This window comes from Pseudomonas oplopanacis, from assembly GCF_057128725.1.
In genome coordinates, this window is sequence record NZ_JBSKHV010000005.1 from 226,570 (window position 1) to 283,909 (window position 57,340).

Sequence of the window (57,340 nt, forward strand, 5' to 3'; positions counted from 1 at the left end):
ATTCCGACCCCGGCGTTCGCCGACATTCAGTCGCAAGCCGATCTGGACGCCGCCGTGGCGTCCATCGGTCTGCCGGCCGTGCTGAAAACCCGCACCCTGGGTTACGACGGCAAGGGCCAGAAAGTCCTGCGCAAACCGGAAGACGTGGTCGGCACCTTCGCCGAGTTGGGCAGCGTCGCTTGCCTGCTGGAAGGCTTCGTGCCGTTCACTGGCGAAGTGTCGCTGATCGCCGTGCGTGCTCGCGATGGCGAAACCCGCTTCTATCCACTGGTTCATAACACCCACGACAGCGGCATCCTCAAGCTGTCCGTGGCCAGCACCGATCATCCGCTGCAAGCCCTGGCGGAAGACTATTCCAGCCGCGTGCTCAAGCAGCTGGATTACGTCGGCGTGATGGCGTTCGAATTCTTTGAAGTCGACGGTGGCCTCAAGGCCAACGAAATCGCCCCGCGCGTACACAACTCCGGGCACTGGACCACTGAAGGCGCCGAGTGCAGCCAGTTCGAAAACCACCTGCGGGCCGTTGCCGGTCTGCCGCTGGGCTCGACGGCCAAAATCGGTGAGAGCGCAATGCTCAACTTCATCGGCGTTGTACCGCCGGTTGAGAAAGTGATCGCGATTGCCGATTGCCATCTGCACCACTACGGCAAGGCGTTCAAGGCCGGTCGCAAGGTCGGTCACGCCAACCTGCGCTGTGCGGACCGCGAGACGCTGGCGGCGCAGATCCTCAAGGTCGAAGCGCTCATCGCCGAATAAGATAGTTTCATGTGGCCGCGGCGGAACCATTCAGGCACCGCCGTTCTCTCATGGCAGGATGCCAAAGTCTGACTAGGCTTTGGGCATATCCAAATCATTCAGAGGGAAATGCCATGGGAATTATCGGAACCATCTTTATCGGCTTGATCGTCGGCCTGCTGGCTCGGTTCCTGAAACCGGGCGATGACAGCATGGGTTGGATCATGACCATCCTGCTCGGTATCGGCGGTTCGCTGGCGGCCACTTACGGCGGCCAGGCTCTGGGCATCTACCATGCGGGCGAAGGCGCTGGTTTCATCGGTGCGCTGGTTGGCGCGGTGGTGTTGTTGGTGATCTACGGTTTGATCAAAAAGAACTGATCCAAAGCGACAAAGCCCCCTCTGCGCCGCACGCAGAGAGGGCTAGAATGCTCGGCGACTTATCGCCCTTCCTTTACCGAGCACCTCAATGCGCCGTCTTCTGTTGACTCTCCTTTTTCTGGGCAGTGGTTTGGCCCATGCCGGCGAACTGCCGGAAACCGACTGGCTGGAATTGATGCCCAAGTCGGACCAGAAAGCCCTCGAGGCCATGCCCGAAATCGATCACAACACTCCCGAAGGCGATGGCACCTTTACTGCGAAAGGTGGCATGAAGCAGAGCAAAGGCTTGCCGGCGGTGATGTATTCGACCAAGACCGTGCCGTCGATGAACGACAAGAACATCCGCATCGGGGGTTACCCGGTGCCACTGGAGTCCGACGCCAAGGGTCGCAGCACGCTGTTCTTCCTCGTGCCGTACCCGGGCGCCTGCATCCACGTGCCGCCACCGCCGCCAAACCAGTTGGTGCTGGTGCGTTATCCGAAGGGGTTGAAGCTGGATGATATCTACACGCCGCTGTGGGTGACCGGCACGTTGAAGATCGAGAAGGTCAACAATGATCTGGCTGATGCGGCGTATGCGCTGGATGCGGCGAAGGTTCGGGTAGTGAAGGAATCGGATCTGTAACGCGCCAGTAAGCCTGACAAAGATCCAATATGTGGGAGCGAGCCTGCTCGCGAAGAGGGAGTGTCAGTCGGGATCAATGTCGACTGACACACCGCATTCGCGAGCAGGCTCGCTCCCACAGTTGTTTTGGGGTGTTGCTTAGAGAGGTTTGCTGGCGATGCTTACGCCGAGGGTATGGCTGGCACCTGGCGCCAGTGTCACCACATCATCCATCACATTCGCCGTCTCGATGCACAACATGCGCTGCCAGCCATCGTCGGCCATGTCGCTGAAGGCCGCTGCGCGCTCGATCCATGGATTCCAGATCACTGCGTTGCGCGAATTTTGGCTGGTCAGCTCGATGCGTCGTTCCCAGGCCGGGTCGACGATGCTTAGTAGTGGCGGGGCGTCGAGGTAGATGCGATCGGTCTCGCCGGTAAAATGCAAATCACCAGACTGAGTGACGGTTTTCCAGTCATCCAGCGTCTCGATGTAGCTCAAGCCATCCAGCCCTTCAACGTGCACGTTGCGTACATCGCTGACCGCGAAATAGCTGTGCAGCGCCTGGCTGAGGGTGACGGTATCCGTGCCCTGGTTATGGCTGGTCAGGCTGATGTGCAGTTGCTCATCCAGACGAATGCTCAGCTTCAAATCCACCTGATGAGGCCACTGCGCAAAGCCACCTTCAGGGTAGGGCAGGACAAACTCCACCTTGAGGCTTTCGCCTTCGGCCTCGATGCCGCCCAGCTCCCAGTCCATCGCCCGGACAAAACCGTGGGCGCTCGGCGCTTCATGGCTGACGCGCATCGCCTGGACGCTCTGCGGGTTGCGTGCAAAGTTGCCGAACCACGGCCAGCACACCGGCACGCCGGCGCGGATGCTCTTGCCGGTCTTGAACACCGCCTCATCGTTGAGCCAGATCAGCGGCGGTTGGCCGGCCAATTGATAACTGAGGATGTGCGCGCCTTGCTGGGCGACCAGCAATTCAGCCTGGCCGTGGCGGATGCGCCAGCAGTTCAGTTCATCCAGTTTCACGGCTTCAACGTTGGGCGTGTTCATGGGACAACTCTCGATCGGGAACAATGACTGCAATGGACCGCAAAACCGCCGTAGCGTTTAACGTGCGCGAGGCGGAACCGAGCGAGTACGGCCGCTGCCGTCGATGGCGACGAACACAAACACCGCTTCTGTCACTTTACGCCACTCGCTGGACAGCGGGTCGTCGCTCCAGACCTCGACCATCATCTTGATCGAGCTGCGGCCGATTTCCAGGGCCTGGGTATAAAAGGAGAGCTGGGCGCCCACCGCCACTGGAACCAGGAACGCCATGCGATCAATCGCAACGGTGGCAACGCGTCCGCCAGCAACCTTGCTGGCCATGGCGGTGCCGGCCAAATCCATCTGCGCCACCAGCCAGCCGCCGAAAATATCGCCGAAGCCGTTGGTTTCGCGAGGAAGCGCGGTGATTTGCAGGGCCAGGTCGCCTTGCGGGATTGGATCTTCTTGTTCGAGCTCTATCATGCCGGGGGTGCCTCTGACCCGTGACTCTTCGTTGGTACTTCAGGTGAATAGCCGCTTTCAAGAAAAACGATTCAGCCCCGAACATACTACGTTCGTCACGTTTTTCGTAAGGCGCCTAAAGGGAAACTCTGCGAAATCGACTGGTAGAGCCAGCAGCGTCTTCGCACAGCAACCCTTTCAAACTGTTGCAAGATCCCGAGTATATCGGTCGGTAGACTCCGAGACGACCGCCGGGTTCTCATTTTGACCGTCAAAAACGCGCCTCTATGTGCTTTTTCGAACAATTTGCTATGGTGCCGGACCTGCCCAAGCCTCCGCCAGCGTTGTTGAGGTTGCAGATTCGACTATAAGAGAAGCCCTTGCCATGACCACAGCGCCCTCGAGCATCGCGCAGCCGACTCAACCCACACGCCCGTTGACCCGCAACGACTACAAGACTTTATCGCTGTCTGCCCTGGGCGGCGCGCTGGAGTTTTACGACTTCATCATCTTTGTGTTCTTCGCCACGGTGGTGGGCAAACTGTTCTTCCCCGCGGACATGCCCGAGTGGCTGCGGCTGATGCAGACCTTCGGCATTTTCGCTGCCGGCTACCTGGCGCGGCCATTGGGCGGCATCGTCATGGCGCACTTCGGCGACCTGCTGGGACGCAAGAAGATGTTCACCCTGAGCATTTTCATGATGGCGGTGCCGACCCTGATCATGGGTTTGCTGCCGACTTATGCGCAGATTGGCATGTGGGCACCAATCCTCCTGCTGCTGATGCGGGTGATTCAAGGCGCGGCGATTGGCGGTGAAGTGCCGGGCGCATGGGTCTTCGTTTCCGAACACGTGCCGCAACGGCATATCGGCTACGCCTGCGGCACCCTGACCAGCGGTCTGACGGCGGGCATTCTGCTGGGCTCCTTGGTCGCTACGGCAATCAACAGTATTTATACCTCGGGAGAAGTGGCCGATTACGCCTGGCGGATCCCGTTCCTGCTGGGTGGCGTGTTCGGCCTGTTCTCCGTGTACCTGCGCCGCTGGCTGCACGAAACCCCGGTGTTCGCCGAACTGCAACTGCGCAAAGCCCTGGCCGAAGAAGTGCCGCTGCGTGCCGTACTGCGTGACCATCGCGGCGCGATCCTGATTTCCATGCTGCTGACCTGGCTGCTGTCCGCCGGCATCATCGTGGTCATCCTGATGACCCCGACCGTGCTGCAGACCGTTTACCACTTCTCACCGACCACGGCGTTGCAGGCCAACAGCGTGGCGATTGTGTTCCTGAGCCTTGGGTGTGTGGCTAGCGGTGCGCTGGCGGATCGTTTTGGTGCCGGGCGGGTGTTCGTGTTTGGCAGCGCGGCGTTGCTGATCAGCTCGTGGACGTTCTATCACAGCCTGTTCAATCACCCGGACTGGCTGTTCCCGATGTATGCCTTGACCGGTTTGCTGGTGGGCACCATCGGCGCGGTGCCGTACGTGATGGTGAAGGCCTTCCCGGCGGTGGTGCGGTTCAGCGGGTTGTCGTTCTCGTACAACCTGGCCTACGCGATTTTCGGTGGCTTGACGCCGATGGTGGTGACGTTGCTGCTGAAGGAAAGCCCGATGGGGCCTGCTTACTATGTGGCGATCATTTGCGGGGTCGGGATTGTGGTGGGTGGGTATCTTTGGAAGAAGGGTCGTTAAGTCGACTTTTTTATCGACTGGACTGGCCTCATCGCGAGCAGGCTCGCTTCCACAGTGGAATGCATTTCCTTGTGGGAGCGAGCTTGCTCGCGATGGGGGCGACTCGAAATATCCTGCAAAAAAGCAGAATGCTGGCCTTTCATCCAATTGTCATATTTCAGCCATAGAGTGTTCACACGGCCTGCTGATACTTGGCCCCGACTTAACACACCCTATCTGCTAGGAGTAAGGCATGAAACTGAAGCGTTTGATGGCGGCAATGACTTTTGTCGCTGCTGGCGTTGCGACTGCCAACGCGTTCGCCGCTGTTGACCCGTCGATCCCGAGCTACACCAAGACCACTGGTGTGTCGGGCAACCTGTCCAGCGTCGGCTCCGATACCCTGGCCAACCTCATGACCCTCTGGGCTGAGAACTACAAAAAAGAATACCCGAACGTAAACATCCAGATTCAGGCCGCTGGCTCCGCCACTGCGCCACCTGCGCTGACTGAAGGCACCTCTAACCTGGGCCCGATGAGCCGCAAAATGAAGGACACCGAACTGGCTGCCTTCGAGCAGAAGTACGGCTACAAGCCAACCGCTATCCCGGTTGCCGTGGACGCCCTGGCTGTCTTCGTTCACAAAGACAACCCGATCCAGCACCTGACCATGGAACAAGTCGACGCGATCTTCTCGTCCACTCGTCTGTGCGGCGCTAAAACCGACGTCAAAACCTGGGGTGACCTGGGTGTGACCGGTGACCTGGCCAACAAGCCGGTTCAACTGTTCGGTCGTAACTCGGTATCCGGCACCTACGGCTACTTCAAAGAAGAAGCCCTGTGCAAAGGCGACTACAAGCCAAACGTCAACGAACAACCGGGTTCGGCTTCGGTCGTACAGTCGATCAGCTCCTCGCTGAACGGCATCGGTTACTCGGGCATCGGCTACAAAACCGCTTCCGTGAAGACTGTGGCTCTGGCCAAGAAAGGCACCACTGAGTTCATCGAAGACAGCGAAGAAAACGCACTGAACGGCAAATACCCGCTGTCGCGTTTCCTCTACGTTTACGTCAACAAAGCCCCGAACAAGCCTCTGGCCCCGCTGGAAGCCGAGTTCGTGAAGCTGGTTCTGTCCAAACAGGGCCAGGAAGTTGTCGTGAAAGACGGCTACATCCCACTGCCAGCCAAAGTCGCAGCCAAAGCACTGGCTGACCTGGGTCTGGCGGAAGGCGGCGCTGAAGTCGCAAAAAAGTAACAAACTGATTCGAGGTTAACCTCGGATCCTGTGGGAGCGTGGCTTGCCCGCGATGGCCGTAACCCGGTGTCCCGGCAAGCCAAGGCTCTTGCTCCCACACCCCCAAATTTCCGGTCCTCTGCCAGTTCCCGCTGGCGGCGGACTTGTTGCGTCACTGCATTGTCATCTTTCTGTCATACAGGATCGCTAGGGTGTGCGCATGAATGATCTGGCCAATTCCACCATGACTACGAATCCCCCCAAGCGAATTGATTTCAATACGCCTGAGCTGCAACGCAAGCGCCGCATTCGCGCGCTCAAAGATCGTCTGACTCGTTGGTACGTCCTTATTGGCGGCCTCGCTGTCCTCGGCGCGATCACACTGATTTTCTTCTTCCTTGCTTACGTCGTCTTGCCCCTGTTCCAGGGTGCCGACCTGACCGCCAAAGACTCCATCACGCCCGCCTGGATGCAAGATGCCGGCAAGCCGTTGATGATCTCCCTCGAAGAACAGAACCAGGTCGCCATGCGGGTTTCCGACAAGGGCCAGGCGCTGTTCTTTGATATCGACAGTGGCGCTGAACTCAAGCGCGTCGATCTGCCGCTTCCGGCCGGTGTCAGCGTGACCTCCATTGGTGAAGACCAGCCGGGCCATCCATTGGTGGCTGTGGGTCTGTCCAACGGCCAGGCACTGGTGTTCCGTCACACCTATAAAGTCAGCTACCCGGACGGCAAGAAAACCATCACGCCAGCGGTTGAATACCCGTACGGCGAGACGCCGATTGCACTGAACGAAGCCGGTGGCGCGCTGGAACACGTCAGCCTCAACGCCAACGATTCGACGCTGATGCTGGTGGGCGCGACCGGTTCGCAACTCAATGTTTTGTCGCTGACCAGCGAAGAAAACATGATGACCGGTGAAGTCACCAACGAGCAGAAGCGTATCGACCTGCCGCAGATGAACGAGCCGGTGAAGAACATCTTCGTCGACCCGCGTCAGCAGTGGCTGTACGTCATTAACGGTCGTGCTCAGGCCGATGTGTTCAGCCTGCGCGACAAGAGCCTCAACGGTCGCTACAAACTGCTTGAAGACGGCGAAGCGCAAATCACTGCCAGTACCCAACTGGTGGGCGGTATCTCGCTGATCCTCGGCGACTCCAAAGGTGGTCTGGCCCAGTGGTTCATGGCGCGCGATCCCGATGGCGAGCTGCGCCTGAAGCAGATTCGTACCTTCCAGATGGGCACCACGCCGATTGTTGAAATCAGTGCTGAAGAACGTCGCAAAGGCTTCGTTGCCCTCGACGCTTCCGGCAAGCTCGGCGTGTTCCACAGTACCGCTCACCGCACCTTGCTGGTGGATCAGGTCGTGGAAGGCCAGGGCCTGTTCGGTCTGTCGCCACGCGCCAACCGCATCATCGTCGAAGCGGGCGGCAAGATTCAGCCGCTGCTGCTGGACAACCCGCACCCGGAAGTGTCGTGGAGCGCGTTGTGGAGCAAGGTCTGGTACGAGAACTACGACGAACCTAAATACGTCTGGCAATCGACCGCTGCCAACACTGACTTCGAACCGAAGATGAGCTTGTCTCCGCTGACCTTCGGTACCTTGAAAGCTGCGTTCTACGCCATGCTGCTGGCGGCACCGCTGGCCGTTGCTGCGGCAATCTACACCGCTTACTTCATGGCCCCGAGCCTGCGCCGCAAGGTCAAGCCGGTGATCGAGCTGATGGAAGCGATGCCGACGGTGATCCTTGGTTTCTTCGCTGGCCTGTTCCTCGCACCCTATGTAGAAGGGCATTTGCCGGGTATCTTCAGCCTGCTGATGCTCCTGCCGATCGGCATCCTGGTGGCCGGTTTCACCTTCAGTCGCCTGCCTGAGTCGATCCGCCTGAAAGTGCCGGACGGCTGGGAAAGCGCGATCCTGATCCCGGTGATCCTGTTTGTGGGCTGGCTCTCGCTGTACATGAGCCCGTACATGGAAACCTGGTTCTTCGGCGGCGACATGCGCATGTGGATCTCCCACGACCTGGGCATTACCTACGACCAGCGCAACGCACTGGTAGTCGGCCTGGCCATGGGCTTCGCGGTCATCCCGAACATCTACTCCATCGCCGAAGACGCCGTGTTCAGTGTGCCGCGTGGCTTGACCCTCGGTTCCCTGGCCCTCGGCGCTACGCCGTGGCAGACCATGACCCGCGTGGTGATCCTCACCGCCAGCCCGGGCATCTTCTCGGCACTGATGATCGGCATGGGCCGTGCGGTCGGTGAAACCATGATCGTGTTGATGGCCACCGGTAACACCCCGGTCATGGAAATGAACCTGTTCGAAGGCCTGCGCACCCTGGCGGCCAACGTTGCGGTGGAAATGCCCGAATCGGAAGTCGGCGGCAGCCACTACCGCGTGCTGTTCCTCTCGGCGCTGGTGCTGCTGCTGTTCACCTTCGTCATGAACACCCTCGCAGAACTGATTCGTCAGCGTCTGCGCAAGAAATACTCGTCGCTTTAAGAAAGGTAGAAGTCTGTGAAACAGAACTCCCTGAATGGATGGTTCAAGAGCGGCGCCCCGGGCGTCTGGATCAGCGGTGGCGCGGTGTCCATCGCGGTCATCATGACCATTGGCCTGCTGGCCGTGATTGCCGTGCGCGGCCTGGGTCACTTCTGGCCGGCGGATTTGATTCACGCCAGCTACGACGTGCCGGGCCAGGCCAATCACCTGGTCATCGGCGAAGTGGTACAGAAGGAAGAAGTGCCACGTGAGCGCCTGAAAAGCGCTGGCCTGCCGGTGCCCGATCAGGGCCCGGAGTTCATGACCCGCGAGCTGATCAAGGTCGGCAACCGTGACTTGAACGGCAACGACTTCACCTGGATCGTCGGCGAGTGGCTGACCAACCAGAAAACCCCGCCTGAGCTGATGACCATCGAGCGTCGCGAGTGGGGCAACTTCTACGGCTACCTGGTCAACGTCAAACAGGACGGCAAAGTCATCGCTGAAGGCGAAGCGGCCTGGCCGGAACTGCAGGCGCGCGTTGATCGCGTGAACAAGCTTGCGGCACAGCTCAAGACCCTGGAAAAAGTCGACATCGGTGCGATCAACTCGGGTCTGGAACGCATTCGCCTGCACGGTCGCAAACTGGAACTGGCCGGCAAGCTCGACGCCGCCGCGCAAGCGGACATGGATGCCGAGCGCGCCGAACTGAATGCTCGTTATCAAGACATCGAAGCCCGTCTGAATGACCTGCACGCCCAGTTCAACCGCGACAGCCTCACGGCCCGCGATGCGAACGGCAAGGAAATCGAAATCAGCATCGGCAAGGTGGTTCACGCTTACCAGCCGAACGCCATGGGCACGATGACCAAGGTCGGCTTCTACTTCAGCAAGGTCTGGGAATTCCTGTCCGACGACCCGCGTGAAGCGAACACCGAAGGCGGGATCTTCCCGGCGATTTTCGGCACCGTGATGATGACGTTGATCATGGCGATGATCGTGACGCCATTCGGCGTGCTGGCAGCGGTTTACCTGCGTGAATACGCCAAGCAGAACGTCTTGACCCGCATCATCCGCATTGCGGTGAACAACCTGGCGGGCGTTCCGGCCATTGTTTACGGCGTGTTCGGCCTGGGCTTCTTCGTCTATGTACTGGGCGGCTCGGTTGACCGTTTGTTCTTCCCTGAAGCTTTGCCGGCACCGACCTTCGGTACACCGGGCCTGCTCTGGGCCTCGTTGACCCTGGCATTGCTGGCCGTTCCGGTGGTGATCGTGGCCACTGAAGAAGGCCTGGCGCGGATTCCTCGCACCGTGCGTGAAGGCTCGTTGGCCCTCGGCGCGACCAAGGCAGAAACCTTGTGGAAGATCGTGCTGCCGATGGCCAGCCCGGCGATGATGACCGGCATGATCCTCGCCGTGGCGCGCGCCGCCGGTGAAGTGGCGCCGCTGATGTTGGTCGGTGTGGTGAAACTGGCACCGTCGCTGCCACTGGATGGTAACTACCCGTACCTTCACCTTGACCAGAAAATCATGCACCTGGGCTTCCATATTTATGACGTCGGCTTCCAGAGCCCGAACGTCGAAGCCGCGCGGCCGCTGGTGTACGCCACGGCACTGCTGCTGGTGCTGGTGATCGCCACGCTCAACCTGTCGGCGGTCTACATCCGGAACCACCTGCGCGAGAAATACAAAGCGCTAGACAGCTGATAACCCTGTAGGAGCCGGCTTGCTGGCGGTGGCATCACCGCGGTGAACCTGATGACCGAGTTGCCTGCATCGCCAGCAAGCCGGCTCCTACAAGAAAAGAATTGTGTAACCCGCAGGCTCGGCCTGTGGCAACCGAACCGAATTTGTTAGCACAGGGAGCCTCCCATGCAGCACGAAACACATACCCACGGCATCAACATGTCGGCGCTGGGTCGCGACAAACAGAGCCTGAGTCTCGAACAGGAAACCGTGGCCATTGAAGTGCCGGGCCTGAGCCTGTTCTACGGCGAGAAACAAGCGCTGTACGACGTCAGCATGAACATCCCGAAACAACGCGTAACCGCGTTTATCGGTCCGTCCGGCTGCGGTAAATCCACGCTGCTGCGCACCTTCAACCGCATGAACGACCTGGTGGATGGCTGCCGTGTCGAAGGTGCGATCAACCTCTACGGCAACAACATCTACCGCAAGGGCGAAGACGTTGCCGAACTGCGTCGTCGCGTGGGCATGGTGTTCCAGAAGCCGAACCCGTTCCCGAAGACCATCTACGAAAACGTTGTGTATGGCCTGCGCATCCAGGGCATCAACAAAAAACGCATCCTCGACGAAGCCGTTGAATGGGCCTTGAAAGGCGCGGCGCTGTGGGACGAGGTCAAAGACCGTCTGCACGAATCGGCACTGGGCCTGTCCGGTGGTCAGCAACAACGTCTGGTCATCGCGCGCACCATCGCCGTGGAACCGGAAGTGCTGCTGCTCGACGAACCCTGCTCGGCACTCGACCCGATCTCCACGCTGAAAGTCGAAGAGCTGATCTACGAACTGAAATCGAAATTCACCATCGTCATCGTGACCCACAACATGCAACAGGCCGCGCGAGTTTCCGACTACACGGCGTTCATGTACATGGGCAAACTGGTGGAATTCGGCGACACCGACACTCTGTTCACCAATCCGGCGAAGAAGCAGACCGAAGACTACATCACCGGTCGTTACGGCTAGGAAGCCTGTGGTTGCTCACTGAACTGACGCTGCGGCCCACCGCACCTTACCGGACGCTCCAAGGACGCCAACATGATTAGTAAAGAAGGCCTTACCCACCACATTTCCGCGCAGTTCAACGCCGAACTGGAGGAAGTACGCAGCCACCTCCTGGCCATGGGCGGGCTGGTGGAAAAGCAGGTCAACGACGCGGTGACCGCGCTGATCGAAGCCGACTCCGGTCTGGCCCAGCAGGTTCGCGAGATCGACGACCAGATCAACCAGATGGAACGCAACATCGACGAAGAATGCCTGCGCATTCTGGCCCGTCGTCAGCCGGCGGCTTCTGACTTGCGCCTGATCATCAGCATCTCCAAGTCGGTCATCGACCTGGAGCGCATCGGTGACGAAGCGACCAAGATTGCCCGCCGCGCCATTCAGCTGTGCGAAGAAGGCGAAGCGCCGCGCGGTTACGTCGAGGTTCGCCACATCGGCGACCAGGTGCGCAACATGGTGCGTGACGCACTGGACGCGTTTGCCCGCTTCGACGCCGACCTGGCGTTGTCGGTGGCGCAGTACGACAAGATCATCGACCGCGAATACAAGACCGCCCTGCGTGAGCTGGCGACCTACATGATGGAAGACCCACGCTCTATCTCGCGGGTCTTGAGCATTATCTGGGTGCTGCGTTCGCTGGAAAGGATCGGCGACCACGCGCGCAATATCTCGGAACTGGTGATCTACCTGGTGCGCGGCACCGACGTGCGTCACCTGGGCCTCAAGCGCATGAAAGAAGAAGTTGAAGGAACAAGCGGTGAAACCGCTAATGTTCCGGGCAAAGCTGACGATAAGTAAGACTGCCCAAGAAAAACGCCCGGTCCTTTGGCCGGGCGTTTTTGTGTGTGGTTTTCGACGTTACTAGCAGCACCCGCGAACTAAAAGTCCCGGCGTGACTGAAGGTTTTTGGCAATGTGCCATCAGCAAAACGGTATGCTTGCCGGGATTTTTTCGAGGGGTGATGGATGAGCAAGATCAGCGTGTTGGTGGTGGACGATGCAGCGTTCATTCGTGACCTGGTAAAGAAAGCCCTGCGCAACTACTTCCCGGGCATTCGCACGGAAGATGCCATCAACGGCAAAAAGGCTCAGGCCATGCTGGCGAAGGAGACCTTCGACCTGGTCCTGTGCGATTGGGAAATGCCCGAGATGTCTGGCCTGGAACTGCTGACCTGGTGTCGCGAGCAGGACCACCTCAAGACCATGCCTTTCGTGATGGTGACCAGCCGTGGCGACAAGGAGAACGTGGTCCAGGCGATTCAGGCCGGCGTTTCCGGCTATGTCAGCAAGCCTTTCACCAACGAACAGCTGCTGACCAAGGTCAAGCAGGCGCTGAACAAGGTCGGCAAACTGGACGCCCTGATGAGTGGCGCGCCGGCGAAAATGAACTCGGCCTTCGGCAACGATACCCTCAGCGCCTTGACCGGCGGCAAACCAACCGTGGTCGCACCGACGCCGGCTGCCGCACCGTCTCGCGGTTTGCTCAACAGCCCACCCGTCAGGACTGCGGCCGCCGCAGCGCCTGCCAGCGGTCGTGGTCAAGGCCAGTTGCGCTTGCCGAGCGGCATCCAGCAATGCGTGATCAAGGCCTTGAGCATCAAGGAAGCGCTGCTGGTGGTTAAGCGCACCGACACGCTGCCACAAATCCTCGACAGCGCTGTGCTCGACCTGGAGCAGGGCGAGAACGCTGAAGTCGCCCGCCTCAACGGTTACCTGCACGCTGTCGTCGCCCACGAGCCGAAACCTGACAGCGACTGGTTGCAACTGACCTTCCGTTTCGTGGATCAGGACGCGCAGAAGCTCGACTACATCTCCCGCCTGATTGCGCGTGGTACTGCGCAGAAGCACTTCATTCCTGGCGCGTAATCCTCGTCGCCTGACAGTCCGCCATCGCGAGCAGGCTCGCTCCCACCTTGGAATGCATTTCAAATGTGGGAGCGAGCCTGCTCGCGATGGGGCCCTCAGAAACACCACACATCCGCTGAACCGCCCCTTTTGAAACATCTGCCGACTCCTTGGGTCCATTGCAGCTGCTAGGCTCACCTCAAGGCCTTACTCGACAGAATCCTGCCCATGCTCGCGCGCCTGCTGTTTTTCTGTGGTCTGTTCATGGCCGCCACGTCGGCGATGGCCGTGACGGTCTACAAGTCCACCGACGCCAATGGCGTGGTCTCCTACAGTGACCGCCCCAGCAAAGGCTCAGAGGTGTTCGTTTTTCGAGATCGGATGGATGAGCACCTTGAGCGTCAGGTGTACCTGGTTTTCCTGAAGAAGGGCGGCGAACACAGCGTGTACGTGCGTAATAACCTGTACGCGCCGGTGGAGATCGGCTTGAGTTTCGCCGGGTTGAAAAACGTCAGTGGTGCACCCGGCAAACCGATCCGCAAGGTTGTGCCGGCACGCAGTAGCGTCCGTGTGGCGGTGCTCACTGCGACTCAGGCCGCAAGGCCGCTCGTGTACACCCCGAAGTTCAAATACGCCTTGGGCAACCCTTCAGGGTCCGCCATGGCCTACCGATACCCGTTCCCCTGGCGAGGTGGTCCGTTTCATGTGAGCCAGGGTGCCGAAGGCGCCTACAGCCACTTCGGGCCCAAGAGTCGCTACGCCATAGACATTGCCATGCCTGAAGGCACGCCGATCATCGCGGCGCGTGGCGGGGTGGTGGTGAAAACCGAGAGCGGGCAAACGGGGCGTGGCACCAACCCGTCGGGCAATTTCGTGCGGGTGCTGCACGATGACGGGACCATGGGCGTGTATCTGCACCTCAAGCGAGGTTCGGTCTGTGTTCGAGAAGGGCAGCGGGTGTCGGTGGGCAGTGCACTGGCGCTGTCGGGCAATACCGGCAACAGCACCGGGCCGCATCTGCACTTTGTGGTGCAGCGCAATACGGGACTGGGGCTGGTGTCGATTCCGTACCAGTTCAAACAACCGATGGGGGTGTTGCCCAACTTTGTGTTGGGCAAGCAGTGATGTGTTGCCTGTACTGGTGCCTTCGCGAGCAGGCTCGCTCCCACAGTTGAAATGCATTTCAAATGTGGGAGCGAGCCTGCTCGCGAAGGAGGCGACGCGGTTTAGATCAGGGACGACTTAATCCAGCATCAACACCTTGGCCAGAATGATCTTCGGCCCTTTCATCTTCTTGATGATGATCCGCAAGCCTTCGACTTCCAGCACTTCTTCCTCTTCCGGCACCCGCTTCAGGCTTTCGTAGACCAGCCCGGCGAGGGTTTCGGCTTCGACGTGATCCAGGTCGATGCCCAACAGGCGTTCAACCTTGAACAGCGGCGTATCACCCCGTACCAGCAGCTTGCCCGGCTGATACGCGAGGATCCCGCGCTCGGCCTTGCGGTGTTCGTCCTGAATGTCGCCGACCAATACTTCCAGCACGTCTTCCATGGTCAGGTAGCCGATGATGTTGCCATCGGCCTCTTCAACCACGGCGAAGTGCGAGCCACCCTTGCGGAACTGTTCCAGTAGCTGCGACAGCGGCAGGTGCCGCGAAACGCGTTCCAGCGGACGGGTCAGCTCGGCCAGGTTGAACGACTCGGGAATGTGATCCAGTGCCGCCAGTTCCAGCAGCAGGTCCTTGATGTGCAGCAGGCCGACGAACTCCTGACGGTCGCTGTCGTACACCGGGTAACGGCTGAACTTGTGGCGACGGAACATCGCCAGGATTTCCTTGAGCGGCGCGTTGAACTCCAGCGTCACCAGGTCTTCTCGGGAGTTGGCCCAGTCGACCACTTCCAGCTCGCCCATCTCCACGGCCGAGGCCAGCACACGCATGCCTTGGTCGCTCGGGTCCTGGCCACGGCTGGAGTGCAGGATCAGTTTCAGTTCTTCACGGCTGTAATGGTGCTCGTGATGCGGGCCGGGTTCACCCTGGCCGGCGATGCGCAGGATGGTGTTGGCGCTGGCGTTCAGCAGGTAGATCGCCGGGTACATGGCCCAGTAGAACAGGTAAAGCGGCACGGCGGTCCACAGCGACAGCAGTTCCGGTTTGCGGATCGCCCAGGATTTCGGGGCCAGCTCGCCGACCACGATGTGCAGGTACGAAATGACGAAGAACGCGGCGAAGAACGATACGCCTTTGATCACTTCGGCCGACTGCACGCCGACCGCTTCAAGCATCGGCTCGAGGATGTGCGCGAACGCCGGTTCACCGACCCAGCCAAGGCCCAGGGAGGCGAGGGTAATACCCAACTGGCACGCCGAGAGGTACGCATCGAGCTGACTGTGAACGGTGCGCAGGATATGCCCGCGCCAGCCGTTTTTATCGGCGATGGCCTCGACTCGGGTCGAGCGCAGTTTGACCATGGCAAATTCGGCCGCAACGAAAAATCCGTTGAGCAAAACCAGGATCAGAGCAAAGAGAATCATGCCGAAGTCGGCAAATATTGTTGCGAGGGTCAAGCCAGGGGAAGGGTCCATGATGGAGTTTTGCGGGTTCCGTATATTCGAAAAAGGGGAGTAATGCGGTGCCTGAAGGGCAGGCACAAGTCAGCCAATGTAGCGGCTGACTCGGTGATTGCCTAGTGGCGCGTGCTGACCGGTATCAGTCAGCGGTCCTCAGGACTTGCGATCTGGCCACCTGGGCCGGGGCAAAGTGGCAGGTAAAGGTGCTGCCGTGGCCCGGCACGCTGCTGATTTCCATCCGCGCGCGGTGGCGCAGCAACACGTGTTTGACGATGGCCAGGCCCAGGCCGGTGCCGCCGGTATTGGAATTGCGGCTGGAGTCGACGCGGTAGAAGCGTTCGGTCAGGCGCGGCAGGTGTTTGCTGTCGATGCCGATCCCGGAATCCTGCACGCTCAGGTGCGCGCCTTGCTCATCGGCCCACCAGCGAATGCGAATGTTGCCTTCGGCCGGGGTGTATTTCACCGCGTTGAACACCAGGTTGGAAAACGCACTGCGCAGTTCCGCTTCGCTGCCCTTGAGCATGATCGTCGGGTCGGCTTCCAGGGTGATGCGCTGGTTTTTCTGCCCGGACAGCTGCTGGGCGTCGCTCTTGATCGACTGCAACAAGGCGTCAATCACCACCGGCTGGTTGTCCGACGGGTAATCGGTGGCTTCCAGCTTGGCCAGCAACAGCAAGTCATTGAGCAACGTCTGCATGCGCCCGCCCTGTTGCTGCATCTGCTGCAAGGCGCGGGTCCAGCGCGGGTTCACTTCATCGACGTTGTCGAGCAGGGTTTCCAGATAACCGCAGATCACCGTCAGCGGTGTGCGCAGCTCATGGGAAACGTTGGCGATGAAGTCTTTGCGCATCTGTTCCAGCTGATGAATGCGCGTGACGTCGCGCACCAGCATCAAGTGTTCGTTGTTGCCGTAGCGGGTGATGTACAGCTGAATGCGCACGCGATCATTGGTCGGCGAGGGGATCTCCAGCGGTTCGGCGTAGCTGTCCTGCTCGAAATATTCCTTGAAACGCGGGTGGCGCACCAGGTTGGTCACCGGCTGACCGCTGTCTTGCGGGGTCTTGAGACCGAGCAGGGTTTCGGCGGCGATGTTCCACCATTCCAGGTTGCCGTCGCTGTCGAGCATGACCACCGCGTCCTTCAGTGCGGCAGTGGACTCCTGGATTCGGTCGATCACCGCTTGCAGGCGCCCGCGAACCCTTTGGTCGCGGCGTTGCAGGTGATAGATGCTGTCGAACACCTCGCCCCACAGGCCATAGCCATCGGGGGGTGCTTCATCGGCTGAGTGCAGGCGTAGCCATTCGTGCAGGCGCAGCAGTTGCTTGAGGGTCCATGCCAGATAAATGCCCAGGCCTGCGGCGAGGCTCCAGCCGTAGTAGCCGGTAATCAGGCCGATCACCAGGCAACCGGTGACCAGTAACAGCATGTGGCGAATCAGGGTGCCATGCCAGTTTTGGTTCACGGAAACGTGCGTCCTTGTCAGCTTGTCGGGCGGGTAAGGGCAGGGTCAGGCTTTGGTGGAAAACCGGTAACCCGTGCCACGCACGGTTTGTACCAGATTTTCGTAGGCATCGCCGAGGGCCTTGCGCAGGCGACGGATGTGCACATCGACGGTGCGTTCCTCGACGTACACATTGCCGCCCCAGACCTGGTCCAGCAACTGACCACGGGTGTAGGCACGTTCCTGGTGGGTCATGAAAAATTGCAGCAGGCGGTATTCGGTCGGGCCCATTTCGGCGGGTTTGCCGTCGATGGTCACGCGGTGGCTGATCGGGTCCAGCAGCAGGCCGCCGACCTCAATCGGTGCCTCGCCATCGGTCGGACCGGCACGGCGCAGCACGGCTTTCAGGCGTGCGACCAGTTCGCGAGGGGAAAACGGTTTGGTGATGTAGTCGTCGGCGCCGACTTCCAGGCCCTGGATCTTGTTGTCCTCTTCACCCTTGGCGGTGAGCATGATGATCGGGATGTCCCCGGTCAGCTCATCGCGCTTGAGACGGCGGGCCAACTCGATACCGGAGGTGCCGGGCAGCATCCAGTCGAGCAGGATCAGGTCCGGCTTGCGGTCGACGATGATGGCATGGGCCTGCTGGGAGTTCTCGGCCTCCAGGCAGTCATAGCCGGCCATTTCCAACGCAACGGCGATCATTTCGCGAATGGGCGCTTCGTCGTCGACGATCAGAATGCTCCTGCCAACCATGCCTTAATCCTCTTGTCATTTAACTGTCTTGCGCCGCATTAGATAACGGAATTATTGCAGTCGTGTGACAGTATTTTAGCTGCCCGGCGATTGTCATGATCCTGAACTAAGCTCTAAGTCCGAATCCTGACAACCACAAAAGGAAGGTTTCCATGAAGCAAATCTCGCAATCCTTCAAGGCCCTGCTGCTGGTCGCGGCGTTTTCGTTGCCGGCCATGGCCTTCGCGGCTGAGCCTGCGATGATGAAAGACGGTGTGATGGTCGACCATAAGGGCATGACCTTGTACACGTTCGACAAGGACACCGGCGGCAAATCAGTGTGCACAGGCCAATGTGCGGAAAACTGGCCGCCGTTGAAAGCAGAGGCGGGCGCCAAGGCTGAAGGCAAGTGGAGCATCATCAAGCGTGACGATGGAACGATGCAGTGGGCTTACGATGGCAAACCGCTGTACTACTTCGTCAAGGACAAGGCCCCGGGCCAGAAGGAAGGCGACAAGATGAAGGACGTCTGGCACGTCATCACCAACAACGGGCCGAAGATGTAAGCGAGTACAGAAACCACAAGCCTGCTCACATTGATGAGGGCAGGCTTTTGTGGCGAGGGAGCTTGCTCCCGCTCGAGTGCGAAGCACTCGCAGATAGTGGGTCCGCTTTGCGGCCCAGCGGGAGCAAGCTCCCTCGCCACAGGGTTATGTGTTTCTTCAGCGGGTCGCGTAATCCAGCACAATCCCGACAAAAATCGCCAACCCGGCCCAGTGGTTGTGCAAGAACGCCTTGAAGCAACGCATCCGGTCCTTGCCTCGGGTGTACCAGAATTCCCATGCAAAACAGCCCGCCGCCGCCAGAAGCCCCAAGTGGAACCAGCCACCGAGCTCGAATTTCGACCCAGCCAGCAACAGGCAACCCAGCGCCAGCCCCTGCAACGTCAGGATGATCACCCGGTCCGCTTCGCCAAACAGAATCGCCGTGGATTTCACCCCGATCTTCAGGTCATCGTCACGGTCAGTCATCGCGTAATACGTGTCATAACCCACGGTCCACAGCAGGTTGGCGATCCATAGCAACCACGCCACCGCCGGCAGTTCACCGGTTTCGGCGGTGAACGCCATCGGCATCCCCCAGGAAAACGCCGCGCCCAGCACCACTTGCGGGTAATAGGTGTAGCGCTTCATGAACGGGTAACTGAGCGCCAGCGCCAAGCCGCCAAACGACAGCCAGACCGTTGCCGCGTTGGTGCACAACACCAGCAGAAAACTCACGCCCATCAACAGCGCGAAGAACACCAGGGCTTCTTTGGAACTGATCTTGCCGCTGACCAAGGGGCGCTGTTCCGTGCGCTTAACATGGCCATCGACCTTGCGGTCCGCCCAGTCGTTGATCACGCAACCACCGGCGCGGGTCAGAATCACGCCCAGGACAAAAATCACCACGTTAGCCAGCGACGGCGAGCCTTTCCCGGCAATCCACAGCGCCCACAGCGTCGGCCACAACAGCAGATAGATGCCGATTGGCTTGTCCATGCGCGTCAGTTGAATGAAGTCCCAGGCCCGAGGGTTCAAGCGGTTCAAGGACTTGAGCAGGCTCTGGTACATCAGCGGTTCTCCGGATGGGCGCGGGTGGCGTTCCACAAGGTCGGCAGGAAGATTTCGGCCACCAGCACGCTCAGGGCGCCACGGTCGAAACGCGAGCGCCGGCCCCACAGCTCCGGTGTCCGGCACTCCATCGGCAACCATGTTTGAGGGTAGTGACACACCTCGATTGCGCGACGCTGGAACGCGTGATCGCAAAACAGCAACTCCCCCAGGGAACGGCTGCCCAACTCGTCCATGTGCAATCCGTCGCCCTGCAACGCGCTGCGAGCCGCGACGCTGCGGGCAAACACCCACGCCTCGCCGTGACCGCGCAAATACACCTCGCGCACCCAGCCTTCGCTGCCCTCGGCCAGATCCAGTGCGACACATTCGTCGGCGCGCAGCGGTTGCCAGCCTTCAAACAGTGGCGTGACGCTGAAGCGATCATTCGACAAACGGATCAACCGTCGTGTCAGCGAGCCTTCATCGAACAGCCAGTCGAGGGTAGACGCGTCGGGGAGGGGCGAGAGTTGGCTTTTGGGAAGCCACAGCGGGGCGTTTGAGTGCGGCACAGTGAGTCATTATTGGCAGCAAATGAGGCGGCGAGCTTACCATGTCAGCCGGCGATTTTGATTGATCCGGGCCGCCGTTGCGCCGAACACGCTTGCATCTGTCGGGCCCGATCAGTACAAAACGCCCTGAGCCGGACGGCAACGCTGCAACCATCGACCGTTCGTGCCGGCAATACGCCTGAATCCTGAGGAAGTAACTGAATGAAAAAGTGGCAATGTGTGGTCTGCGGCCTGATTTATAACGAAGCCGACGGCTGGCCGGACGACGGCATTGCGCCGGGCACACTGTGGCAAGACGTGCCGGAAGACTGGCTCTGCCCGGACTGCGGCGTAGGCAAGATGGATTTCGAAATGATTGAAATCAACTAACAAGACACCAGAGGAGTAAGGAATGAACGCACCTGTCGTCATCGTCGGTACCGGGCTGGCTGGCTATAACCTGGCCCGGGAGTTTCGCAAACTCGATAGCGAAACCCCGTTGCTGTTGATTACTGCCGATGACGGACGTTCCTACTCCAAGCCGATGCTCTCCACCGGTTTCGGCAAAAACAAAGACGCCGATGGCCTGAGCATGGCCGAACCCGGCGCGATGGCTGAACAGCTGAAAGCCGAAGTGCGCACCCACACACGCATCAGCGGCATCGATCCGGGCCACAAACGCCTGTGGATCGGTGAAGAAGCGGTGATTTACCGTGACCTGATTCTGGCCTGGGGCGCGGAAACCGTGCGTGTACCCATCGAAGGTGACGCGGCAGATTGCGTATTCCCGATCAACGATCTGGAAGATTACGCGCGCTTTCGTGCGGCGGCGGCCGGCAAGCGGCGGGTGCTGTTGCTCGGCGCCGGCCTGATTGGCTGCGAGTTCGCCAATGACCTGAGCCTGGGCGGCTACGAGGTGCAACTGGTTGCGCCGTGCGAGCAGGTCATGCCGACCTTGCTGCACCCGGCTGCGGCGGCTGCCGTCCAAGCCGGTCTGGAAAGCCTCGGCGCGCGATTCCATCTCGGTCCGGTGCTCAATCGCTTGCAGCGCGTGGCGGATGGCCTGGAAGCGCATCTGTCCGATGGCCAGGTGATTCCGTGCGACGTCGTCGTTTCGGCCATTGGCCTGCGTCCGCGTATCGATCTGGCAGCGGCGGCCGGTGTGCAAGTCAACCGAGGGGTGGTGGTCGACCGTCACCTGAAGACCTCCCATGCCAACATCTACGCGCTGGGCGACTGTGCCGAGGTCGATGGCCTGAATTTGCTGTACGTCATGCCCCTGATGAGCTGTGCGAGAGCGCTGGCCCAGACCTTGGCCGGAAACCCTACCCCCGTGAACTACGGTCCGATGCCGATCACCGTGAAAACCCCGGTGTGTCCGTTGGTGGTATCGCCACCACCACGGGGCAGCGAGGGCGTCTGGACGGTCGAAGGGCAGGGCGGCGACATCAAGGTGTTATGCCGCGATGCCAGCGGAAAACTGCTCGGTTATGCCCTGACAGGCACGGCCGTGATGGAAAAACTGGCCCTCAACAAAGAGCTTCCGGCACTGCTGGCGTAAATACCGGTCGTTCTGTCGGAATCACCCCTGTTTTGCCCCTACAAAGCTCGCGCCGAGACTGGCGCGGCTCCTCCGTGCGTGCCATTCTCACTCCCGTCTGCCGCAGAGTAGAGCACCTGCGGCGCTTTGGGCGCTGCTCCACAGAGAGCAGCACGGACATAACAACAAAAAACCGTCAAAGGGGCTTCACTAATGCGTAAACCAGAACTCGCCGCAGCAATTGCTGAAAAAGCAGATCTCACCAAAGAGCAGGCCAACCGCGTTCTCAACGCCGTTCTCGAAGAAATCACCGGCGCTCTGCATCGCAAGGACAGCGTCACGCTGGTGGGCTTCGGCACCTTCCTGCAACGCCACCGCGGTGCCCGCACCGGCAAAAACCCGCAAACCGGTGAGCCCGTCAAAATCAAGGCCAGCAACACTGTTGCGTTCAAGCCTGGCAAATCGTTGAAAGACAGCGTTAATCCGTAACACGCACCGACTGCCCGCGTAGCGGGTGAGCGGGATAAAAAATGGGCACGCCAACGAGGTTGGGTGCCCATTTTTTTATGGCTGCAGATCAGCTGGCCCGGCTGTGTTTCCTGGCGAGAATCGCCGCCATTTCCGGCTCGTCGAGGTCATCCAGCGCCCGATCTATCAGCAGATGCACGCCATCGGCCATGCGGCTGAGCGCCAGGGCTACGGAGCGTTGTGGGCCTTCCACATTGTCGGCGAGGTCGGCGGCGATGGCGCTGATGGACCGAGAGTCTTCTGAAGCGTTGGCGAGCAGTGCATCCGTGTTGATGTCGGGGCAAACGCTGAAGAGCTGGCCGTTGCGTTTGGATTGTTTCGGTTTGGTTGGTGGGAAATGGTGGTCGAGGGCGCGCTCGGCGGCGTCGTTGAGTTTGTTTGAATCGGGGCTTTCGTAGGGTGAGACCGGATCGGTGTCCGGTGGGTTGGGTGTGACCTTGAACATGATCTTCAATTCCATGAGTGATGCTGACACCACTTCGCCGACTAAACGAAGGGGTGGCGGCTGTACGCAGGTTAGTCGGACCGGGGAATTGAAGAAGCCGGCGCACCCGAAGGTGCCCTGCGCACAGCCACCATCAAATGCAGGTAAGAGATACCTGTCTGACGGAAGCTTGTGCAACTTCAATTACCAGCGGGCGACTAAACCCGTCCACTGAGGATCAGTGACAGGAACCAAGTTACCGGCCGGCCTTAAGGCGCACAAGCCGGCGGATTCTGGCGTAGCCGTAGGCAACGGCGCAAGGTGTTGTAGCTTGCAGGACGTAACCTACAGGGCTTTTAAACAAACACGGTCAAGCGATGTTTAAGTAGCGGCGACACGGGCACTTTGTTGATTCGGGCAAGCGCTACACAATCGAATCAATATCCAAATGGAACGGGTTACCCACCGCATGCCCTCCCGTGATTGCCGCAATCGCGGCTTCATTGTCTACGGGTGGTGAGGGAATCATCGCCAGTTGTTCCTTGGCGATATTTTCCGGATGAGCCTTCCACCGAAGCAGACTCTCCTGCACCCACTCGGGCTGGTCTGCGTAGCTGCCATAAACATCAGTGTCGATGACTGTCTGCTTGTGCAGCGCTAGCAAGCGGGCCTTGGTTTGGCCTATTTGTTCGACTTCTTTTTCAAGATCCCTTATCGCTTGGGCATCTCGCTGGGGATTGGCATGGGCACGGGAGAGCTTTTCGATTTTCGCTTTGAGTGCACTCAGTTGTCCTGAGACATTTGTCAGGGTATCGCTGACCCATTGGAATTCCCTCAAAGTCACCAGCGAGCGTCTTTTTTCCAACGCTTCCTGCCAGCGGCGCAGGCTGGCCCAGCAGCCGGGAATGTAGCTGCCGACCATCGAGTGATGGCCTCTATCTATCACCTGCCGCAGAAAGTGGTCGCGCTTGGGCAGGCCATCCGTCTGTCGCAGCGCTTCGGCGTAACCATGATCGTTGATCGTGCTGCAACCCGGTTCCCAGAGGATGGACGACCTGTGACCTTCACCGAATTCCACCGGCATGAAGTGACGCAATTGGCCGTGATGCCCATAAGGGTCACCGAGGAAATTAGTGATCCCGCCTATAAAGAACGCCAAGCCACCCACCGGGTGAAGGGCAAGTACCGCCCCATGGGTGGCGTACATCGGAACGCGGTTGGACGGCGTGTTCATCCAGGTGGAAGGAACGCTCGGTACGGGGTCGTTGTGGAAAACGATGCGATGGTGGTTCAGCGGCTTTGCGGCTTCGATAAAAGTTGAGTCCGCGGCGCGGGGGGCACCGTAGGTGTAAAGGACGATGTCAGGGGCGTATTGTTTATCGCGTCGTAACATCTCAGCCAGTATCAGCGCCACCGCACCGCCAAGACTGTGCCCGCAAATCACCAACTTTTGCCCACTGTAGAATTTTTCCAAATACTTCACGGCAAACGTGTAGGCCACTTTTGCTGCCCGATAAAAGCCGTTGTGCACTTTGCCATCCCCTTCCGCGAAGGGTACTTGATGTGCATCCGCATCGAGCCAGGCATCGGGTCCTTTCTCACTGGTTCCCCTGACACTGATCAATATCAACTCATCGGAATGAGTGATGAAGGCCTGTGTGTCCGTGCTTTTCTCTAGTTTGCGATCATCAAGAAAGTGCAGTTTGGCCGGGTTTTCCTGCTCAGCACCCAGTTCAGGGTCGTTAACCTCTGGGTACAACTGCGGGTCGAACGGCGCCACTTCCAGGCGTTTGGAATAAGGCACCTCTTCATACAAGGGGTAGAACTTCGCAGTCTGTAAACCATCGACTTGCCATAGCTCATCAAATTGCGGCAAGGCATGCCCGAACCAGTTGCCACTGCTGGGCCGCAGTGGAAATGTCACGCTGTTCGTTTCTACGGGATGGGTGTTCGGGTCTTGACCAAAGTCGGTGTAACTCAACGTCGACATCAGCGCCAGTTGATAGAGGTTGAGTGCGCAAAACTCGCTGCCGGTCGACAACATCGGCCGCAGCGCCCTCATCGGCCGCACTTCCAGCACATGATGTTTGTTCGGTAATAAGGCAATGCCTTTTGACTTGGGCGGCGGCGGGGCGAAACCTAGTTCGAACATGCCAATGTCCGCCGGAGTCATGACAGCGCCCATTTCTCCATCGGAGGCAGCTTTATTCTGGGGCGTTAATGCTCTGGTTTTTGCCGGCTGGCGGAACAGCGTATGCAACACCGTGTTGGGTGGGGCGCTGCGTGAGGCCAAGGGCGGCAAATGCGCTACGTGCTTGACCAGTTCGCTTACTTCAACCTGGTAATAAGTATCGGTATCAGCGAGATCCTTCGCGGGATTTGCCAGAGTGCGTACGCCTGATTTGTCGAAAAAGCGGGTTTTTTCAGCGCGTACCTGCAGTTCGGTGATGGGGAGAGGGTAGTTCGGTCTATCCCTTAGATCCTTGTAGAGCTCTTCTGCGCCTTGGAAGCGCTGATCGACTTTGAGCATTACCGGGCCGCAGTAGTGGTTATCCACCTTTCCGGCGCCTATAGCGTTCAACTTTCCGGTGTAGACAGTGTCTTCGTAATCGATGACTTCATAGGTCAAACCTGCATACGGTTTGCCGTCGCCGAATTCGTCTACTAACTGAAAGCTCGTCGAATGACCGCGTAACGGGCAGGCGTGGATGTTGCCCCCCATAAAAGGCCTGTCGCTCACGGCTAAAGTTTCAATGCTCATGGGGTTTCGTCCTTATTTTCGGTGCAGCCTGGGTAGATGGTGCAAACCCGTTCGTCCACCATCCTGAAGGTGCTGAAATCCGTGTAGTTTCCATTGCAATAACCACGCTGGTCTTCGTAGCCTTTACCCATGCAACGCTTCCAGCCACCGGCAACCTGGACCCAAGTGTCGCCCCAACCTGGCAGCTCTTCATTGCTTAGCTTTATTTTCAGTCTTACTGTTTTTCCCGGCAGCTGAGTCAGTGTGTAGGCCGTGAAAGGACGACCTCGGGCGACATTTCCCTGTTCATCCATTTTTTGGCAGGTAAGCAGTTTTATCAGGTAGCGCTTGGGGCCGACTGTGCGAAAAGCCCACTGGCATTCACCAAAGAACTCACCTACGCCGTCAGTGTTGAAAGTGCCCATTTGTCGCTCTAACAACTCTGGGCGCACGGCAATAGCGGCATCGTCATAACTGCGGTTGCCCTGTCCAGGGCCAAAGATGCCCATGACCTCGACCTCCACACGATTCAACGCCAGCGGGCAGCCGCTCACGGTTCGGTAAAGCGGAATCTCAGAAGTCTCTTCGTATTCCATGTAGACCTTGTTGAAACCGAGCTGAGTACCTTTCCCACCCGGCACGGTGCACGTCTGCCCTTGGGCGGGCACGTAGTTGGCGGTCAGTTCGTACTTGAAGTCAGGCGGAAAATCGGGAACAAAAGTGAAGCTGTCCGACTTGCCGAGCGCGGCACAACCCAATGTCAGAGACAGGCAACTGCCGAGGGTCAGACTTTGAATGATTCGTTTCTTTGGCGGGACAATTTCCCGCGAATACCAAGGTTTTTGACACGTCATGGGGTTTCGTCCTTGGTTTCTGTACAGCCTGGGTAAATGGTGCAAGTCCGTTCGTCCACCAACTTGAAGGTGCTGAAATCCTTGTGATTACCGAAGCAAAACGCGTACTGGTCTTCGAAGTTGTCGCCCATGCAGCGTTTCCATCCATCGGGCACTTTCACCCAGGTATCACCAATCGCAGGTAGTTCTTCCTCGGCCAACTTGATCTTCAGCCTCACGGTTTTTCCCGGCAGTTGATCCAGCGTGTAAGCAGTAAAAGGACGACCTATGGTGGGACTCCCCTGTGCATCAATCTTTTTGCATCTGAGTAGCTTTATGACATAACGCTCAGGGCCAACAGTGCGGAAAAACCATTGGCATTCGCCGGAGAATTGACTTTCGCCAGCAGCGTTGAACGTGCGCTTATTCCGATCCGACAACTCTGAGCGCACGGCAATTACGGCATAGTCAGAGCTTCTATCACTGAGTTCCGGGCCAAAGATCCCCGTGACCCTGATTTCCACTAGATTCAATGCCACCCGGCAGTCTTCAACTGTCCTGTACAGCTCAATCTCAGAAGTTGCTTCGTATTTCATATCAAGTTTGTTGAAGCCGAGCTGAGCATTTCTGCCTCCCGCCAGGGTGCACGTTTGTCCTTTGGCTGGCAGATAGATCGCCTTAAGTTCGTACTTGAAGTCCGGCGGGAGTTCGGGGGCGAAGGTGAAGCTGTCCGACTTGCCGAGCGCGGCACAACCCAATGTCAGAGACAGGCAACTGCCGAGGGTCAGGCTTTGAAAAATCCGTTTCATGCGAGTGCATCTCCCTGTCAATAACGCACCTGCTGATACACCCGCTCAAAATGCGCCGCTGGTGCCTCGTCGGGCTTCGGTTCCCACGACTTGGGAGGCAGGTATCCCGGCGCCTTCAAGCATTGGGTCAACAAAAAATGCACCTGCTCGGGCTGCTGCCAATTCCATAAATGGGCCAGTTGAATCAGGCTCCACAACCAGTCATCCACGTTCCTGTCTGCGGCGAGCCGAGCCAGGGCCTCGGTGTGCTCACGGATCAGGTAGCGGCGTGTGTTATCGAACTGAACGTTTGCGTAGACGATGTCCGGTGTTGGGGTGTTCAACCAGGCAGGGTCAAGCGGCAGCGGATGTTCGCCGGGGTCAGGGTTGTCAGTGACTGTCCATTGCTCCGAGTGCCAGTAACAGACGCTGGCGATCGGCCCGAGCAAATCGGCGCGCTGCTCAGGTTGCAGATGAGTCAGGGCGCGTCCCAGCACGCGATTATCGTGGAAGCGATACACCGCTTGACTCGGTCGCTCACCGACTACCAGCCGGTTGCGCCAGTGAGCAGCCAAGGCATCTAGTTCAAAGTAAATGGCGCTCGCCAGCCAACCCCAGTGACGCTCAGGCGTCTTGAGCAGTGCCTGGATGACCGGATGGTTAACGGAATCAATCTGAAAAAGAAAAGGACCCGATGACGCCATTGAGTTAGCCGCCGTACCCACATACAAACTGCGGTACTGGTCGGCTCCCAATTCCTTGGCTAACGCCATGCGTTCATCGTTCTGGCCGTAACTGTCGAGCATCAGGTAGAGGTCCCGTCCGGCCCGGGATTGTTCGAGCAGCCATTGTTCAAGTGGATTCATGCGGCTTCTCCAATATTGCACTGGCCATCGAGACACGCCTCGCAAAGCGGGCAGTAATCCACCGCCTGTTGGTGGGCGCCGGCGACAATCGACAATGGGTTGGCGATGACGGCATTGGGAGTGCTGCCCACAGCCTGCAGCGGCTGAATACCCGCCAGTGGCGCACCTCCCTCGACGATGGCCACGCTGCTGAAGATCCCGCCTGTGTTGATGACGATGTGATGTCCGCCCGCCGTGAGCGTCAGGCTCATGCCCGCATCGATTACCACGTTGCTGGCGGTGACATGAGCCTGTTGACCGGCCTGAATGACCAGCGAACCTGCAGACGTCGTGCTGCTATTGCCGCTGATGGTGATCAGCTCGTCACCGCCGATCACCGTGCTGCGCGCGCCTTGGGTGGTGTGCCATTCCTTGCCCTTGATCAGGCTGGTGCTGTTGTTGTCCACCTGTTCGAAGCGGTCATTGCTGATCAGGCTGTGGCTGTCGTTGAGGATCAGTTGCTCGATATCGCGTTGTGCGCGCAGGTAGATTTTTTCACGCCCGGCGCGGTCTTCAATCGACAGTTCGTTGTAGCCGCCACTGCGCGGCGAGCTTTGGCTGCGCAGCACCGTTTTAGTCTTGTTCTCGGGCAGTTGATGCGCGACGGACATCACCTTGTTGGCCACGCAACCGGTGATCAACGGCTGATCCGGATCGCCTTCCTGAAAGGTCACGACCACTTCCATCCCGACGCGCGGGATCGTCACCGCACCAAATCCCTCGCCCGCCCAACTGGACGCAACCCTTAGCCAGCAGCTGCTTTTTTCGCTGTTGAGTTCTGCTCGATCCCAAGGGAATTCGACGCAAACCCTGCCGTACTCATCGCAAAAAATCTCCTCGCCGGGCGGTCCCGTTACACGAGCGGTCTGGCAGACAAGTACAGGTTTTCGGGGAGGCAGCGGCGGCCGGTAAAGCACGTACGACGGAATCGCGCTGAAGCTATTTCGGTAGCCTTGGGTGAACCCATCGGCGGATTTATCGTCGCTGCTGAATGCTTCTTCCAGGGATTGCGGTTGTTTCCCCTCGTGACGAAGGCTCACCAGCAACCACATATCGTTGCAGGCTGTGCGCGGGTGTTTGGTCAGGTCAAACAAGTAACCGCTGCGCAGCGTCGGCTGGTTGCTTTCACCCTCGACGACCTGGTAGTCGCGACGGTGTCGTTCCAGAGCAAGGCGCACGAGGTGCTTGCCCTGTTTCTCGGTCTTCATCAGTAGCGGATAACGGTAGTCTTCAAGCGTTGGGTTGAACTCGGCCGTGTAGCGATTTTCGAGCAGCAAACTGGGGCGTTTCAAGTCATAGTCGCGGCGTGTGACAGTGCTGGTGCGAGTGCTGAAGCCCATGGCGAACCGGTTGACGACAGGATGCTCCGCGACCATGCCGGCATCTTGCCGATAGGGAGTTGTGCCTAACGCCGGTAAAAAGACCGAGTCGTCGGTGAATACCAGTAAATGATTTTCAAGCGAATGCTGGTGATGCCATGCGATACCGTCTTCGGCGCACAGACGCTGGACGAACTCGAAGTCACTTTCCCCATATTGGGTGCAAAATTCGCGCTCGACGCTGGTGCGGACATGGAAAGTAAACACATCAGTCTGGATGCCATGCTGTTGGAGCACCTGAGTGATGATTTGCGGCACGGTCAGATTCTGGAAAATCCGTTGGTTGTGGCTGAGTTTCAAATAGTGGAGGGCGGGGACCAGTGTCAGGTGATAGTGGGTCAGACGTTTTCCAGATTCGCCCCCGACCACATTTTCGATATGACCATGAATACCTTCGCCGTTATGGCCGAATTGCAGAAACGCGGGTTGGTTGAGCAGGCTCTCCAGATCGATATCCGGGTCCTCGCTGACCAGATCAACGCTAATCGAATACAAGGCGCTGATGGTTTCAGTGCCTTCGAAGGCCAGCACTTTGAAATCGTTGCGAACCGTTGGGATCACAAGGGTGAATTGAGGGGCATTGGCGGGTGCGAACATGCGCTTATCCTTTTGCTTTGATAGCTCATCCTTGAGCTGAGAACGGAGCAACTTTTCTGTCAGAGCCATGTTTGGTCTGCGTAGGCCCCTGCACGCTAACAACGGATCAAAAGGGTAGATGTAGGACGCAGCCGGAAGCGCTGTCCGAAACTTCCGTATTTCAAAATATTGCGTTGCAGTTGCCAGCGAAGTTCGTGCAATTGCTCGGCGTATTGACGAACTTGAGTATCTGCTCCAATTGAAAGTGCTATCGGTTCGATGGCACTTTTTTGCATTTCCATTGTCTGATCGCGGTTTTTTTAAATTTCGGAAACATTTCGGAGGTTTCCTACATTCTTCCTGGCTAATTGTTGGCATGCTGCACACCTTCTGCGAGGCGCTAGCAACCCATAATCTGCGCCATGGTCAGCCAGCCGCTCTACCTCAATGGTTTCAGGGGTGTCACATGAAGGCTTGAATATTAAAACGACATCAGGGGATCCCCTTACGCATATAGGGATATCTCCGATGGGCAATAAACAACTGTTCGTCTTGTTGTTTAATCAGATGCTTGCTAGTGGCCATCATTGTGATTACGATGCGCGCACTTGAAAGAGCACGAACTCAATTGGATGAGACTCATCGCAGCTCTTTGATACTGTCCCGCGCCGCTGGAATATCCTTTTGGCGTATGACCGTAATCCTAAATAAAGGCCATGGATGTCCTACTCAAGCAAACTTTCCGCGCATTATCTCGAACTCGCAAAAGTCTCTGTTTCCAAAGAGAATTTCGCGGGCGAGGACGTTCGCTTTTCAAGCGAATATGAAGCCCTGGAAAGCGAGCTGGCAAAAGCCTCGTCCATGCACGAAAGCGGTCAGATCGATTGGCTGAAAATCCGTGAAACCAGCGAAAACCTGCTGCGTACCCAATCCAAGGATTTGCGTGTTGGCGCCTGGCTGACCTGGGCCTTGTACCAGCGTGAATCGTTTCAAGGTCTGCTGGCCGGCCTCGGTTTGCTGCACCATTTATCAGAACATCACTGGGCCGAAGTCCACCCGATCAAGGCCCGAACCCGCTCCGCCGCGATCAGTTGGCTGGTGCCGCGTCTTGAGCAGGTGCTGACCGAAAACATCGCGATCAAAGAGCAGTTGCCGATGTTCCGGCGGCTGGTCGAACACCTTGAAGGCCTCGATGCCGCTTGCACCGAGCACTTGGGCGACGATGCGCCGCTGCTGCTGCCGATCTCCCGCCGCCTGAAAAACATGGTCCAGCGCGCCGCTGACAACCAGCCGGAACCCGGTGTGGTCGGCGCCGCAGTCGCCCAGGTCAAACAAGCTGCCACGCAGTTGTTCACCCCCGGCGCACCGATCGATAACGAAAAAGAAGCCCACAAGGCCCTGCGTGCCCAGCAAGAGAGCGCGCGGCCGTTGTGTGCCTGGTGGCTCAAGCAGAAGGCCACCGACCTGCGTGCCTTGCGCCTCAATCGCACGTTGCTGTGGCTGCCCATCGATGCCGTCCCCGAGCGCAACGCCGAGCAAATCACCGTGCTGCGCGGCTTGCCGGCGGACAAGCTCAAGGCCTATCAGGACCGTTTCGACCAAGCCAAGTACGCCGACCTGCTGGTGGAACTGGAGGCGAGCCTGGCGAAGGCGCCGTTCTGGTTCGATGGCCAGCGAATGGCCTGGGAATGCCTTCAGTCCTTGAACGCCGAAATGGCGATGCGCGAAGTGGAAATCCACTTCGCGCTTTTGATTCAGCGCCTGCCCGGCATCATCGAATTGCGTTACCACGATGGCGCGCCATTCGCCGATCCGGCCACGCGTGCCTGGATCAGCGCCAACGTCATGCCGCACCTGCAAAGCGCCAGCGCGCCGCGCAAGGTCGAAGTCGCTGACACGCAGCCGGCGTGGGAGCTGGCCCTCGAAGAAGTCCTGCCGATTTTGCGCAAGGACGGCCTCAAGGCCGCCGTGCAAATCCTCAAGCAGGGCCTGCAAAGTGCCCAGGGCGGGCGCGTTCGATTCTTCTGGCAGTTCGCCCTCGCGCGGCTGTGCTTCATGGCGAAGAAATACGAACTGGCCAAGACCCAACTCGAAACACTGGACCAAACATTACAGGACTCAGGCCTGAACGCCTGGGAGCCCGATCTTGCGCTGGAAGTGCTGCATTTACTGCATAGCTGCTGCGAGTTGTTGCCGCAGAACCATGCCGTACGTGAACGCAAGGAAGAGATTTATCGCAGGCTGTGCCACCTCGATCTCGAAGTGGTACTCGAATAGGCCCCCGGGCCACAACCGCAAGGAGAAAAGCCATGGCCAAAGAAGGCTCGGTAGCCCCCAAGGAACGCATCAACGTCACTTTCAAACCTGCCACCGGTGGTGCACAGGAAGAGATCGAACTGCCGTTGAAACTACTGGCAATCGGTGACTACACCCACCGCAAGGACGAACGCAAAGTCGAAGATCGCAAGCCGATCAGCATCGACAAGATGACCTTCGACGAAGTGCTGGCCAAGCAAGAGCTGAGCCTGACACTGAGCGTACCGAACCGTCTTCAGGAAGAAAGCGACACTGAAGAACTGGCCGTGAAACTGCGCGTCAACTCGATGAAGGACTTCAACCCGGCCAGCCTGGTCGAGCAAGTGCCTGAGCTGAAAAAACTGATGGAACTGCGCGACGCGCTGGTGGCCCTCAAAGGCCCGCTGGGTAACGCACCTGCGTTCCGCAAAGCCATCGAAGGCGTGCTCGCCGACGACGAATCCCGCGGTCGCGTATTGGGTGAGCTGGGCTTGAACGCCGCCGCCCAGGACGCCTGAGCCCCCATCAGCCAAGGAAGCCAAGACAATGAGCACTAGCGCAGCACAGCAAAAGAGCAACGAGAACGGCGAATACAGCATTCTCGACAGCATCATCGCCGAAACCCGCCTGACCCCGGACGACGAAGCCTACGACATCGCCAAGCGCGGTGTGTCGGCCTTCATCGAAGAGCTGCTCAAGCCGCAGAACAACGGTGAGCCGGTCAAGAAAGCCATGGTTGACCGCATGATCGCCGAGATCGATGCCAAGCTCAGCCGTCAGATGGACGAAATCCTGCACCACCCGGACTTCCAGTCCCTGGAATCGTCGTGGCGTGGCCTGCAGTTGCTGGTCGACCGCACCAACTTCCGCGAAAACATCAAGATCGAAATCCTCAACGTCTCCAAGGACGACCTGCTGGACGACTTCGAAGATTCGCCGGAAGTGATGCAATCGGGCCTGTACAAGCACATCTACACCGCTGAATACGGCCAGTTCGGTGGTCAGCCTGTGGGCGCGATCATCGCCAACTACTTCATGTCCCCTAGCTCGCCGGACGTGAAACTGATGCAGTACGTGTCCAGCGTTGCCTGCATGTCCCACGCGCCGTTCATTGCCGCGGCCGGCCCGAAATTCTTCGGCCTGGAAAGCTTCACCGGCCTGCCGGACCTGAAGGATCTGAAAGATCACTTCGAAGGCCCGCAATTCGCCAAATGGCAGAGCTTCCGCCAGTCGGAAGACTCCCGTTACGTTGGCCTGACCGTGCCGCGTTTCCTGCTGCGTAACCCGTACGACCCGGAAGACAACCCGGTCAAATCGTTCGTGTACAAAGAAACCGTCGCCAACAGCCACGAGCACTACCTGTGGGGCAACACGGCCTACGCGTTCGGCACCAAGCTGACCGACAGCTTCGCCAAGTTCCGCTGGTGCCCGAACATCATCGGCCCGCAAAGCGGTGGCGCGGTGGAAGACCTGCCGTTGCACCACTTCGAAAGCATGGGCGAAATCGAAACCAAGATTCCTACGGAAGTATTGGTTAGCGACCGTCGTGAATACGAACTGGCCGAGGAAGGCTTCATCTCCCTGACCATGCGCAAAGGCTCCGACAACGCGGCGTTCTTCTCCGCAAGCTCGGTGCAGAAGCCGAAGTTCTTCGGCATCAGCGCAGAAGGCAAGGCTGCAGAGCTGAACTACAAACTCGGCACCCAACTGCCGTACATGATGATCGTCAACCGCCTGGCTCACTACTTGAAAGTGCTGCAGCGCGAGCAACTCGGTTCGTGGAAAGAACGTACCGACCTCGAGCTGGAACTCAACAAGTGGATCCGCCAGTACGTGGCCGACCAGGAAAACCCGAGCGCCGAAGTCCGTGGCCGTCGTCCACTGCGCGCTGCCCAGATCATCGTCAGCGATGTCGAAGGCGAGCCTGGCTGGTACCGCGTCAGCCTGAACGTGCGCCCGCACTTCAAGTACATGGGTGCCGATTTCACCCTGTCGTTGGTTGGCAAGCTGGACAAAGAGTAAGCGGAGCCTAATTCATGACTGGATACGGCAGCCTTTTCGAACGCCTGGGTGGCGACGCGGACAAACGCGTCGGCTGGAGCCGCGAGGTTTCCGCCATGGCGTCCGTGGCTGCCCATCTGGCCAAGATGCTCAGCACCCGTGCGGGCAGCGTGCAAACGCTGTCCGATTACGGGCTACCCGATCTCAATGACATGCGTCTGAGCCTGCACGACTCCCTGAGTCAGGCCCGTCTGGCCATCGAAAATTTCATCGAGGCCTACGAGCCACGCCTGAGCAATGTGCATGTCATCTCCCTGCCGCGTGACCACGATCAGCTTCGCCTGTCCTTCAGCATCGAAGGCCTGCTGGAAGTTGATGGTTTCAAGCGTCAGGTCAGTTTCGCCGCGCGCCTGGATGGCAGCGGTCAAGTGAAGGTCAACTAAGGAGATTCGTATGTCCGGCAAACCCGCAGCACGTGTATCCGACCCCACCGCTTGCCCGCTCCCCGGCCACGGCACCAACCCGATCGTCGCCGGTTCCGGCGACGTGTTCTTCGACGGCCTCGCGGCCGCCCGCCAAGGCGATGCCTCGGCGTGTGGTGGTGCGATGTCGGGCGGGTTGGCGACGACGGTTTTGATTAACGGAAAACCGGCCGCCACGGTGGATTCCGTCGGGACTCATGGCAACAAGGTTACGGCCGGGTCCGGGACGGTGATTATCGGGAATTCGCATTCGCCGGTTCCGTTTGTTCCTCCGTTGCCGGTGGAAATTCAGTGGCCGTTTACCGAACACTTCGTTGTGACTGATCCCGAGACAGGCGCGCCGATAGCGGATCGCGGATACACAATCCGCACGGACTCAGGAAAAGAAATAACAGGTGTCACGGATAGTGAAGGAAAAACTTCGGTAATTGGCTCCTCAATTGCTGAAGGGGTTACGTTGCTTTTAGAACCTCAAAACTCTATTGCCATTTGCTGAGGTTTATTCCATGCCCGCGCCGATCAAAGCTCCTCTGACTCCAGCTCAGAATAAAGAAGGTCAAAGCGTTCAAGCTAAGGTTTTTCAGCTTTCTTCAATTCCTAAAGTTATGGATAAGTTGGGTTGGACGGTGGCCGCTCGTGTCATGCGGAAGTGGTTCGCTGGTGAGCCCTATGAGTTGCCAAAATCTGTTAAGCAAGGTGACATAGCAGCGAGTACCTTGAGTGCGGATAAGCTTATAACTGATATACCGTTTGAGTGGTTGTTTACTGGGTCGAAGCGTGTAAAGCCAAAAGTTGATGAGTATATTGCTGAGCTATCATCAACATCAGAATTTAACGGAAGTGCCGGTAGAGTAAAAGGTTCGCTCGACGAGCTTTCTAAAGGGCTGATCGTATTGATGACGCGACTCCAGCGACTTGGCTTGCTGGATGCAAAGTCAAAGAAGCTAAAAAGCTCATACTTGGATTACAGTGATAAAACAGCTATTGAGTTGGAGGATATATCCCAATTTAATTTGATTAGGTTCGGGGCTAAAGATTGGGAAAAGGCTACGGATGCGTTGGATGACGTATACGGCGCTTTAGGGACTTTCGTCGTAAAAGTCGCGGCAACTAAATTTCGCACTATTCAAAACGATCATGGCTTTCCGGCAATAGAAATAGAGCAGGTTGGCCTTTACGTTCGGGATACTTACGACTTTCTCAATGCCGGGGACGATCAATTATTGGGCTATTGGGCGCCTGAAGGGGTAACCCGGCCCGGTCCGATTGACTATTTTGCCGAGCCTGCATTGATTGAAAAAGCCGGAGTCGAATATCACAAAGTGACGAATGGGCACTTTAATAAATATCGGCAAGTGAACGGGAAGGGTGGTGATATGATGATTTATACGACGGTCAAGTTGTATGACGTGTCTTTTATAATTCATCTTGGTCCTATCGATTTTGAAGAGTACCTATCTCGCTCTGGGTCTAAGTGATTATGAAAAAAATGTCGTATTTGTTGGTGCTGATATTGCTTGTAGGCGCGCCTGTTTCCGTTTGGCTATACATTAAGCATGGGGCTGCCGTTACGGCGGAAGTTTATTCCACGACTTGGAATGAAGCTAAAACTTGTTATATTAATTCGTATATACCGAAGTATTCTAATTTTGGCGTCGCTGGGAAATTTGTAAAGCTTTTCACTAGTGAAGCGTTTTTTCGAGTGTATAGCGTTGACGGTGAGTTGCTGAAGTCGTCTGAGTGGCTGCTTTGGCAGAATGAATTCACGACAGATGAGCGCTCGCAATGGGTTAATGGTCATGCGATTTATCCAACTTCAACCGGGTACGAAGGGTGGAGTATTACAGCGTGCGCGCCGTTAGATGACGGAAAAGAATAAGCAAACTGTCGGATTGGAGGGGAAGTGTATTGAGCATATTTATCAGCAACACCCCACACAAGGTTCTGGAGATCTGATGTCCAGGCTCACTAGGGAGGGGGAGTTGTGCCGGTGCACGGATAAAAAGCGCCTGTCCATTACTTTGCTTATCGCTTTCCTGAGCTCCATTGGGCTGCTGGCGATGCTGCCGGTATTACAGGGTTTGACGGCGAACAACTTTATCTACACACCAGCACGGCGATGACGCCTGAAAAAGCGAGAGACCGGTAATCATGGACGAGCAAAAAGAACAGCAAAAAGAGGTCGGGCCTCATCTCCATTTCTGCGCCCTGCAATCCGTCAAACGTGAACGTGATGGTTATCAGCGCAGCTGGACCCTCGAGGATGGAGCCTTTTGCCCATGATCGACGTATCGGACGAGATGCGCATGTATCTGATGTACATCGCCGACAGCAATCTGTTCGGCGGCATCGCGATCTTGAGTTTTCTGCTGATTGTCACGGTGATCAGCAAGCGACTGCGTCAGTCATGGCTGCATCGCTCGCTGACGTTCATGGTCCTGATTTCATTGGTGGCCATCGAAATCGTGGGCAGCTGTTACTCCTCGGTGCGTCCCGCATGAACATGCTGGCCCGCATCGTCTGCTGCCTGTTGATCCACAGTGTTTTCTGTGTGGGTTACGCGTTCCTGAATAACTTCGCGGCCGACTGGTACATCTCGACCTACGGCGGCTTGACCTCCCGTGGCGTGAACATTCGTCTTACCAGCAAATTCCTCTACGAGTTTTTCCTTGTCTTCAACGCGGTGCTGGCGCTGATTCCTGTGCTACGTGTGAAGTTGATCCTGTGGGCGATCTGGGTAGGACTAATTCTCCTGTGGATGCTGCCGCATCATCCGCTACGGGCGCTGCTCTATGGCATCGGCCAAGGAATATTCACCTTGACGGCGATCCTTCTCAGCACCGGGCTGGATGGCTGGTACAAGCGCAAAGTAGTTGGCGCAAACGCCTCGAAGCTCGCGTCGGGGGCCGACCATGCTTAGCCGAGCGCAACTGAGTTTCTTCATGGTTGCCTTGTGGTGGCCATTGCTGGCGGTGCTGGCGATTTTTTCCTATGGCCTGTGGATTGGCGAGTACTCCACGTTCGATTCATCCGAGACCCATTGGGTGTGCCTGTTGTGGTGGGGCATCCCCGGTCTGTTGATGTTTTCGCTGTGGACTTCTCGATCCGCCAAGAACCGTAGCGAGCAACAAGCGCTGCGGATGGTCTGGTTGGCGCCGTTGAAGTTCATTCCGTTCTACGCCGTGCCATGGATGCTTTATGGCTTGTTCAGTCTGGTCGCCGGGCAGCTAAGTGACTCTTACATGGCCTACGGCTGGATCCTGATCGTGCCGTACCTCCTGATCGCCGGCTACGTCTGTGCGGGTCTGACGGTAGCGCTCTACAGGACGTTTTATTCATGAGATCCACCACCAGGAAGGTACCCAGTGTCCTTTAACCACTACTACCAAAGCGAACTCACCGCACTGCGCCAGTTAGGCCGCCGTTTCGCCGAACGTAGTCCAGCGTTGGCGCCTTTCCTCGGCCAGGCCGGGCGGGATCCGGACGTGGAGCGGTTGCTGGAAGGTTTTGCATTCCTGACCGGTCGCCTGCGGCAGAAGCTCGACGACGAACTCCCTGAGCTCAGCCATTCGCTGATGCAACTGCTGTGGCCCAACTACATGCGGCCGCTGCCGGCGTTCAGCATTTTGCAGTTCGACCCGCTCAAGCGTTCCGGCCCGGCGCTGAAGGTCGATCGTGATACACCGATTGAAAGCGTTCCGATTGAAGACGTGCGTTGCCGTTTCCGCACGTGCTACCCGACCGAAGTCCAGGCGCTGGATCTGGCCGCGCTGACGTACTCGGTGAAGGGCGACGGATCGTTGCTGAGCCTGCGCCTGGAGATGAGCGCCGACGGTCATCTCGGTGAGCTGGAATTGAGTCGCCTGCGGCTGCACTTCGCCGGCGAGCGTTACATCAGCCAGATGCTGTACTTGAGCCTGTTGCGCAATCTGGAAGGTATCGAGTTGATTCCGCTGGATGGCGCCGGCAAGCCAATCAATGGCGTCAACGGCACACCGATGGCGTTCAAGATGCCCGGCGACCGGGTGCAACCGGTGGGTTTTGCCGAAGAAGAAGCGTTGATTCCGTACCCGCTGAACACCTTCCGTGGCTACCGCTACCTGCAAGAGTATTTCGCCTTCCAGGACAAGTTCCTGTTCGTCGACGTCAATGGTCTGGACCTGCTCAAGGCGCTGCCGGAAGACACGCTGAAGCAGATGCGCGGCCTGGAGTTGCGCTTCGATATTCGCAAGAGCGGCATCATGCGCATGCGTCCGACCCTGGACAACGTGAAGCTGTATTGCACGCCCATCGTCAACCTGTTCAAGCACGATGCGTTGCCGATTCGCCTCGACGGCAAGCAGGACGAATACCTGCTGTTGCCCGCCGAGTACGACCTGGAAAACTGCGGTGTGTTTTCCGTGGAAAGCGTCACCGGCTGGAAGCCCGGCGGTCTCGGCTATCAGGAATACGTGCCGTTCGAATCCTTCGAGCACGACCCGAGTTTCGACGTGCCCACCAGCCGTCCGCACTACAGCATTCGTCAGCGTTCATCGCTGCTGCACGACGGCCTCGACACTTACTTGAGCTTCGGCATCCGCCACACCGAAGCCCATGAAACCCTGTCGATCGAGCTGATGTGCACCAACCAGAACCTGCCGAAGAAACTCAAGCTTGGCGACATCAGCCAGGCCTGTGAAGAGACGCCGGAGTTCCTCAGTTTCCGCAACATCACCCCGGCGACCCCGAGTTATGCGCCGCCGCTGAATCGCGACTTCCTGTGGAAGCTGATCAGCAACATGTCGCTTAACTACCTGTCGTTGGCCGACGTCAATGCGTTGAAGGTGATTCTCGAAACCTACGACCTGCCGCGCTACTACGACCAGCACGCGGAGAAGGTCAGCAAACGCCTGCTCGGCGGCCTCAAATCGATCAAACACCAACACGTCGACCGCCTGCATCGCGGCTTGCCGGTGCGCGGATTGCGCACCGAGCTGACCATCGACCCGGAAGGCTACATCGGCGAAGGCGACCTGTTCGTGTTCGCTTCGGTTCTTAACGAGTTTTTCGCGCTTTACGCCAGTCTCAATTCGTACCACGAGCTGCGGGTAAAAAGCACACAGGGAGAGGTGTACCAATGGACACCACGTATGGGCCTTCAGCCGCTGCTTTAAGCGGTCTGACCCGAGGAATACGCGAGTACTCGCTGTTTCAGGCCGTGCTGCTGGTGGTTGACCGGCTGCGCGAGGCCCACCCGCATCTGAGTCAGGACGATCTGTACGACCAGCTGGAATTCCAGGCCAACCCGAGCCTGGGTTTCCCTGGCAGCGATGTCGATCGCGTGGAGTTTTTCCACGAGCACGGGCAGATGCGCGCGCGCCTGCGTTTCAACCTGATTGGCCTGGTCGGTTCCGGTTCGCCGCTGCCGGCGTTCTACGGCGAACAGGCCTTGGGCGACAGCGAAGACGGCAACCCGACCCGCAACTTCCTCGACCTGTTCCACCATCGCCTGCAACGGCTGATGCTGCCGATCTGGCGCAAATACCGCTACCGCGCAAGCTTCGAGAGCGGTGCGCTCGACCCGTTTTCTTCGCAATTGTTTGCGTTGATTGGCCTGGGTGGCGAAGAGATCCGCAAGGCCGGCGAACTGAATTGGAAACGCCTGCTGCCGTACCTCGGCTTGCTCAGTTTGCGGGCGCACTCGGCGGCGTTGATCGAAGCGGTGCTGCGCTACTACTTCAAGCACGCCGAGCTGACCATCGAGCAGTGCATCGAGCGCCGCGTGGAAATCCTCGACGAGCAGCGCAATCGTTTGGGCCGCGCCAACAGCCTGCTCGGCGAAGACCTGGTGCTGGGCGAACACGTGCGCGACCGCAGCGGCAAATTCCGCATTCACATCCGCGAACTCGACTGGCAACGCTTTCACGAATTCCTGCCCATCGGTTTCGGCTACCAGCCGTTGTGCGCACTGGTGCGTTTCACCCTGCGTGACCCGCTCGATTACGACATTCGCCTGGTGTTGCGCCAGGAAGAAATCCGCGAACTGCGCATCGGTGAGCAGAACGCCTGTCGCCTGGGATGGACCAGTTGGCTCGGCCGCGAAAAAGCGGACGGCGTGGTGACCCTGGGCAGCAAAATTCATTAAGGACAGATGACCAATGATCAACGTAGACCTGCAACAACTTATCCAGGCGCTGGACGCCGAAACCCGTCGTGACCTGGAAAGTTCTGCCGAACGCTGCGTCGCCCGTGGCGGCAGCAAGATCCTCGTCGAAGACTTGCTGCTGGGCCTGCTGGAGCGTCCGCAAGGCCTGCTCGCACGCGCGCTGCAAGATGCCGAAGTGGATGCCGGTGAACTGAGCGCCGCCCTGCAATCGCGGGTCGAACACAGCGCGTCGCGCAACCCGGTGTTTGCCCCGGAGCTGGTGCAATGGCTGCAGGATGCCTTGCTGGTGGCCAACCTCGAACTGGGCCAGACCCAGGTCGAACAGGCTGCGCTGATCCTCGCCCTGCTGCGCAACCCGATGCGTTACGCCGGCAGCCGCTACCAGGCGTTGCTGGCCAAGCTGAACATTGATCGCCTGAAAGAATTTGCCCTGTCGCAGAAAGAACAACCGGCCACCGGCAAACCCGCCGTGCCGGGCGAATCGCTGCTGCAACGCTTCACGCACAACCTGACCCAACAGGCCCGCGACGGCAAACTCGACCCGGTGCTGTGCCGCGATGGCGCGATCCGGCAGATGGTCGACATCCTCGCCCGTCGCCGCAAGAACAACCCGATTGTGGTCGGTGAAGCCGGTGTGGGTAAAACCGCGATCGTCGAAGGTCTGGCCTCGCGCATCGCCGCCGGGGAAGTGCCGCAAGTCCTGAAAGGCGTCGAATTGCTGTCGCTGGACATGGGCCTGTTGCAGGCCGGCGCCAGCGTCAAAGGTGAATTCGAACGTCGCCTCAAGGGCGTGATCGACGAAGTCAAAGCCTCGCCGAAACCGATCATCCTGTTCATCGACGAAGCCCACACGCTGATCGGCGCAGGCGGCAATGCCGGCGGTTCCGACGCGGCCAACCTGCTGAAACCGGCGCTGGCCCGTGGGGAACTGCGCACCATCGCGGCGACCACTTGGGCGGAGTACAAAAAATACTTCGAGAAAGACCCGGCGCTGGCCCGTCGTTTCCAACCGGTGCAACTGCACGAACCGACCGTCAGCGAAGCGGTGACCATCCTTCGTGGTCTGGCTCAGGTGTATGAGAAGAGTCACGGCATTTACCTGCGCGATGACGCCGTCGTCTCCGCTGCCGAACTGTCTGCCCGTTACCTCGCCGGTCGCCAACTGCCGGACAAAGCCGTCGACGTACTCGACACCGCGTGCGCCCGCGTGCGCATCAGCCTCGCTGCCGCTCCGGAAAGCCTTGAACGCCTGCGTGGCGAACTGGCTGAAGGCGGTCGCCAACGTCAGGCCCTGCGCCGCGATGCCGAAGCCGGTTTGCTGATCGATCACGAAGCGCTGGACGCACTGGAAGCGCGGCTGGAAGAAGCTGAAGACGAGAGGGCTGCGCTGGAAACCCTGTGGACCGAACAGAAGGCATTGGCCGAACGCCTGCTGGACCTGCGCCAGCAACTGGCCAAGGCGCGTGAAGCCGCTGCCGTCGAACCGACCATCAGCGTTGAAGAAGACGCCGAAGGTACCGTGATCGAAACCCTGCCGGTCGACGAAGCGCAAAGCGTCGCATCGCTGGAAGCCGCGTTGAACGACACTCACAAAGCCCTGACCGAGGCGCAGGTCAAAGAACGTCTGGTGAGCTTCGAAGTGTGCCCGCGTCTGGTCGCCGAAGTGATCAGCGCCTGGACCGGCGTGCCCTTGGCGCAACTGGCCCGCGAGCACAACGCCAAGGTCGCGAGCTTCGCCACCGACCTGCGCACGCGCATCCGTGGTCAGGAGCAAGCCGTTCACGCACTGGACCGCTCGATGCGCGCCACTGCTGCCGGCCTGAACAAACCGGACGCGCCAGTGGGCGTTTTCCTGCTGGTCGGCCCGAGCGGCGTCGGCAAAACCGAAACCGCGCTGGCCCTGGCTGATTTGCTCTACGGCGGTGATCGTTTCATCACCACCATCAACATGTCCGAGTTCCAGGAGAAGCACACCGTCTCGCGCCTGATCGGTGCGCCACCGGGTTACGTCGGTTATGGCGAGGGCGGCATGCTCACCGAAGCCGTGCGCCAGAAGCCGTACTCCGTCGTGCTGCTCGATGAAGTGGAAAAAGCTGACCCGGACGTGCTCAACCTGTTCTACCAAATCTTCGACAAAGGCGTGGCCAACGACGGCGAAGGGCGCGAGATCGATTTCCGCAACACGTTGATCCTGATGACCTCGAACCTGGGCAGCGACCGCATCAGCGAGCTCTGTGAAAACGGCGCACGACCGACCGCCGAAGTACTCGAAGAAACCATCCGCCCGGTCCTCAGCAAACACTTCAAACCGGCGCTGTTGGCGCGCATGCGTGTGGTGCCTTACTACCCGGTCGGCGGCCCGGTGTTGCGCGAGCTGATCGAAATCAAACTCGGCCGTTTGGGCGAGCGCCTGAACCGTCGTCAGCTGGATTTCACTTACTGCCAGAACCTCGTCGATCACTTGGCCGAGCGCTGCACCCAAAGCGACAGCGGCGCGCGCCTGATCGACCACTTGCTCGACCTGCACGTGCTGCCGCTGGTGGCCGACCGCTTGCTCGACGCAATGGCCACCGGTGAAAGCCTCAAGCGTGTGCATGCCACGCTCGACGGTGACGCCAGCGTGACCTGCGAGTTCGCCTGAGGTGGGTGTGATGTTCACTCGAGTGCCGCAACCGCTGGTCTATGCCGAAGCCTTGCTGGCGCAGTTTGCCAGCCTGTCGCGCGCGGCGGACGGTGCTGCGCTGCTGGGTGACTTCGTGCGCGGTCTGGCCGAGCTCAGCGGTTGCGAACTGACGCAGCTGTACCTGCTGGACGCGACCCACACTTGCCTGGGAATGAACGCCGAGTGCCTGAACGGCATCCTGCAACCCCGGGAAGCGGCGAGCCTGCCGGCGGATTACAACGGTGAACAACTGCTGCAATTCGCCTTGTGCCAGAACCGCGTGGTGAGCCTCAGCGAACTTAGCGGCAGCCTGCACGAAACCAGTTTCCTGCCGCCCCAGGCCACGCCTTGGCAGTCGTTGCTATGCGTGCCGTTGGTCAATCAGCAGAAGTCGGTTGAAGGCTTGCTGCTGTGCGCCAGTCGCCGGCACATCGACCTGCAAGGTTTTGCCGATTCCCTCGGTCAGCTCGGCTCGTTCGTGCTCGGCCAACTGCACCTGCTGCAACGTTTGCGTCAGCCGAGCGGTGTTTCGCGGCCAGCGCCGGTCAGTGTGCCGAGTGCCAGCGGTTATGGCTTGATCGGCAAGAGCTCGGCCATGCGCCAGACCTATTCGCTGATCAGCAAAGTCCTGCACAGCCCTTACACCGTGCTGTTGCGCGGTGAGACCGGGACCGGCAAGGAAGTGGTCGCCCGGGCCATTCACGATTGCGGACCGCGCCGCTCCCAGGCGTTCATCGTGCAGAACTGCGCGGCGTTCCCCGAGAACCTGCTGGAAAGCGAACTCTTCGGCTACCGCAAAGGCGCCTTCACCGGCGCTGACCGCGACCGCGCCGGGCTGTTCGACGCGGCCAACGGCGGCACCTTGCTGCTCGATGAAATCGGCGACATGCCGCTGTCGCTGCAAGCCAAATTGCTGCGCGTGTTGCAGGAAGGCGAGATCCGTCCACTGGGTTCCAACGACACCCACAAGATCGACGTGCGCATCATTGCCGCGACGCACCGGGATTTGTCGGTGCTGGTCAGCGAAGGCAAGTTCCGCGAGGACTTGTACTACCGCCTCGCGCAATTCCCGATCGAGTTGCCGGCCCTGCGTCAGCGCGAAGGCGACATCCTCGACCTGGCCCGGCACTTTGCTGAAAAGGCCTGCTCGTTCTTGCAACGCGATGCGGTGCGTTGGTCCGACGCGGCGCTGGATCACCTGTCCGGGTATGCCTTCCCCGGCAACGTGCGCGAACTTAAAGGCCTGGTCGAACGTGCTGTTCTGTTGTGCGAGGGCGGCGAATTGCTGGCCGAGCATTTCTCCCTGCGCATGGAAGCCATGCCGGAAGACAACAGCCTGAACCTGCGCGAACGCCTGGAACAGGTCGAACGCAGCCTGCTGCTCGATTGCCTGCGCAAAAACGACGGCAACCAGACCCTCGCCGCCCGCGAACTCGGCCTGCCACGGCGCACGCTGCTGTACCGCCTCGGGCGCCTGAATATCAATCTGGGTGACTTCGATGGTTAACCCAATGCTGAGCCACGCACGACTTGTGGCGAGGGAGCTTGCTCCCGCTCGATTGCGCAGCAGTCGCAATCCGGTAGCCGCGGTTTGCCTGAATAAACTCGGTAGCTGGTTTTGGGGCTGCTTCGCAGCCCAACGGGAGCAAGCTCCCTCGCCACAGGGGGTTGCGTCCAGATGCCGGGTTAGAGCACCCGGCTTCACCCCAATCAATTTCGATAGCGCCGCCCAATCGGGCCGCCACTTTGTGCTTTGTCTATCCCTGGAGACCCTCTGATGCCTGTTCGTCACTGGCAAGCCGTCCTGCTGACCCTCGTCGTTCTATGCGGCCTCGGCGGCTGTAGCGGCAATTACAAATACAACGACAACACCTATCGCCCATTGGGTGATCCGCAGGCGGTCAATCGCGGCAAGTGACCGCAAGGAGTATCACCATGGAACTGGTTTTCGAAATGCTCAACACCAAGCAATTCGTGCCCACGGACTTGTGCCAAAAGACCTTTAAACAGGCCGGTGGCGTCATCGGCCGGGGCGAGGATTGCGACTGGATCATTCCGGACCGCAAGCGCCACCTGTCCAACCACCACGCGTTGATCAGCTACCGCGAAGGCACGTTTTTCCTGACCGATACCAGCAGCAACGGTATCCAGAACAGCGAAAGCGGCGCGCGCCTGCGCAAGGGCGAAGCCATGCGTATCGAGCACGGCAGCGTCTATGTGCTGGGTGATTTCGAGATCCGCGCGCGGCTGGTGCGTGACCCGGCGACCTTCGACGTCGAAGTCGGCCGTCCGCAAGCGGCAGGCAGCATCATTCCGGATGACGCGTTCCTCGATCTCGACCCGCTCAATGCACTGGATCAGCAAGAACGCGTGTATTCGGAAATCGAGCAATTGATCTCCCCGAGCACCACGATCGAAGACAGCCGTCAGCGCGCCGACTATGCGCGTATCGACATGGAAAGCCTGATGGTCCCGGAGCTGATCAACGCCCCGGCCGAACCCGTCCCGGCCCCTGTGCCGAAAGCGGTCGAACGTCAGAGCGAAGGCTTCTGGGAGCATTTCGGCGCAGCGCTGGGCGTGGACCTCAAAGGCCTCGACCATGATGCCCGCGAAGCCCTGGCGCTGAACGCGGCGCGCTTGCTCAAGCAAAGCGTCGGCGGTTTGCAGCAGAGCCTGCGCACCCGCAGCGAACTGAAAAACGAACTGCGGCTGGCCCAGACCACCGTGCAAGGCTCGCAAAAGAACCCGCTGAAATTCGCCGTCGATGCCGGGGAAGCGCTGGGCATTTTGTTGCAGCCGAACAAGCCGGGCCAGTTGCCGGCCGAGCAAGCGATCTCCCGCGCGTTCCGCGATTTGCAGGCGCATCAAGTCGCGCTGCTCACCGCCAGCCGCGCCGCTGTTCGCGGCACGCTGGAGCACTTCTCGCCGCAGCAATTGACCCTGCGTTTCGAGCGCGACAACAAGCCGTTGCTCGCCACTTCCGGCAGTCGCTGGAGAGCCTACGGTCGTTATCACCAGGCCCTGCGTCAGGACGATGACTGGAGCGAACGCCTGCTGGCCCGTGACTTCGCTCAGGCCTACGAAGAGCAGATCCGCCTGATTTCCACCCTACACACCGACCACCAAGGATGATGCGCATGTCTCGCTGCTCGACCGCTTTTTTCAAGACGCTGACGGCGCTCATGGCCCTGGTGCTGTTGGCCGGCTGCTCGTCGCTGTCGCCGTATTCGACAGTCACCAAGCTCAACCTGAAACTGACCGCCAGCGATCAGTTGAACCCGGACCTCAACGGGCGTCCGTCGCCGATTGTCGTGCGCCTGTTCGAGCTCAAGCACCCGGTGACCTTTGAAAACGCCGACTTCTTCAGCCTGTATGAACGCGCCAAGGAATCCCTGGCCCCAGACCTGGTGGCCAGCGAAGAACTCGAACTGCGCCCCGGCGAAACCGTTGAGTTGAAACTCAGCGTGGAGGAGGGCAGCCGCTACGTTGGCGTGCTCGCCGCCTACCGCGACCTGCCGGAAACCAAATGGCGCTACACCGTGCAAATCACTCCGGTGGAAGTCACCGACGCTGACCTGACGCTCGATCAGGCCGGTATCCGCAACAGCTTCGAAACGCTCGCCAAGGCGGATGACTGATCATGAATACCCATAAAGTCATTTGGCAGGAAGGCATGCTGCTGCGCCCGCAGCACTTCCAGCACAACGATCGCTACTACGATCACCAGATGAAGACCCGCACCCAGTTGTTGGGTGGTTATACCTGGGGCTTCCTCAATCTGGACATCGATTTGCAGTTCCTCAACATGGGCAAACTGGTGGTCAGCCAGGCCTCGGGGATTCTGCCGGACGGCAGCCTGTTCGAGCTCGGTGGCAACACCGAACCGCTGGCGCTGGACGTACCGCCGAACACCGGCAACACGCCGATCTACCTGGCGCTGCCGCTGGTCACCGGTAACCACATCGAGGCGCGCCGTCCGGAGCAATCCGACGTGCTGGCGCGCTACACCGCGTACGAAGCCGAAGTCGCCGATTCCAACGCCGGTGATGATTCCGCGAGCCAGGTGCGCTGCGGTCGCCCGGACTTCAAATTGCTGCTCGGCGAACAGCAGAGCGATCAGGCCTACGTGAAGCTGAAGATCTGCGACGTGCTCGACACCACGCCCGACGGCGTGATCAGCCTCGACCCGGATTTCGTGCCGACCTACATCCAGGCGCATTCCTCCAGCTACCTGCTGTCGTGCCTCAAAGAAGTGATCAGCATGCTCGGTCACCGCGGCGACACCATCGCCGACCGAATCCGCTCCAACGGCAAGGTCGGTGGCGCGGAAGTCGGTGACTTCATGATGCTGCAACTGATCAACCGCACCGAAATGCTGCTGCGTCACTATCTGGGACTTGAGCAGGTTCACCCGGAAGAGTTGTACCGCACGCTGCTGACCATGCTCGGTGAACTGGCGACCTTCTCCAGCGACAGCAAACGCCCGCGCCTGGACAGCCGTTACCAGCACAGCGATCAGGGCGCGAGCTTTCGCAAGCTGATGGAAGCGATCCGTCAGGTGCTGTCGATGGTGCTGGAACAACACGCCATCGAACTGATCCTGCAGGAGCGTCAGTACGGGATCATCGTCTCGCCGTTGCACGACCACAAACTGCTGGGCTCGGCGTCGTTCGTGCTGGCGGCCAGTGCCAACTGCGACTCCGAAGAACTGCGCCACCGCTTGCCAGCGCACCTCAAGGTCGGCCCGGTCGAGCGCATCCGCCAACTGGTCAACCTGCACCTGCCGGGCATCAAGGTCAAACCGTTGCCGGTGGCCCCGCGGCAGATCGCGTTCCACTCCAACAAAACCTATTTCATCCTCGAACTCAGTTCGGGAGACCTGGCAGACCTGGAGCGCTCCGGCGGCTTCGCGTTCCACGTTTCCGGTGAATTTGCCGAGCTCGAACTGAAATTCTGGGCCATCAGGAACTGACTGAAATGATTAAGGACATGGAACACCATCAGGACGATAAAACCGTCTTGCTCGACCGCCAGGGCCACGGCCCGGCGCAAAGTCCGCTGACCGATTTCGCTGCACCGCCGCGTTTCGAACAGCTCGAAGAACGCATGATCTACGCCGCGCGCCTGCGCCCGGCGGAAGCGTTCAACATCAGCCTCAATTCGCTGGTGGCCGCCGCCTCCGAGCTGCTCTCGGAAGTGGTGCGACTCAAGCACAGCGACACCCGCGAAGACATGTATGCGCTCAACGAGCGACTGACCGCCGGGCTCAAGCTGTTTGAAGTGCGCGCACTGCACAACGGTGCCGAAAGCAGTCAGGTGATGGCCGCGCGTTACGTGCTGTGCACCGTGGTCGACGAAGCCGTCGTGACCACGCCGTGGGGCAACGAAAGCGAGTGGTCGCAGATGAGCCTGCTCAGCAGCTTCCACAACGAAACTTTCGGGGGCGAGAAATTCTTCCAGCTGCTGGACCGCCTGTCGAAAAACCCGGTCAAGCACCTGCCGATGCTGGAGCTGATGTACCTGTGCCTGTCCCTCGGTTTCGAAGGCAAGTACCGCGTGCAAGCACGCGGCATGCTCGAACTCGAAGGCATCCGCGACGCCTTGTACCGGCAGATCCGCCAACTGCGTGGCGACGTGCCACGTGAGCTGTCGCCGCACTGGGAAGGCCTGAACGATCAGCGCCGCAGCCTGGTGCGCATCGTGCCGGCGTGGATGGTGGTGCTCTTCACCGTCGTCTGCCTGGTGGTGATGTATTCCGGTTTCGCCTGGGTGCTCGGCGAGCAGCGCGACACCGTTCTGCAACCTTTCCAGCCGCTAGATCCGGCCGCGGTCCAGCCGCAGTCGCAGCCGTAAACAGGGACGTGTCATGAAAAAGTTTTTCAAGAAAGTCGGCGCATTCTTGCGCAAGACCTGGGTCTGGACCTTGCTGGTGGTGCTGTTTGTCGCGCTGCTGGTGTGGTTCGTCGGGCCGCTGCTGGCGGTGGATGACTACAAGTTCTGGGAAGGTTCGACCTCCCGCTTGCTGACCATCAGCGTGCTGTTCCTGATCTGGGGCCTGACCATGGTCTTCGTCAGCTGGCGCGCCGGTGTGCGTAAAAAAGCCGTCGAAGACACCGAAGACGGCCAGGATCGCATCCGCCGCGAAGAGCTGATCGACGAAGAACAGAAAGAGTTGAAGGTGCGTTTCAAGGACGCCCTGAAAACCCTCAAGACGTCGAGCCTGTATCGCGGTCGCAGTGAGCGCTGGCGCAGTGATTTGCCGTGGTACTTGCTGATCGGCCCACAGGGCAGCGGCAAGACCAGCCTGCTGGACTTCTCGGGCCTTGAGTTTCCGATCAACAAGATCGACCGCAAACTGACCCGCGACACCCAAGGCACCCGTCATTGCGACTGGTACTTTGCCGACCACGGTGTACTGATCGACACCGCCGGACGTTACCTGACCCAGGCGGATGGCGAAGTCGACGGCAGCGCCTGGAGCACCTTGCTCGACCTGCTGCGCAAGCGTCGCCGCAACCGTCCATTGAACGGTGTGCTGGTGACCATTCCGGTGGAAACCCTGCTGTGCCCTGACGAGAAAGACCTCGAGACCCTGGCCCGCCAGGTGCGTGCGCGCTTGCAGGACGTGCATCAAAAACTCCACGTCGACGTGCCGGTTTACCTGGTACTGAGCAAGGCCGACAAGCTGCTCGGTTTCGACGAGTTCTTCGATCAACTGACCCGCGAAGAAAGCGATCAGGTGCTCGGCACGAGCTTCCGCAAAGAGCAGAGCGGCACCGATGTGACCGTGCTGCGCACCGAGTTCGAAGAGCTGCTGCGTCGCCTCAACAGCCAAGTGATCATGCGCATGCACCAGGAGCGTGACACCCAGCGCCGTGGCCGCATCCTCGACTTCCCGCATCAGCTGGGGCAGATCGGCGAGCGCCTGTGCCTGTTCGTCGACATGGCGTTCACCGGCAACCGCTACCAGCGTGTCAGCCAGTTGCGCGGTTTCTACCTGACCAGCGCACCGCACCTGACCCAGGAAATGGACCAGACCACCGCCGGCATCGGCGCCAATCTGGGCATCAACGCGGGCGTGCTGCCGACGTTGCGCAGCGGCCGTTCACGGTTCATTCACCACTTGCTCAGCCGGGTGATTTTCCCCGAGGCCGATCTGGCCGGTCTGGACAAGCGCGAACGCAGCCGCATCCATTGGGGCCAACGTGCGCTGTATGTGGGCGCGCTGGCGGCATTGGCGCTGTTCGGCATGCTGTGGGCGGGCGGTTTCTCCGCCAACTACGAGCGTCTGGAAAACCTGCGTAACCTCGCCGCCAATTGGACTCAACAGCGCTCGGCCCTGACCGCACGCGATGATTCCATGGCGGTGCTCAAGCCGCTCGACACGGCCTACGCGGCGACTCAGGTCTTCCCGAAAAAAGGTGCCGTGAGTTACCACGAACGTGGCGGCCTGTACCAGGGCGAAGACGTCAATCCAGTGATCAGGAACGCCTACGAGCATGAGCTTGAAGCGCAACTGCTGCCGAAGGTCGCGACACTGCTGGAAGGGCAGATCCGCGCCAACATGCACGACCGCGAACGCCTGCTCAACAGCCTGCGCGCGTACCTGATGCTGAACATGAAAGACCGTCGCGACGGCCCGTGGCTCAAGGACTGGGTCGCCACCGAATGGTCCCAGCGCTATGCCGGCAACACCGCCGTGCAGAACGGCTTGAACACGCACTTCGAGCGTTTGCTGCAGCAGCCGTTTATCTACCCGTTGAACGATCAACTGGTGGCTCAGGCCCGTCAGGTCCTGCGCAGCGAATCGCTGGCCAACGTGGTTTACCGGATGCTGCGCGAGCAGGCCCGCAACCTGCCGGAATACCGTCTCAGCCAACACCTGGGCCCACAGGGTTCGCTGTTTGTCGGCACCGATTACGTGATCCCGGGCTTCTACACCCAGCAGGGTTATCAGCAGTATCTCTCGGTCCAGGGTTCTGCACTGGTCACCGATATCCTGCGTGACAACTGGGTACTGGGCGAAGGCTCGGGCATCAGCGGCATGGACTTGCGTCGCCTGATGGTCGAACTGGAGCAACTGTACTTCCGCGACTACGCCAACTTCTGGAGTGAAGCGGTCGGCCAGGTAGCGTTGCCACCGATCAGCGACTTCAGTGAAGGCGCCGAGCAACTGGCGGGCCTGACCTCGGCCAACTCGCCGGTGCTGCAACTGCTGGTGGAAGTGCGCGAGAACACGCGCTTCCCGGCGGCCGCCGACAACGCCGAAGACGCCGCCGATGCGGCCGGAAAACTGGCAGAGAAGGGCGGCAAGCTCGGCAAACTCGCGGCAGCTGCGGCGGATAAAGCTGCGGACATGACCAAGAACCTGCCAGACACCGCGAAAAAATCCCTGCAACGTCGCTTCGAACCGCTGCACCGTTTGCTGGATGACAACAACGGCCCGGCCGCTGATTTGACCCCGGCCCTGACGGCGCTCAACGACTTGCAAATGCAGCTGGCGAGCCTGGCGCGTGCCAGTTCCCCGGAGCAGGCTGCGTTTGAAATGGCCAAGACCCGCATGAGCGGCCAGCGTGATGCGCTGAGCGCCCTGCGCAATGCGTCGAATCGTCTGCCGCGTCCGGTCAGCGTGTGGTTCAACGTGCTGGCCGAAGACACCTGGCGTCTGGTGCTCAACGATTCCTACCAGTACCTGAACCAGCGCTATCAAAGCGAGCTGTACAGCTTCTATGGCAAGGCGATCAACAAGCGTTATCCGTTCAGCGCCCACAGCACCAGCGACGTGGCGATCAGCGACTTCCGCGAGTTCTTCAAGGCCCAGGGCATCAACGACCGCTTCTTCGACACCTACATGCGTCCGTTCGTGAGTGGCGATCCGGGCAACTTCCGTCTGCGCGTCATCGACGGTCACAGCCTGCCGATCTCCAAGGTCTACCTCGACCAGATGGCCGCGGCACAAGTGATCCGCCAGAGCTTCTTCTCGATCAACCCGGCCGAGCCCCAAGTGCAGTTCAAACTGGAGCCGTACACCCTCGACCCGGCCGTCAGCCGTTCCGAGTTCAAGTTTGGCGACAAGACCATCGAGTACCGCCATGGCCCGATTGTGCCGGTGTCGTTCAAATGGCCGACCGACGCTGAAGACGGTCGCACCAGCCTGGTCCTCGACAAAATGGCTGGCCGCCCGATCGGTATCGAAAAGAACACTGGCCCATGGTCGCTGTTCCGTCTGTTCGACCTGATGCAGACCGAGTACCTGAGCGGTCGTGACGTGCTGGTGTTGAAGGCTGACGTCGGTGGCCTGCGCGCCAATTACCTGCTCAGCAGCCAACGCACGCCGAACCCGTTCGACATGGGCGTGCTGCGCACCTTCCGTATGCCGGTGCAGCTCTGATGCTGGTTGCCAGTCCCTGGCGCAGCGCTGCGCGTACCGACGCCGGCAAGGTTCGGGCGCGCAACGAAGATGCTTTCCTCGACTGTCCACAGCAGGGGCTGTGGGTGGTCGCGGATGGCATGGGCGGTCATCAGGGTGGCGACATCGCCAGCCAGTTGATCGTCGCCAGCCTGGCGGAATTGCCGGTGCAGGATGATTTCGACGAACGCCTCAAAGGCATTCGCCAGTGCCTGCACTGGTTGAACCGCCGCTTGGGTCAGGAGTTGACCGTCACCGCCGGGCGCCACGACAGCATCATGGGCAGCACCGTGGTGGCGCTGCTGGTGGACGGCAATCGCGCGGCCTGTATCTGGGCCGGCGACAGCCGTTGCTACCTGTGGCGCGGCCAGCGTTTGTATCAACTGTCCAAGGACCATTCGCTGCAACAGCAACTCATCGACGAGCAAAACATGAGCATCGAAGACGCCAAGGCTCATCCTGCCGCCCATGCCCTGACCCGTGCGGTCGGGGCGGCCGAGCAGTTGACCCTGGACGTGCTCGAACTCGAGGTCTATCCCGGCGATGCGTTTCTGTTGTGCAGCGATGGTTTGTACAACGGGCTCAGCAGCGATGCCTTGGGCAACGCCCTGAGCCTGACCGCGCCGCACGTTGCGCTGGAGCGTCTGTTCGATGGCGCCCTGCGTGGCTCGGCGCGGGACAACCTGACTGCCGTGGTGATCCGCCAATGACCCAACTCATGCCGCCGCTCGACGACCTGCTGGTGAGCGACGAAGAAGTCAGCAACCTGACTTATTTCGCGTTCGCCAAGCCGCATAAAGCTGAGCCCGCGCTGGCGCCGACCAAGGCCAGCATTGGCGAAATGCCGGACGTACTCGCAGGCCGTTACCGCATCGAGCGCCTGCTCGGTGCTGGTGGCATGGGCGCGGTTTACCGCGCACGGGATCTGCTGAGCGAGCAGTTCGGCGACCCCGACCCTTACATTGCGCTGAAAATCCTCAGCGAAGAATTTGCCGAATCGCCGGACGCCAGCGCCTTGCTCTACAGCGAGTTCGCCCTGACCCGGCGCCTGCGCCACGACAACGTGCTGCGTTTGCACAGCTTTGACGTGGACACCGACTGCCAGCGCGCCTTCATCACCATGGAACTCATGCGTGGGCTGACCCTGGACAAATTACTCTGCGAGCGGCCCCTGGGCCTGCCGTGGAAAGAACTGCGAGACATCGCGCTGCCGCTGCTCGACGCGCTGGCCTACGCCCACTCGCGCGGCGTGCTGCACGGCGACATGAAACCGAGCAACGTGATGCTCAGCGAAGAAGGCGTGCGCCTGTTCGACTTCGGCCTCGGCCAGGCTGTGGAAGGCATCCTCCCCGGCCTGCCGCACCTGAGCCGCGACCGCTTTAACGCCTGGACCCCCGGCTACGCCGCCCCGGAACTGCTCGAAGGCCAACCGCTGACCGCCAGCGCCGACGTGTATGGCGTGGCCTGCGTGCTCTACGAACTGGCCGGCGGCAAACACCCGTTCCGCCGCTTGCCCTCGACCGAGGCCCGCGACGGCCAGCTCGAACGCGAGCTGCACCCGCCGCGCAACCTGCCCAAACACTGCTGGCCAGCCCTGCGAACGGCGCTGGCTTTCGATGCCGCCAAGCGCACCATCACCGCCGCCCAACTGCGTGACGCCCTGGGCGCCACTTCGTCTTTGCTGCAACGCCTGCGATTTGGGGCGTAACGGATGACCACCGAACAGGGAGCAAGCAATGTTCAACCCGTCTAACGAAACGCATTTCAGCCTGACCGTTGAAGACTATGTGGGCGACCTGCAAGTGCTGTCGTTCACCGGCACCGAAGGCATCAGCCAGCCGTATTGCTTCGACCTCGAACTGGTCAGCGAAAACCCTGATCTGGACCTGGAACAGCTGCTGCACAAACAGGCATTCCTCGCGTTCGATCCACAGGGTTCGGGCATCCACGGCCAGATCTACCGCGTCGCCCAAGGTGACGCCGGCAAACGACTGACCCGCTACAAAATTTCCCTGGTGCCGCACCTGCAATACCTGCATCACCGCACCAACCAGCGCATCTACCAGCAGATGTCGGCACCGAAAATCATCGCGCTGATCCTCGAAGAACACGGCATCAAAGGTAACGCCTACCGCTTCCAGCTCAGCCAACCGTGCCCGGACCGCGACTACTGCGTGCAGTACGACGAAACCGACCTGCACTTCGTCCAGCGCCTGTGCGAAGAGGAAGGCATTCACTACCACTTCCAGCACAGTGCCAAAGGTCATCTGCTGGTATTCGGCGACGACCAGACCGTGTTCCCGAAACTCGGGCAGCCAACGGCTTATGTGCAAGGCAGCGGCATGGTCGCTGACGAACCGGTGATCAAAGGCTTCAAACTGCGCCTGGAAACCCGTACCAGCCGCACCACCCGCCGCGACTACGACTTCGAAAAACCACGCCTGCAACTCGAAGCGGCGTACAAACCCGACGGCGAAAGCACCGAGCCAGACCTCGAAGACTACGACTACCCCGGCCGCTTCCTAGACCGCGCACGCGGCAAGTTCCTCAGCCAGCGAGCACTGGAACGCCACCGCGCCGACTACCAGCAAGCCGAAGGCCACGGCGACCAGACCCGGCTCATCAGCGGTCACTTCCTGGAAATGTCCGACCACCCGCGCACCGAGTGGAACGACCTCTGGCTGCTCACCGAAATCGTCCACGAAGGCAAACAACCGCAAGTCCTCGAAGAATCGGTGACCAGCGACACCACCGACAACAAAGACGACTTCCACCAGGGCTACCGCAACCGCTTCCTCGCCACCCCGTGGAACGTCTTCTACCGCCCCGCGCTGGAACACCCGAAACCTCGCGTCCTCGGCAGCCAGACCGCCATGGTCACCGGTCCCAAAGGCGAAGAAATCCACTGCGACCAATACGGCCGCATCAAAGTGCAATTCCACTGGGACCGCGAAGGGTTGGCCGATGACAAAACCAGCTGCTGGATGCGCGTTTCATCGAGCTGGGCCGGCGACCGCTACGGCGCCATCGTCATCCCGCGCATCGGCATGGAAGTGCTCGTCACCTTCCTCGAAGGCGACCCCGACCAACCACTGGTGACCGGTTGCCTGTACCACAAGGAAAACCAGGTCCCCTACGAACTGCCGGCGAACAAAACCCGCACCGTGTTCAAAACCCTCAGTTCACCGGGGGGCGGTGGGTTCAATGAACTGCGCATTGAAGACAAGAAAGGTGCCGAGCAGATCTTCATCCATGCCCAGCGGGATTGGGATGAAAACATTGAGCATGATCAGAAGATTCGCGTGGGAAATGAGCGCCACGACACCGTGGTGAAGAACACCTACACCGAACTCAAGGCCGAAGAACATCGCACCACGGTTGCCGACCGCAAGGTTGAAACGCGGCTGGATGATCACCTGACGATTGGGCAGAACCAGCATGTGAAGTTGGGGACTGCGCAGCTGACTAGCGTTGGGAAAGAGATTCATGTGAAGGCGGGGGCGAAGATTGTTATCGAGGCTGGCAGCGAACTCACCATTTTGGGGGGAGGGAGCTTTATCAAGCTGGATGCCGGTGGGGTGACGGTGGTTGGGCCGGTGGTGAAGATTAATGCGGGTGGGTCGGCGGGGAGCGGGACTGGGATCGGGATTAAGCCGCCGGTGCTGCCGGGGGCGGCGGATAAGGATAAAGCGGGGAGTTTGATGGATCAGGCGTTGGGGAATGCTCCGCAGGAGAAACTCAAACCTACAGTCGATTACCCTTTCTCGTTATGAACGGAATAACAAGCGCCAACATGGACAAGGAATTTTCAAAATGATCATTAGCCCTCCCTTTATTCCTGCTCCAGTTGCGGGAGAAACCGACGATGCTTATCTGGCGCGCGCCATGGTTGGTGGTGTTCCTGGTGACGGTGGTTATCCACTTAGTTTTGATCTTAATTGGCACGGTGGTATGCATCTCACTGCTCCTCAAGAGGGAGGGAAAGCTATTCCCGTTCGCGCTATCTCCGATGGGACACTGGCGTATTTTCGCAGTCCTGCCCCCGTGAATCCCGCGCCGGATCATGCGCTTAACTTTCGGGGTGGCTGGACCGACAACGGTTGTATCGTTCTACGCCACGAAACAGAGGTTGGCGAGGGAGCTCAGTCGAAAGTCGTTTTCTATTCAATCTACATGCACCTGTCGAAGATCAATTTGACCCCGCTACAAATAGGAGCAACTGTCCTCCGAAAAGACGCTATTGGCGAAGCGGGAAGCATCTACGGTAAAGAGGGGCGAATCCATTTCGAGATCATTGCGGATCCGAGCCAGATAGCCAACCTGACGGGTAGAGCGACTCGGGACCTTAGCTACCAGTCCAATAACGGGCGGACGGACAGCTGTTGGGGCGATATGTATTTTTTTGTCCCCCCTGAGGTTCTTTTTTACGGCGCCGCTCCTCCTGATCGTCGCCAACCGCTGAACAACGGCCCGGTAGTTTACCGTCCCCCAGCGATGCCCTCTAATCCACCGATCCAAGAAGGTGGTAGCTCAGCATCTTCCACAGGTACCCCTGCGACAAT

The 57,340-nt window shown here is 59.3% G+C and carries 52 protein-coding genes (2 of these 52 running past the window's edge); 39 read left to right on the forward strand and 13 right to left on the reverse strand.

All coding sequences use genetic code 11. From position 1 onward, the window contains the following. The 3 genes from ACWKV5_RS13335 to ACWKV5_RS13345 form a co-directional block, all read left to right on the forward strand. A protein-coding gene (locus ACWKV5_RS13335) for a 5-(carboxyamino)imidazole ribonucleotide synthase (protein WP_483841613.1) crosses the window boundary here: on the forward strand, positions 1-756 show its 3' portion. It extends 327 nt beyond the left edge of the window; 756 of the gene's 1,083 nt are visible here — the last part of the coding sequence; its start codon lies off the left edge, out of view; its stop codon occupies positions 754-756. Between the two features lie 113 nt (positions 757-869). Next, complete coding sequence (locus tag ACWKV5_RS13340) at positions 870-1,115, forward strand: GlsB/YeaQ/YmgE family stress response membrane protein (RefSeq protein WP_027926291.1); 246 nt, start codon at positions 870-872, stop codon at positions 1,113-1,115. An 88-nt stretch (positions 1,116-1,203) separates the two neighbouring features. After that, the gene (locus ACWKV5_RS13345) at positions 1,204-1,740 is read left to right on the forward strand and encodes a DUF3299 domain-containing protein (protein WP_483841614.1); all 537 of its coding nucleotides are present in this window, start codon (positions 1,204-1,206) and stop codon (positions 1,738-1,740) included. A 138-nt stretch (positions 1,741-1,878) separates the two neighbouring features. On the opposite strand, the gene ACWKV5_RS13350 is transcribed toward ACWKV5_RS13345, so the two are convergent. Together ACWKV5_RS13350 and ACWKV5_RS13355 are read right to left on the reverse strand one after the other, a co-directional pair. Next, complete coding sequence (locus tag ACWKV5_RS13350; RefSeq protein ID WP_483841615.1) at positions 1,879-2,778, reverse strand: D-hexose-6-phosphate mutarotase; 900 nt, start codon at positions 2,776-2,778, stop codon at positions 1,879-1,881. A gap of 57 nt (positions 2,779-2,835) precedes the next feature. After that, positions 2,836-3,240, reverse strand: coding sequence for an acyl-CoA thioesterase (locus tag ACWKV5_RS13355; RefSeq protein ID WP_007942704.1), 405 nt, complete (start codon positions 3,238-3,240; stop codon positions 2,836-2,838). Positions 3,241-3,604: 364 nt separating this feature from the next. Here ACWKV5_RS13355 and ACWKV5_RS13360 point away from each other — a divergent pair, with 364 nt between their 5' ends. From ACWKV5_RS13360 to ACWKV5_RS13395, 8 genes are all read left to right on the forward strand, one after another. Beyond that, positions 3,605-4,903, forward strand: coding sequence for an MFS transporter (locus ACWKV5_RS13360; protein ID WP_483841616.1), 1,299 nt, complete (start codon positions 3,605-3,607; stop codon positions 4,901-4,903). Positions 4,904-5,135: 232 nt separating this feature from the next. After that, on the forward strand, positions 5,136-6,137 hold the full coding sequence (locus ACWKV5_RS13365) for a phosphate ABC transporter substrate-binding protein PstS (RefSeq protein WP_483841617.1): 1,002 nt from the start codon (positions 5,136-5,138) through the stop codon (positions 6,135-6,137). A 199-nt stretch (positions 6,138-6,336) separates the two neighbouring features. Continuing rightward, on the forward strand, positions 6,337-8,619 hold the full coding sequence (locus ACWKV5_RS13370; RefSeq protein WP_483841618.1) for an ABC transporter permease subunit: 2,283 nt from the start codon (positions 6,337-6,339) through the stop codon (positions 8,617-8,619). A 15-nt stretch (positions 8,620-8,634) separates the two neighbouring features. After that, positions 8,635-10,305, forward strand: a complete 1,671-nt coding sequence (pstA, locus tag ACWKV5_RS13375; protein ID WP_483841619.1) for a phosphate ABC transporter permease PstA — start codon at positions 8,635-8,637, stop codon at positions 10,303-10,305. 165 nt (positions 10,306-10,470) lie between these two features. Next, positions 10,471-11,304, forward strand: coding sequence for a phosphate ABC transporter ATP-binding protein PstB (pstB, locus tag ACWKV5_RS13380; RefSeq protein WP_027926300.1), 834 nt, complete (start codon positions 10,471-10,473; stop codon positions 11,302-11,304). Between the two features lie 72 nt (positions 11,305-11,376). Continuing rightward, the gene (phoU, locus tag ACWKV5_RS13385) at positions 11,377-12,138 is read left to right on the forward strand and encodes a phosphate signaling complex protein PhoU (RefSeq protein ID WP_008150055.1); all 762 of its coding nucleotides are present in this window, start codon (positions 11,377-11,379) and stop codon (positions 12,136-12,138) included. 167 nt (positions 12,139-12,305) lie between these two features. Then, a complete protein-coding gene (locus ACWKV5_RS13390) occupies positions 12,306-13,205 on the forward strand; it encodes a response regulator (protein ID WP_483841620.1) in 900 nt (299 codons plus the stop codon). Between the two features lie 207 nt (positions 13,206-13,412). Continuing rightward, positions 13,413-14,309 (forward strand): peptidoglycan DD-metalloendopeptidase family protein, encoded by an 897-nt coding sequence (locus ACWKV5_RS13395; protein ID WP_483841621.1) that lies wholly within the window; start codon positions 13,413-13,415, stop codon positions 14,307-14,309. Positions 14,310-14,426: 117 nt separating this feature from the next. On the opposite strand, the gene ACWKV5_RS13400 is transcribed toward ACWKV5_RS13395, so the two are convergent. From ACWKV5_RS13400 to phoB, 3 genes are all read right to left on the reverse strand, one after another. Next, a complete protein-coding gene (locus ACWKV5_RS13400) occupies positions 14,427-15,767 on the reverse strand; it encodes a hemolysin family protein (protein ID WP_123433151.1) in 1,341 nt (446 codons plus the stop codon). Between the two features lie 124 nt (positions 15,768-15,891). Beyond that, entirely contained in the window at positions 15,892-17,178 is a 1,287-nt protein-coding gene (phoR, locus tag ACWKV5_RS13405; RefSeq protein WP_483841696.1) for a phosphate regulon sensor histidine kinase PhoR, read from the reverse strand. A gap of 81 nt (positions 17,179-17,259) precedes the next feature. Then, on the reverse strand, positions 17,260-17,949 hold the full coding sequence (gene phoB, locus ACWKV5_RS13410; RefSeq protein WP_007896474.1) for a phosphate regulon transcriptional regulator PhoB: 690 nt from the start codon (positions 17,947-17,949) through the stop codon (positions 17,260-17,262). Between the two features lie 152 nt (positions 17,950-18,101). Here phoB and ACWKV5_RS13415 point away from each other — a divergent pair, with 152 nt between their 5' ends. Continuing rightward, positions 18,102-18,494, forward strand: coding sequence for a COG4315 family predicted lipoprotein (locus tag ACWKV5_RS13415; protein ID WP_483841622.1), 393 nt, complete (start codon positions 18,102-18,104; stop codon positions 18,492-18,494). A gap of 156 nt (positions 18,495-18,650) precedes the next feature. Here ACWKV5_RS13415 and ubiA read toward each other — a convergent pair whose 3' ends face one another. Both ubiA and ACWKV5_RS13425 read right to left on the reverse strand, forming a co-directional pair. Then, positions 18,651-19,541 (reverse strand): 4-hydroxybenzoate octaprenyltransferase, encoded by an 891-nt coding sequence (gene ubiA, locus ACWKV5_RS13420; protein WP_483841623.1) that lies wholly within the window; start codon positions 19,539-19,541, stop codon positions 18,651-18,653. Next, positions 19,541-20,092 carry a chorismate--pyruvate lyase family protein gene (locus tag ACWKV5_RS13425; protein ID WP_483841624.1) on the reverse strand — a complete coding sequence of 184 codons (552 nt, stop codon included), beginning with the start codon at positions 20,090-20,092 and terminating at the stop codon, positions 19,541-19,543. The genes ubiA and ACWKV5_RS13425 overlap by 1 nt, the downstream gene beginning before the upstream one ends. A 201-nt stretch (positions 20,093-20,293) precedes the next feature. Between ACWKV5_RS13425 and ACWKV5_RS13430 the strand changes: the two genes are divergently transcribed. From ACWKV5_RS13430 to ACWKV5_RS13440, 3 genes are all read left to right on the forward strand, one after another. Next, positions 20,294-20,461 carry a rubredoxin gene (locus ACWKV5_RS13430; protein WP_007954349.1) on the forward strand — a complete coding sequence of 56 codons (168 nt, stop codon included), beginning with the start codon at positions 20,294-20,296 and terminating at the stop codon, positions 20,459-20,461. A gap of 22 nt (positions 20,462-20,483) precedes the next feature. Then, on the forward strand, positions 20,484-21,632 hold the full coding sequence (locus tag ACWKV5_RS13435) for an NAD(P)/FAD-dependent oxidoreductase (protein ID WP_483841625.1): 1,149 nt from the start codon (positions 20,484-20,486) through the stop codon (positions 21,630-21,632). Between the two features lie 192 nt (positions 21,633-21,824). Beyond that, positions 21,825-22,100, forward strand: coding sequence for an HU family DNA-binding protein (locus tag ACWKV5_RS13440; RefSeq protein WP_003213368.1), 276 nt, complete (start codon positions 21,825-21,827; stop codon positions 22,098-22,100). Positions 22,101-22,188: 88 nt separating this feature from the next. Here ACWKV5_RS13440 and ACWKV5_RS13445 read toward each other — a convergent pair whose 3' ends face one another. The 6 genes from ACWKV5_RS13445 to ACWKV5_RS13470 form a co-directional block, all read right to left on the reverse strand. Continuing rightward, positions 22,189-22,584 (reverse strand): DUF6124 family protein, encoded by a 396-nt coding sequence (locus ACWKV5_RS13445; RefSeq protein WP_483841626.1) that lies wholly within the window; start codon positions 22,582-22,584, stop codon positions 22,189-22,191. Positions 22,585-22,987: 403 nt separating this feature from the next. Beyond that, a complete protein-coding gene (locus ACWKV5_RS13450) occupies positions 22,988-25,324 on the reverse strand; it encodes a lipase family protein (protein ID WP_483841627.1) in 2,337 nt (778 codons plus the stop codon). Then, complete coding sequence (locus tag ACWKV5_RS13455; protein ID WP_483841628.1) at positions 25,321-26,157, reverse strand: hypothetical protein; 837 nt, start codon at positions 26,155-26,157, stop codon at positions 25,321-25,323. The genes ACWKV5_RS13450 and ACWKV5_RS13455 overlap by 4 nt, the downstream gene beginning before the upstream one ends. Further along, positions 26,154-26,945: a hypothetical protein gene (locus ACWKV5_RS13460; RefSeq protein ID WP_483841629.1), complete on the reverse strand. Its 792-nt coding sequence runs from the start codon at positions 26,943-26,945 to the stop codon at positions 26,154-26,156. The genes ACWKV5_RS13455 and ACWKV5_RS13460 overlap by 4 nt, the downstream gene beginning before the upstream one ends. Positions 26,946-26,962: 17 nt before the next feature. Further along, positions 26,963-27,790 carry a DUF4123 domain-containing protein gene (locus ACWKV5_RS13465; RefSeq protein ID WP_483841630.1) on the reverse strand — a complete coding sequence of 276 codons (828 nt, stop codon included), beginning with the start codon at positions 27,788-27,790 and terminating at the stop codon, positions 26,963-26,965. Beyond that, on the reverse strand, positions 27,787-29,805 hold the full coding sequence (locus tag ACWKV5_RS13470) for a type VI secretion system Vgr family protein (protein WP_483841697.1): 2,019 nt from the start codon (positions 29,803-29,805) through the stop codon (positions 27,787-27,789). Before ACWKV5_RS13470 ends, ACWKV5_RS13465 begins: the two co-directional genes overlap by 4 nt. Positions 29,806-30,504: 699 nt before the next feature. Here ACWKV5_RS13470 and tssA point away from each other — a divergent pair. The 24 genes from tssA to ACWKV5_RS13590 all read left to right on the forward strand — a co-directional run. Further along, the gene (tssA, locus tag ACWKV5_RS13475) at positions 30,505-32,061 is read left to right on the forward strand and encodes a type VI secretion system protein TssA (RefSeq protein ID WP_483841631.1); all 1,557 of its coding nucleotides are present in this window, start codon (positions 30,505-30,507) and stop codon (positions 32,059-32,061) included. A 32-nt stretch (positions 32,062-32,093) separates the two neighbouring features. Continuing rightward, a complete protein-coding gene (tssB, locus tag ACWKV5_RS13480) occupies positions 32,094-32,597 on the forward strand; it encodes a type VI secretion system contractile sheath small subunit (protein ID WP_027926311.1) in 504 nt (167 codons plus the stop codon). A gap of 28 nt (positions 32,598-32,625) precedes the next feature. Beyond that, positions 32,626-34,101 carry a type VI secretion system contractile sheath large subunit gene (gene tssC / locus ACWKV5_RS13485; RefSeq protein ID WP_027926312.1) on the forward strand — a complete coding sequence of 492 codons (1,476 nt, stop codon included), beginning with the start codon at positions 32,626-32,628 and terminating at the stop codon, positions 34,099-34,101. Between the two features lie 14 nt (positions 34,102-34,115). Beyond that, entirely contained in the window at positions 34,116-34,523 is a 408-nt protein-coding gene (gene tssE, locus ACWKV5_RS13490) for a type VI secretion system baseplate subunit TssE (protein WP_027926313.1), read from the forward strand. A 10-nt stretch (positions 34,524-34,533) separates the two neighbouring features. Then, positions 34,534-35,058: a PAAR domain-containing protein gene (locus tag ACWKV5_RS13495; protein ID WP_483841632.1), complete on the forward strand. Its 525-nt coding sequence runs from the start codon at positions 34,534-34,536 to the stop codon at positions 35,056-35,058. 10 nt (positions 35,059-35,068) lie between these two features. Continuing rightward, complete coding sequence (locus ACWKV5_RS13500) at positions 35,069-36,040, forward strand: DUF6402 family protein (RefSeq protein ID WP_483841633.1); 972 nt, start codon at positions 35,069-35,071, stop codon at positions 36,038-36,040. 2 nt (positions 36,041-36,042) lie between these two features. Then, positions 36,043-36,441 carry a hypothetical protein gene (locus ACWKV5_RS13505; RefSeq protein WP_483841634.1) on the forward strand — a complete coding sequence of 133 codons (399 nt, stop codon included), beginning with the start codon at positions 36,043-36,045 and terminating at the stop codon, positions 36,439-36,441. 400 nt (positions 36,442-36,841) lie between these two features. Then, complete coding sequence (locus ACWKV5_RS13510; RefSeq protein WP_483841635.1) at positions 36,842-37,063, forward strand: hypothetical protein; 222 nt, start codon at positions 36,842-36,844, stop codon at positions 37,061-37,063. Continuing rightward, positions 37,060-37,482: a hypothetical protein gene (locus tag ACWKV5_RS13515; RefSeq protein WP_483841636.1), complete on the forward strand. Its 423-nt coding sequence runs from the start codon at positions 37,060-37,062 to the stop codon at positions 37,480-37,482. Before ACWKV5_RS13510 ends, ACWKV5_RS13515 begins: the two co-directional genes overlap by 4 nt. Further along, positions 37,475-37,903 carry a hypothetical protein gene (locus ACWKV5_RS13520; protein ID WP_483841637.1) on the forward strand — a complete coding sequence of 143 codons (429 nt, stop codon included), beginning with the start codon at positions 37,475-37,477 and terminating at the stop codon, positions 37,901-37,903. The genes ACWKV5_RS13515 and ACWKV5_RS13520 overlap by 8 nt, the downstream gene beginning before the upstream one ends. 24 nt (positions 37,904-37,927) lie before the next feature. Next, positions 37,928-39,715, forward strand: coding sequence for a type VI secretion system baseplate subunit TssF (gene tssF, locus ACWKV5_RS13525; protein WP_483841638.1), 1,788 nt, complete (start codon positions 37,928-37,930; stop codon positions 39,713-39,715). After that, the gene (tssG, locus tag ACWKV5_RS13530; RefSeq protein WP_483841639.1) at positions 39,679-40,686 is read left to right on the forward strand and encodes a type VI secretion system baseplate subunit TssG; all 1,008 of its coding nucleotides are present in this window, start codon (positions 39,679-39,681) and stop codon (positions 40,684-40,686) included. The genes tssF and tssG overlap by 37 nt, the downstream gene beginning before the upstream one ends. A gap of 13 nt (positions 40,687-40,699) precedes the next feature. Further along, on the forward strand, positions 40,700-43,348 hold the full coding sequence (gene tssH / locus ACWKV5_RS13535) for a type VI secretion system ATPase TssH (protein ID WP_483841640.1): 2,649 nt from the start codon (positions 40,700-40,702) through the stop codon (positions 43,346-43,348). A 10-nt stretch (positions 43,349-43,358) separates the two neighbouring features. Further along, entirely contained in the window at positions 43,359-44,876 is a 1,518-nt protein-coding gene (locus ACWKV5_RS13540) for a sigma-54 interaction domain-containing protein (protein WP_483841641.1), read from the forward strand. 270 nt (positions 44,877-45,146) lie between these two features. Next, a complete protein-coding gene (locus ACWKV5_RS13545) occupies positions 45,147-45,287 on the forward strand; it encodes a hypothetical protein (protein WP_007894589.1) in 141 nt (46 codons plus the stop codon). Positions 45,288-45,304: 17 nt separating this feature from the next. Beyond that, positions 45,305-46,501, forward strand: coding sequence for a type VI secretion system-associated FHA domain protein TagH (gene tagH / locus ACWKV5_RS13550; protein ID WP_483841642.1), 1,197 nt, complete (start codon positions 45,305-45,307; stop codon positions 46,499-46,501). A gap of 5 nt (positions 46,502-46,506) precedes the next feature. Beyond that, positions 46,507-47,007 (forward strand): type VI secretion system lipoprotein TssJ, encoded by a 501-nt coding sequence (tssJ, locus tag ACWKV5_RS13555; protein WP_483841643.1) that lies wholly within the window; start codon positions 46,507-46,509, stop codon positions 47,005-47,007. A 2-nt stretch (positions 47,008-47,009) separates the two neighbouring features. Beyond that, the gene (tssK, locus tag ACWKV5_RS13560) at positions 47,010-48,341 is read left to right on the forward strand and encodes a type VI secretion system baseplate subunit TssK (RefSeq protein ID WP_483841644.1); all 1,332 of its coding nucleotides are present in this window, start codon (positions 47,010-47,012) and stop codon (positions 48,339-48,341) included. A gap of 5 nt (positions 48,342-48,346) precedes the next feature. Then, positions 48,347-49,222, forward strand: a complete 876-nt coding sequence (gene icmH / locus ACWKV5_RS13565) for a type IVB secretion system protein IcmH/DotU (protein WP_123433133.1) — start codon at positions 48,347-48,349, stop codon at positions 49,220-49,222. A gap of 13 nt (positions 49,223-49,235) precedes the next feature. Further along, a complete protein-coding gene (gene tssM, locus ACWKV5_RS13570) occupies positions 49,236-52,760 on the forward strand; it encodes a type VI secretion system membrane subunit TssM (protein ID WP_483841645.1) in 3,525 nt (1,174 codons plus the stop codon). Continuing rightward, positions 52,760-53,488, forward strand: coding sequence for a PP2C family protein-serine/threonine phosphatase (locus tag ACWKV5_RS13575; protein ID WP_123433131.1), 729 nt, complete (start codon positions 52,760-52,762; stop codon positions 53,486-53,488). The genes tssM and ACWKV5_RS13575 overlap by 1 nt, the downstream gene beginning before the upstream one ends. Next, positions 53,485-54,486, forward strand: coding sequence for a serine/threonine-protein kinase (locus ACWKV5_RS13580; RefSeq protein ID WP_483841646.1), 1,002 nt, complete (start codon positions 53,485-53,487; stop codon positions 54,484-54,486). Before ACWKV5_RS13575 ends, ACWKV5_RS13580 begins: the two co-directional genes overlap by 4 nt. 28 nt (positions 54,487-54,514) lie before the next feature. Beyond that, positions 54,515-56,551, forward strand: coding sequence for a type VI secretion system Vgr family protein (locus ACWKV5_RS13585; RefSeq protein ID WP_483841647.1), 2,037 nt, complete (start codon positions 54,515-54,517; stop codon positions 56,549-56,551). A 40-nt stretch (positions 56,552-56,591) separates the two neighbouring features. Further along, on the forward strand, positions 56,592-57,340 hold the beginning of the coding sequence (locus ACWKV5_RS13590; RefSeq protein ID WP_483841648.1) for a hypothetical protein. The gene runs 1,642 nt beyond the window's last position; 749 of the gene's 2,391 nt are visible here — the first part of the coding sequence; the start codon lies at positions 56,592-56,594; its stop codon lies beyond the right edge, outside the window.

Excerpts from the sequence above, each read along its gene's own strand:
- ACWKV5_RS13340 (WP_027926291.1), top strand. The coding sequence starts at position 870 with ATGGGAATTATCGGAACCATCTTTATCGGCTTGATCGTCGGCCTGCTG.
- ACWKV5_RS13345 (WP_483841614.1), top strand. The coding sequence starts at position 1,204 with ATGCGCCGTCTTCTGTTGACTCTCCTTTTTCTGGGCAGTGGTTTGGCC.
- ACWKV5_RS13350 (WP_483841615.1), bottom strand. The coding sequence starts at position 2,778 with ATGAACACGCCCAACGTTGAAGCCGTGAAACTGGATGAACTGAACTGC.
- ACWKV5_RS13355 (WP_007942704.1), bottom strand. The coding sequence starts at position 3,240 with ATGATAGAGCTCGAACAAGAAGATCCAATCCCGCAAGGCGACCTGGCC.
- ACWKV5_RS13360 (WP_483841616.1), top strand. The coding sequence starts at position 3,605 with ATGACCACAGCGCCCTCGAGCATCGCGCAGCCGACTCAACCCACACGC.
- ACWKV5_RS13365 (WP_483841617.1), top strand. The coding sequence starts at position 5,136 with ATGAAACTGAAGCGTTTGATGGCGGCAATGACTTTTGTCGCTGCTGGC.
- ACWKV5_RS13370 (WP_483841618.1), top strand. The coding sequence starts at position 6,337 with ATGAATGATCTGGCCAATTCCACCATGACTACGAATCCCCCCAAGCGA.
- pstB (WP_027926300.1), top strand. The coding sequence starts at position 10,471 with ATGCAGCACGAAACACATACCCACGGCATCAACATGTCGGCGCTGGGT.
- phoU (WP_008150055.1), top strand. The coding sequence starts at position 11,377 with ATGATTAGTAAAGAAGGCCTTACCCACCACATTTCCGCGCAGTTCAAC.
- ACWKV5_RS13390 (WP_483841620.1), top strand. The coding sequence starts at position 12,306 with ATGAGCAAGATCAGCGTGTTGGTGGTGGACGATGCAGCGTTCATTCGT.
- ACWKV5_RS13395 (WP_483841621.1), top strand. The coding sequence starts at position 13,413 with ATGCTCGCGCGCCTGCTGTTTTTCTGTGGTCTGTTCATGGCCGCCACG.
- ACWKV5_RS13400 (WP_123433151.1), bottom strand. The coding sequence starts at position 15,767 with ATGGACCCTTCCCCTGGCTTGACCCTCGCAACAATATTTGCCGACTTC.
- phoR (WP_483841696.1), bottom strand. The coding sequence starts at position 17,178 with ATGCTGTTACTGGTCACCGGTTGCCTGGTGATCGGCCTGATTACCGGC.
- phoB (WP_007896474.1), bottom strand. The coding sequence starts at position 17,949 with ATGGTTGGCAGGAGCATTCTGATCGTCGACGACGAAGCGCCCATTCGC.
- ACWKV5_RS13415 (WP_483841622.1), top strand. The coding sequence starts at position 18,102 with ATGAAGCAAATCTCGCAATCCTTCAAGGCCCTGCTGCTGGTCGCGGCG.
- ubiA (WP_483841623.1), bottom strand. The coding sequence starts at position 19,541 with ATGTACCAGAGCCTGCTCAAGTCCTTGAACCGCTTGAACCCTCGGGCC.
- ACWKV5_RS13430 (WP_007954349.1), top strand. The coding sequence starts at position 20,294 with ATGAAAAAGTGGCAATGTGTGGTCTGCGGCCTGATTTATAACGAAGCC.
- ACWKV5_RS13435 (WP_483841625.1), top strand. The coding sequence starts at position 20,484 with ATGAACGCACCTGTCGTCATCGTCGGTACCGGGCTGGCTGGCTATAAC.
- ACWKV5_RS13440 (WP_003213368.1), top strand. The coding sequence starts at position 21,825 with ATGCGTAAACCAGAACTCGCCGCAGCAATTGCTGAAAAAGCAGATCTC.
- ACWKV5_RS13445 (WP_483841626.1), bottom strand. The coding sequence starts at position 22,584 with ATGTTCAAGGTCACACCCAACCCACCGGACACCGATCCGGTCTCACCC.
- ACWKV5_RS13450 (WP_483841627.1), bottom strand. The coding sequence starts at position 25,324 with ATGAGCATTGAAACTTTAGCCGTGAGCGACAGGCCTTTTATGGGGGGC.
- ACWKV5_RS13455 (WP_483841628.1), bottom strand. The coding sequence starts at position 26,157 with ATGACGTGTCAAAAACCTTGGTATTCGCGGGAAATTGTCCCGCCAAAG.
- ACWKV5_RS13460 (WP_483841629.1), bottom strand. The coding sequence starts at position 26,945 with ATGAAACGGATTTTTCAAAGCCTGACCCTCGGCAGTTGCCTGTCTCTG.
- ACWKV5_RS13465 (WP_483841630.1), bottom strand. The coding sequence starts at position 27,790 with ATGAATCCACTTGAACAATGGCTGCTCGAACAATCCCGGGCCGGACGG.
- ACWKV5_RS13470 (WP_483841697.1), bottom strand. The coding sequence starts at position 29,805 with ATGTTCGCACCCGCCAATGCCCCTCAATTCACCCTTGTGATCCCAACG.
- tssA (WP_483841631.1), top strand. The coding sequence starts at position 30,505 with ATGTCCTACTCAAGCAAACTTTCCGCGCATTATCTCGAACTCGCAAAA.
- tssB (WP_027926311.1), top strand. The coding sequence starts at position 32,094 with ATGGCCAAAGAAGGCTCGGTAGCCCCCAAGGAACGCATCAACGTCACT.
- tssC (WP_027926312.1), top strand. The coding sequence starts at position 32,626 with ATGAGCACTAGCGCAGCACAGCAAAAGAGCAACGAGAACGGCGAATAC.
- tssE (WP_027926313.1), top strand. The coding sequence starts at position 34,116 with ATGACTGGATACGGCAGCCTTTTCGAACGCCTGGGTGGCGACGCGGAC.
- ACWKV5_RS13495 (WP_483841632.1), top strand. The coding sequence starts at position 34,534 with ATGTCCGGCAAACCCGCAGCACGTGTATCCGACCCCACCGCTTGCCCG.
- ACWKV5_RS13500 (WP_483841633.1), top strand. The coding sequence starts at position 35,069 with ATGCCCGCGCCGATCAAAGCTCCTCTGACTCCAGCTCAGAATAAAGAA.
- ACWKV5_RS13505 (WP_483841634.1), top strand. The coding sequence starts at position 36,043 with ATGAAAAAAATGTCGTATTTGTTGGTGCTGATATTGCTTGTAGGCGCG.
- ACWKV5_RS13510 (WP_483841635.1), top strand. The coding sequence starts at position 36,842 with ATGATCGACGTATCGGACGAGATGCGCATGTATCTGATGTACATCGCC.
- ACWKV5_RS13515 (WP_483841636.1), top strand. The coding sequence starts at position 37,060 with ATGAACATGCTGGCCCGCATCGTCTGCTGCCTGTTGATCCACAGTGTT.
- ACWKV5_RS13520 (WP_483841637.1), top strand. The coding sequence starts at position 37,475 with ATGCTTAGCCGAGCGCAACTGAGTTTCTTCATGGTTGCCTTGTGGTGG.
- tssG (WP_483841639.1), top strand. The coding sequence starts at position 39,679 with ATGGACACCACGTATGGGCCTTCAGCCGCTGCTTTAAGCGGTCTGACC.
- tssH (WP_483841640.1), top strand. The coding sequence starts at position 40,700 with ATGATCAACGTAGACCTGCAACAACTTATCCAGGCGCTGGACGCCGAA.
- ACWKV5_RS13540 (WP_483841641.1), top strand. The coding sequence starts at position 43,359 with ATGTTCACTCGAGTGCCGCAACCGCTGGTCTATGCCGAAGCCTTGCTG.
- ACWKV5_RS13545 (WP_007894589.1), top strand. The coding sequence starts at position 45,147 with ATGCCTGTTCGTCACTGGCAAGCCGTCCTGCTGACCCTCGTCGTTCTA.
- tagH (WP_483841642.1), top strand. The coding sequence starts at position 45,305 with ATGGAACTGGTTTTCGAAATGCTCAACACCAAGCAATTCGTGCCCACG.
- tssJ (WP_483841643.1), top strand. The coding sequence starts at position 46,507 with ATGTCTCGCTGCTCGACCGCTTTTTTCAAGACGCTGACGGCGCTCATG.
- tssK (WP_483841644.1), top strand. The coding sequence starts at position 47,010 with ATGAATACCCATAAAGTCATTTGGCAGGAAGGCATGCTGCTGCGCCCG.
- icmH (WP_123433133.1), top strand. The coding sequence starts at position 48,347 with ATGATTAAGGACATGGAACACCATCAGGACGATAAAACCGTCTTGCTC.
- tssM (WP_483841645.1), top strand. The coding sequence starts at position 49,236 with ATGAAAAAGTTTTTCAAGAAAGTCGGCGCATTCTTGCGCAAGACCTGG.
- ACWKV5_RS13575 (WP_123433131.1), top strand. The coding sequence starts at position 52,760 with ATGCTGGTTGCCAGTCCCTGGCGCAGCGCTGCGCGTACCGACGCCGGC.
- ACWKV5_RS13580 (WP_483841646.1), top strand. The coding sequence starts at position 53,485 with ATGACCCAACTCATGCCGCCGCTCGACGACCTGCTGGTGAGCGACGAA.
- ACWKV5_RS13585 (WP_483841647.1), top strand. The coding sequence starts at position 54,515 with ATGTTCAACCCGTCTAACGAAACGCATTTCAGCCTGACCGTTGAAGAC.